The sequence below is a fragment of the Verrucosispora sp. ts21 genome, from assembly GCF_002879555.1.
Classification (GTDB): Bacteria; Actinomycetota; Actinomycetes; order Mycobacteriales; family Micromonosporaceae; genus Micromonospora; species Micromonospora gifhornensis.
In genome coordinates, this window is the sequence record NZ_PNOZ01000041.1 from 1 (window position 1) to 57,671 (window position 57,671).

The following is a 57,671-nucleotide window of genomic DNA, read 5'->3' on the forward strand; positions in this document are numbered from 1 at the left end:
TTGGCACTGGCTTATCAAGCACCCTGTTGAGTTCTCAAAGAACAACCACACACCATCAAGCAACCCACCAGGGCCACCATCCGGGGCATCCGTTCCACTCTCATGCCCGCCGCTCTCGCGCCGGGCACTTTTACTACGTTACCTCACCGTCTGGCCCGTGTCAACCGGTGTGTCCCGGTGTGTCACGCTTCATGCGGTTCGGCACCCGCGATCCGGCGCAGCGGAGATCCGCTTCGCCAGTTCATCGGATTTGGCAGGCCGGCCGCTGCGGTCTCCCGCAAGCTCGCCCGGTGCCCTGCCGGTCGTGAACCTTACCCGGTCGGTTTCGCTCCGCCAAATCCGCCTCGCGGCGAACCAGAAGAGCACCACCCGGACCGAGCTCACCGAGGAGATCCTCAGTAGAACCCGGTGCCATCGTCGGAGCGGGGTCATCGGGTCTTTCGTCCCGTTTCGCCCGTTCCGCGCTGGCAGAGAGAAACTTACGCGGCGGGTGGATTGATCGTCAAATCGATCGGGAACGGTCCCCCTCACGGTGTAGAACCCCGCGCGGTTCCCCGTGCCGCCCAGACATCGAACCCGCTCAGGGCGTACGACGGCGTGCTGCTCGCCAGGCGCGGACGCCGAGCAGGCCGACGGCCGTGCCGATGGCCAGCGAGGCGCCGATCAGCAAGGCGTGCACCCAGAGGAAGCCGGTCGCCGGCCAGTCCCCGACCACCCCGCTGCTCCACGACCTGGGGTCGTTCCAGATGGCCAGCGCGAAGCGCGGCCAGATCACCCAGGTCCAGACCCCGACCCCGGTGAGGAAGACCGCCCAGCCTCGCGACAACACCATGGTCGGCGAGTATGCCAGCGGCGCTACCGGGGGCGGTGCCGAAGCTCTTGCATCGGTACGGTTGAGCGTATGAATCCGCCGCTCAGCCGTACCAGCGCGGAGGCGCACCTCTACATGGACCTGCACGCCTGTTCGTGCGGGTCGACCCGCTTCCCCCGGCACAGTGCCGTCGTCGCGTTGGTCGACGGTGACCTGGCCAGCCGTTACACCGGCACCTGCGAAGGCTGCGGCGCGGAACGGGAGTTCGTCTTCCGGCTACCGGCCACACCGGGGAGCACTGGCGGCGGGTTCCGCTACGGCGGCGACGAACCGTCTCAGCTGCTCGACCCCGGCGAGTGGCTCCTGGTCGCCGACGCGTACGCGGGATCGGTGTCGGCGGAATCCGCCGGCGAGGCCGGCCAGCGGGCCCGCGCCGCGCTCACCCGGGCCGTCGCCGCACTGGACGAGGTGGGCAAGTTCGCCTCGGACGGCGGCGACGAGATCCCCGCGAACGCCTTCGCCAGCGACCGGGGCCGGCAGCTGCACCAGCGCGAGCCGGGCCGGTTCCGCCGCGACCGACTCGCTGCGGTCCGCGGCGCCTACGCCGAAATGCTGGCACGGCTCAGCTGAGCGACTCGGCACCGCCGGTCGACTCGGCTGAGCCGGTCGGGGCGTAGGACTTCTGCTCGCCTACACGTGATCGAGCGGAGTCAGCCGGCCGACGAGTTCGGGCATGGACCCGGCCACCGGTCGCAGCTTGCTCGCCCGGTTGACTGAGGCCGGACCGACCATGTCCTGCTCGGGCAGGAAGTAGACCCTGCTGTCCTGCGGCTGCGCGGTCGAGACCAGCAGCAGACCCCCGGACGGCCGCGCAATGACCAGCCAGTCCGGCGACAACCACGGATCACGGTGTACGCGCTGCGCCGCCACCAGGTCGGTGGGCGGGTGCTGCGGGTGCACCCCGAACAGCGGACGCTCCGGCATGAGGGTGAACGTAACGCCCGGAACATGGTGGTCCACCTCGGGCTGCGCCCCGTTGTTCCGGCGCAGCCAGTCGCGGTAGTCGGGCGGAAGCGGCTGCCCGAGGGCCGCCTCGACAGCCTGGAGTTGCGCCTCGTCGAGTTGGCCGTACGGGCTGAGTCGGGCCCGTTCCCACGGCCTGCCGGTGGGTGGTTCCGGCACCTCGCCGTGGTCCACCCGGCGGACGGTGACCTCCCACTCGTCCAGGCTGGGCATGACGAGGTCGGCGAAGCGCCAGGTCTCCTCCCCGACGGGAAACGTCCCGCCGAGCGTGACGTCGTGCGAGGAGTCCTCGCCGGAGGAGGGCATGACGATGATCTCGGCGCGTACGGGTGGCCCGATGTCGACCCAGCGAACTCCGAGCCGAGCCGGTCCCAGGATCGCCGTGGCGTTGTTCGCGATGGCGGCGACATCAGTGAACGAGCGCAACGCTTGTCTCCCGGTTCTCCCGGCTGGGCGCGACGGCGGACCTGGTCAGAACGGCCCGTCCTGGTAGTTGCGGGGGTCGGTGAAGGTGCCGGGCGGCAACATCTGGACCGGCGGCTGGTCGTCCAGCTCCTTCGGGGTCAACCGTCCGAGGAACTCGCCCATCGACCAGGCCACCGCGCGCAGCTTCTGCTCCCGTAGGGCTGAGCCGGCCGGGCCGGGCGGACCCAGCAGATCCATTTCATGTACGAAATAGACCCTTGGAATGTCCGTCAGTGCGGGGACCACCAGCAGCCCACCGAACGGATTCGCGATCACCAACCAGTCGCGCGACAACCACGGATCCCGATGTACGCGTTGCGCGTGCACCAGGTCGAAGGGCGGGTACTGGGGGTGCACCCCGAACAGCGGACGCTCGGGCAGCAGCGAGAACGGTTTACCGGGAATGTGGTGCTCGACCTCGGGTTGCGCGCCATTGTTCTGGCGTAGCCAGTTGCCGTAGTCCGCCGGGAGCGGGTGCCCCAGAGCCGCCTCCACCGACTGGACCTGTGCCTCGTCGAGCTCTCCGTACGGGCGCAACCGTGCCGGCTTCCAGAGGTGACCGGTGGGCGGCTCCATCACCTCGTCCTCGTCGACCCGACGGATCGTGATCTGCCACGCGTCTTCGCTGGTCATGTCGAGATCCGCGAAGCGCCAGGTCTCCTCGCCCACCGGGAAGGTCTCGCCGAGTGTCACCTCGTACCGTGAGACGTCTCCGTCCCACTCCGGCATGACCACGATCTCGGCACGCACTGGTGGCCCGACGTCCACCCAGCGCGCCCCGAGGCGAGCCGGGCCGATGTCGGTGGGAATGTTGTTACGGATGGCGGTCTTCGCGGTGAAGGATCGCAACGGCTGTCCCCCTGTCCCTGCGGCCGGCATCTTCAGCCGTCGATCATCTCGTACAACGCGGACTCCTCCGGCAGCCTAAACCCGAGCACCTCACGGGCGATCCGCTCGGCCTCTGCCCGACCGACGGGCACCGACCCGCCGATGCCCGACTCTCCGCTTGTCGTCCAGCGAGCCTCCCGCTGGCCGCTTCCGGATGACAGCAGGACGCTCAAGCCGATCACGGTACCGCTGCCGCCGAGCAGCGCGAGATAGCTGATGTCGGCCCGCTCGTCTTCCAGGTCGGTACGGCCGAGGGTGTGCCGGCGCGGCCTGTCGCTCGCGGCCCTGGCCGCGGGCTCCGCCGACCGGGGTACCGGGACCGACGGCGTCAGCGGCACCGTCGGCGGGGTCGGCGGGGTCGGCGGGGTCGGCGGGGTCGGCGGGGTCGGCGGGACATCCTGGCTCGTCACCGAGACGGTCTGCGAGGCGCTGCTCGTGCCACCCATGTCCAGGTGGGCGTGGTGCGGCGACATCAGGTTCAGGAAGTCCCGCACCGGCATTGGCGCGGGATGCTCACTCCCCCACGGGTTGCGCAGTTGCACCAGGCCGTTGGTCACGGACACCACCTCGTAGGCGTGCTCGGCGTAGAGCCCGAACGGCAGGTTGGTGAGTCCCGGTGGGTAGCTCTTCTGAGGCAAGCTGCCGACGATCACCGGGCTTCCAGCGGCCAGGAGGGCGGCAAGTCGAGCAGCGACGGCGGCTTCCTGCCCTGGCCTGATGTCGAAGCGCGACGTCCGGCTCGGTGCACCCGTCAGCTGTGTCATCAGCTCGGCTTGGAAATCACTCGTGCTGCCGACATGCAGCCGGGCATAGCCGAGCGGAGCCGCCCGATGCGGGTCGTCCTTGGAGTGCCAGGAAGTCCAGTCCTGCTGCCAGGCGACACGACGCTGCATGCTCCACGTCCGGTCGACCGCCGCCAGCGCCTTCTCCAGCACCGACGCCCATCCCGAGCCGTTCCGCGACTGGTCCGCGTAGGCGGACTTGCCGGGAGGGTCGGTCCGCAGCGGCACGTCCGGCCGTACGGTGATCCGGAGGCGCCGTCCGGTGGGAGTGGACGTACCGCCGTGCAGCACGCTCTCGTGCAGCAGCACGTCGACGGTGCCGTCCGGGTTCGGCTGGAAGAGCTGGGCCAGCGCATCCGGGCGGTGACCGGCGACAGCGGCCATGGTGGCGAGCATTCCGCAGTCGCCGAGCGCGCCCTGGCGCACCTGCTCCCGCTGCGGCGGGCCGTCGAAGAGTGGTGCCGGTTGCCCGGTCCGCAGATCCAGTGCCTGGCCATATCCGACCGGGGAGTTCGGGTCGGGGTCGGGCAGGGTGACCCGGTCGGCGACCACGGCCACCTCGGTACCGCTGACCGTCGGTTCGACTTCGATCTCGACATCGACGATGGTGCTGGGATCGGGGGGCAGCATCGCCCGCAGCGCGTCGGTAAGCGCGTTCGGGACCAGCGCCATCAGCCGCGCGTCGGTCACGTAGTGGAAGCCATGGGTGCTGAGCACCGCCATCGCTGCGGGGTTGGACCCGTACGCGGCACGGAAGGCGGCGGCGACCCGACTGCGGTCCTCGGCCAGCAGTGACCTGCGACCGCTCTCGGTGGTCAGGTCGAACGCGGGCGCCGACACGTCGAGTGGGAACTCCGGGGCACCGTCGAGGGTGTAGGGGCGCAGGTCGAAGCGGCCGGTCAGGTCGACGTAGACGCCTTCGGCGGCGAGCCGGTCGGCCAGCTGCGGATCGGTCTGCCGGATCGCGTCCAGCGCTGCCGGTGGCAGCGCGACGACCTGCCCGGCCAAAGCCGGCATCCGGGGCAGCGAGGACTGGCTCTGCTCCCCGTGCACGGCCAGCTCGCGCAGCTTGTTGGTGATCTCGGCGGCCGAGGGCGGCTGGAGGTCGGGTGCCAGCCGGGCGCGGTAGTCGATCGCCCGGAACCGCTCGACCCGGTTCGGGTCCGGGTTGGCGGCGAGCGCTCCGGCCACCGCCTCCGGCGTGATCGTCGGCACGCTCAGCCGGATGACGTGGTGCCACGCGTCGGCGGGGAGCAGTGCCAGGCGGGCTGAGGCTTCCGGCGTACCCCAGTGCAGGCCGAGTTGGTCGACAAGCGCGTCGATCTCGCGGCGCAGGACCAGACGGGTGCTCGGGTCGGCATTCTCATACCCGGCTGCCAGCACGCGCAGCTCGGCCAGCCGGCCACGGTCGCGGGCGGTGAGGCCGGCCGGGTCGATGGGCGTTTCCGGGGTGCCCTGGTCGAAGAGCCCGACCTGGGCCTGGCCGCTCTCGTGTCGGGCCAGCAACTCGGCGAACTCGTGGGCCACCGCGCGATCCACCACGGCGTCGACGGCCCGGTCGGAGACGGTGAGGGTGAAGGTGCCGTCGAGGTTGCGGGTCGTCTGCGCCACCGTCGTGCCGGTGAGCGCGCCGGTGGTGACCTGGATCCGCAGCGGTGCCAGGCCACCCGCCCGGATTTCGAAGACGTCCGGGTCGACGGCGGCGATCTGGTCCGCGCCGATCGTGTCGGCCAGGGTGGGCAGCACCAGTCGCGCCCGGTCGAGCACCGCCGTCGGATCGCCGGCCGGTCGGCCCTGCCCGTGGAAGTCGGAATCCGGCAGCGCCGCCACGCTGCTCTGCGCCACCTCGACGTGCCCGTACCAGGGGCTCATCAGGTCCAGGAAGGCGCGTACCGGCATCGGGGTGGGGTGGCTGGCGTTCCACGGGTTACGCAGCTGCACCTCACCGTTCGTCACCGACACGACCTCGTACGCGTGGCCAGGGATGAGTCCGTACGGCGGTTTGCCGGGGTACTGGGCGGCCGGCAGGGTTCCGGTGATCACCGGGCTGCCCGCGGAGAGCAGGGTGGCCAACCGGGCTTCCGCCTCGGCCTCCCGGCCGGGCGTCGGATCGAGTCGACTGACGCTGCTGGGCAGGCCGGTGAGTTGGGTGAGCAGTTCCGCCTGCACCAGCCGACTGCTGCCGTTGCCGAGTCGGGCGTAGCCCAGCGGTGCGGCCTGGTGCGGGTCGGCGCCGGGCCGGGCGCTCCACTGCTGCTGCCACTGGTCGTGGCGCTGCTGGGTCCAGGTGCGGTCGACCGCCGCGATCGCCTTCTCCAGCAGCGACGCCCAGGAACTGCCGACCGTCGACTGGTCGGCGTAGGCGCTGCGACCGTTCGAGTTGGCGTGCAACGGCACGTCCGGCCAGACCGTGACCCGCAGTTGGCGTCCGGTCGGGGTGACCGACTGTCCCGGACCGCTCGCCTCGTGCAGCAGCACGTCGACCGAGCCGTCCGGGTTGGGGTGGAACATCTGCGCGATGGTGTCCGGCAGGTGCCCGGCGACCGCCCCGATCACGGCGATCATGCCGCAGTCACCGAGCGCACCCTGCTGCACGTCCTCGCGCCGGGGCGGACCGTCGAACAGCGGTGCCGACTGCCCGGTCCGGGCGTCCAGCGCCGGCCCGTACGCCGGGCCGGGTGTGGTCGGTGAATCCGGTGGCAGGCTCACCCGGTCGGCCACGACCTGGGTGTCGCCGGACGGCCCGTTTGTCGACGCGCTCTCCGCCGGGGTGGCCGGGGTCGGCGGTACGGGGGTGATGCCGCGCAGCACGTCGGTCAGGACATCCGGCACCAGCCCCATCCAGCGGGCGGTGCCCTGGTAGTGGAAGTCGTGGTCGGCGAGCAGGGTCGCGGCCTGACCGCCGCGCAGGGCACGCAGTGCCGCTCGGGACCGCTGCCGGTCCTCGTGCAGTTGGGCCTGCCGACCGGCTTCGGTGCTCAGGTCGTACGCCGGCCGCGCCGCACCGAGGTCGATCGCCGGCACGTCCGCCATGTACGGGCGCAGGTCGTAGCGGCCGGTCAGGTCGACGTAGACGCCTTCGCGGGCGAGCCGGTCGGCGAGTTGCGGGTCCACCGCGCGGACGCGGTCGAGCTGTGCCGGCGGGATGCCGATGATCTGCCCTGCGAAGGCGGGCATCCGCGGCATGCCGGACTGGGTGTGTTCCGCCTCGGCGGCCAGTTCCCGCAGCCGGTCGGTCAGTTCCGTCGACTGCGGCACCTGGAAGTCGGGGGCCAGCCGGGACCGGTAGTCGATCAGCCGGACCCGCTCTACCTCGGTGAGGGTGGGGGCACCGGCGAGCACCGCCGACACCGCTTCCGGGTTGAGGGCGGGGACGCTGAGCTGCATCAGGTGGGCCAGCACGTCGCGCGGGAGCAGCGCCCACCGGGCCCGGACTCCCTGGTCGCCCACGCGGAGGCCGAGGTGGTCGGCGAGGGCGTCGATCTCGGCGCGTACGGCCAGCCGGCCCGGGGCGTCGGTGGTGGCGTACCCGGCGGCGAGCAGCCGGATCTCGGCGAGCCGACCCTGATCGTGGGCGGTGAGCCCGGACGCGTCGATCGGGCCGCGTACGTTGCCCGGGTCCAACGGGCCGACAAGCGCCCGGCCAGCCTCGTTAAGTGCCACCAACTCGGCGACCTCGTGCGCCAGCGCCCGCACGACCGCCTGGTCCCCGGCCCGCTCCGACACGGTGACCGTGAAGGTCCCGTCGGGGTTGCGGACCGACTGGGCCACCACGCCGTCGGCCAACGGCCCCGCGGTGAGCCGCACGGTCAGCGGGTGCTGCCCGGCCGGACGGATCTCGAACCGGTCCGGGCCGACCGGCACCACGGCGTCGACCTGCGCGTACGGTGCGATCTGCGGCAGCGCGACCCGCGCGGCGTCCAGGACCGCGTCGGGGTCGGCGTCCGGTCGACCCAGGCCGTGGAAGGTCGAGCCGGGCACGGCACTGGCGGTGAGCGAGCCGGCCGTCGATACGCTGCCGTCATGGCCACGCCCGCCGAGCTGTACGCCGCCATCCTGGCCGACCCCGACGACCTCGACCTGCGCCGGCGCTACGCCGACGCCATCGAGGCCACCGACCCCGACCACGCCGAGGTGATCCGCATCGACCTGGCGGGCACCCGGCCCGACCGGGCCGCCGCCCTGCGGTACCGACGAGTCGTCCCGCGGCTCGCCGCGCCGGTCGCCGACCTGCTCGTCGACTGGAAGGTCCGCAACGGACTCGTCGAACTGGTCACGATGACCGCCCGCACCTTCGTCGACCGCGGTGCCGAGGTCTTCGCCCACCTGCCTGTCCGCCACCTGACCCTTGTCGACGCGGCCGGGCTGATGCCGGACGTCGCCGGTGTCGCCGGCCTGGGGCGTCTGGTCGCCCTCGACCTGAGTGACAACCCGATCGGTGACGACGGCGTCGCCGCGCTGGCCGGCTCCCCGCACCTGGGTCGGTTGCGGTGGCTGGGCCTGGCCAACTGTGGCGTCGGGCCCGCCGGTGCCGAGGCCCTCGCCGCCAGCCGGAAGCTGCCCGCCCTGCGTTACGTCGAGCTGTGGGGCAACCCCGTCGAGGTCGTCGCCAAGGGCGTCGGGCAGGACATCGACGGCAGGCCCGTCGCTGTCGAGATGCCGCCGCTCGGCCGGGAACTCGACGAGCGGTACGGTCCCCTGCCCTGGCTCGACATCCAGTGGGGTTGGCGACTGCTCGGTGTCGCCCGCTGGGACGAGGTCTGACGGCACACCCGAGGTGTCCGGGCCCGTGCCGCCGGCCGGCTGCGCGCCGGGTGGCACGGGTGGTGCGCCGAGGTTCGCTTCGGCGATCCGCTGGGCGTGGAACCGGATGCTGGGCGGGATGCCCCGCGAATCGTCCGGCAACGCGGCGGCCTGGTCCACGATCGTCTGCCGTAGCGCCGGGCCGACCTTGGCCAGCAGCGGACCGGCCACGCTGGCCCCACCGAGGACCCGCAGCTGGCCGCTGGTGTCCCGTAGACCCAACACGTCGGCTGGGCCGTCGTGTGCGGTGGCCGGACCGTGCAGCGGCGACAGATCCACCTCGGACAGCAGGTCGGCTACGCCCCCCGGATATTCGGGTGCCTGCCCGATCGAGAAGACCACCCGGTCGTACGCCTGCCGGCTGCCGTCGGTGAACTCCACAAGGAACTCGCCGTCGACCGTGTGCCGCAGGCTGACGATCTCCCGCAGCGACTGCTCCACCTGGCCGCGTACGGATTCAGCGTAGGCACCGACCTCCGGCAGGGTGTTGCGCCGGTTGTAGCCACCACCGAAGCTGAACCGCAGCCGCGCCTCGGCGTCGTTGCCGGGGTCGCCGGTCAGCTGGTCGGGCGGTGGCGGCATGGCCCGGGCCGACCAGTCGACGTTGCCGGCCGGGGAGGCCACCGCCTGCTCGATGTCCCACGCGCCGGAGGCACCCGCGCCGAAGACGAGCACCCGGTCACCGGGGCGGTACGCGTCGGCCAGGTTCTGCCCGCCGAAGTCGACGGCGGGCGCGGACGGGCGGGGATCACCGAACGAGCCGTCCGGCGCGTGGCCGAGCCGGGCGCGTACCTCGTCGGAGAGGGTGTCGGGGTCGACCGGCGCGCCGTCGGGGTCGAAGACCTGCCCGGTCGTGGAGTCCACGGCGTAGCCGGAGGTCGGATCGACCACCAGGGGATCCGTCGGCCGTCCGTCGAAGTCGGCCAGCAGCGGTGCGTGGGAGACGCCGGCACCGAGGACGGTTCGTACCGTCGCCGGGAGGGTGTCCGGGTCCACCACGGTGCCGTCGGGGGCGCGGAACACCAGGGTCGGTCCGGACCGGTCGACCCGGTAGCCGGTCGTCGGGTCGACGTACTGGCCGCCTGCGGTGGCCGGCGCGTTCGGCACCCGAGAAGGTCCGGGCCCGGACGCGACATCGACGGAGGCGGTGAAGAACTGTCGCCCACCCACGGTCACCCGGAAGTTCGCGCCGTCCGGCCAGCCCACGGCGTCGGCCGGGCGGGGGGTGATCGCGGTCGCCGTGCCCTGGTAGGTCGGCATTCCGCTGAGCGCCCGCGCCGCGCCCACCGCGTCGGCGAAGACGTCGGACGGTGTGAACTGGGTGCCCGCCTCGGCCAGGTCGGCCGGCTGGAACGGCATCCCCGGAAGCTCCAGCTCCGACGGGATCTGGCCCATCAGCAGGGCCTGTCGCTCCGCCCAGGGGTCGTGGCCCTGCGACACGCAGAGCACCGGCGGCAGGCCGATGCCGGTGTCGGCGACGCCGCCCATGGTGACGAAGTCGGCGGTGGCGGCCCAACCGCCACCGATCACCAGCCGGCCGAAGACGTGCTCGGGCGCGATGTCCAGGGTGGCGTCGACCCTGGTGGTCAGGGCGAGGTCGGCGGCGTTGCGCGACGCGGTGGCCTGCTGCGCCCAGGTACGGGCCTCGGCGCGGATCGCCGACTGCGCGGCCCGCAGGTCCGCGACGAGTTGCTGCCCGGTCGCCTGGCCGATCAGGTTCTCGATCGCCGGGGCGGCCGGACCCAGGTGGCTGCGGATCAGGTCGAGTCGGGCCTGCGCCGCCTCCGCTCCGACCACCGGGACGTTGGCACCGAGCCCGTGCACGGCATGCGACGGGTCCTGTTCCAGCAGGCCGGAGGCGACGAGCAGGCTCAACGCCTCGGCCTGCAGCTGGCCGGCGCGGGCCGGGTCGGTGGTCGCGGTGCTGTCGGCGAGGACGACCCGCAGTTCGGCGAGGCGGCCGATGTCCCGCGCGGTGAGGACGCGGGTGCCGTCGTACTCGGGTCGGGCCCCCTCGGCGAGCGCGGTGGTGGCGTCGGTACGCAGGTCGACGGCGCGTTCCTGGGCGACCGTGTCCACCTCGGCGAGCATCGCGGAGACCGCCCGCCGGACGTGGTCCGGATGCGCGCCGGTGGACACCTGCACCACGGCACCGTCGGCGGTGTACCCGACGGTGGCGACCGGCACGGCCGGTACGCCCGTCGGCGGGTCGGCCAGCACGATCCGTACCTGGTAGGGGCCGTCGGCCGTGTCCAGGGTGACGGTGGCGGCGGCCGGGTCCACGCTCGCCTGCTCGGGCAGCGGGCCGGCGGTCAGCGCTTCCTGCACGGCCTGCGCGGTCCGGGCCGCATCGGCGTCGAGCAGCGCACCGCCGAAGGTCGTACCGGCGGCGGCCTGCCGCAGGTCGGGCCCGTCGGCAGGGGTCGGTTCGGAGTCGGGCCCCGGCGGCGCGGGCGGCCCGTCGGGGTCGGCGGCGTCGGTCCGGCCGTCCGCGGCTGTGGAGTCGGTGTCGGTCCGGCCGTCCGGGTCGGTCAGGCCGTCGGTTCCGGTTGGGGCCAGACCTGCCGACCCTTGATCCGGCCCTCGCGTCGCGCCTGGGTGTACTCCTCCATGATCCGCCTCGGGGGCAGGCTGGAGTGAGCCGTGATCACTCCCGTCCGGTCGATGATGTAGCTGCCCTGCCCCACTGCCATCCCCGCGGACCGTTCCTGTTCCGAGAGCCTCTCCCGGGCCAGCCAGCCGAACTCGAACTCCCGAAGCACTATCGGATTCCCGGTCCCCAGCAGCTGGCTGATCAGCGTCAACGCCTCGTCCTCGGTCAACTCGCCCCTCTCCGTCAGGCACCATCATCGCCCAGAGGGCATGGGTGTCCCGCACCTCGCCGGCCGGCATGTCCACCGACGCCGTGCCCGTCTGGGGATCCCACCACACTGGCGCATCGGCGTCGGCCGGGAAGACGATCACGAAGGCGTGCGAGCCGTCGACCTCCGGTTGGCCGTTGTCGTCGAGGACGACGTTGCCGGCGTCGTCGAGAAGCAGCCAGTCGGCGACCACGAGCGCCGACGCCCCCGGCCCGGCGTCGGCCACCTGCTGGTAGAGGTCGGCGTACTGGGCGGCCACCGCCTCGGTACGGGCCGACAGGTCGGTGGGCAGACCGTCCGGGCCGCCGATCCACTGCCCACCGATCCACGCCTCGGCCCGCTCCAGGCCGCCCCGCTCACCGGAAAGCCTGTCGATCGAGCCGTCGGGAAGGCGATCCGGCCACCGTGGGCGCGACACCTGCGGGTCACCGTGGAAGCTGGCAAGCGCCGACAGCGAACTGTCCAGGCAGTTGTTGCCCCGGCCCGGCTGATCCGGCCCACCGTCGTTGACCAGCCCTCCGTACGGGTGGGTGGACGGGTCGGCGAAGACGGCGTACCCGTGCGGGGTGGCCAGGCTGGCGGCCAGGTCGTCGTGGAAGCGGGGGTCCTCCAGCGGCGCCAGTTCGCCCGGCCCGAACCGTCGACCCTCGTCGAGCGACGGCGCGGTCGCGGTCAGTCGGTCGGTGTCACCGTCGGCCAGACCTGACGACCCGTCATCCGGCCCGCCCGGCGCGCCTGGGTGTACTCCATGATCAGCAGCGGCACCGGCAGACTCATCTGCGCTGTGATCACCCCGCTCCGGTCGATGATGTAGCTCCCGTGGCCCAGTTGCCGACCCTCCGCCCGTTCCTGCCGAGACAGTTGTTCCTTCGCCAGCCAACCGAACTCGAACGGATGCAGCTCGATCTCGTTCGGCGTACCCAGTAGGCGCTTGATCAGCGTCAGCGCCTCTTCCTCCGTCATCGGGAATCCCTTCCACCGCGGGCGTCATCGACCACAGCGCGTACGTCTGCGCCACGTACGCGGTCGGGGGTTGTGGCCAGGTCATCCCCCGCTGTGGATCCCACCAGACCGGCCCCTCGGCACCCTGCGGATATACCAGAACCAGGGCGTGTGAATCCTCGACCTGAACGTTGCCGTTGTCGAGGAGAAGGTCTCCGGTGCGGCGATCCCGCTTGACCCATTCGGCCACGACCAAGGCCGCTGAGCCGGGGCCGGCCTCGGCGATGTGCTGATGCAGTCGGGCGTACTGTGCGCTGACCGCCGCAGCGCGCTCAGCGGGCGTGGTGGGAAGTCCGGCCGGGCCGCCGGCCCAGGTGCCGCCGAGCCAGGACTCTGCCCGGTCGAGACCACTCGCCTCACCCGTGACGGTGTCGATCGAGCCGTCCGGTCGCACGTCCGACCAGCGGGGGAAGGACACCTGCGGGTCGCCGTAGAAGCTGGACAACGCCGAGAGTGAGCAGTCCAGGCAGTTGTTGCCGCGGCCGGGCCGACCCGGTCCGCCATCGTTGATCAGTCCACCGTACGGGTTGGTGGACGGGTCGGCGAAGAGAGCGTGGCCTTGCGGCGTTCGCAGGGCCTGCTCGACGTCCCAGTGGAAGCTCGGATCCTCCAGCGGCGCGAGCTCACCCGGCCCGATCCGTCTCGTCTGTGACAACCCGCGATCGGTACCGAGCGGCACCGCATGCCGACCTGCGTCGGTGGCGCCGGCGGTCGTGTCGCTCCCCGGAGGCACCGGCGGGGTCTCGGACGCGACAGGGGTGGTGCTCAGGTCGCCTGGCGGCAGATCTCCGTCAACTCGGTCTCCGTCGGCAGCGGCACCGTCGTGAAGTGCGCCGTCTGGCGTTCCGCCGTCGCCCGGTCGACCCGTTCGATCTCGTGGCGCTCCGGATTCGCCCACAGGATCGCCGCCGCCACGTCCGGGCGGAACGTCCACGCGCCCGTCGGACGGTCCCAGATCACCGCCTGGGTCGGCCCCGAACTCTCCGCCTCCGCGATCAGGTTGACCGGCGGGCCCGTCGGGTCGTCCGGTCTCCGCAGGAGGAAGTAGCCGAACGTCAGCGCCGTCATGCGGGCCCCCCATCAGGTCAGGATCCAGACCGGGCAGGTCGGACGCCGTCAATCCTCGCGCGGCGAGCACGTCGGCGAACGTCTGGCCCTGCTGCCCGAGCCAGTCGAGGTACGACTGACGGATACTCTCCTGCCGGGCCGAGGACATCCACTTCGCGAAGCTCGTGTTCTTCGGGGTGTCGAACCGCCCGGAGTCCATCCCGCCCGGCATGTGTGCCGCGATGCCGTTCGCCTTGTTGATCGTGAGGATGTCGAGGAAGGCGTGCACCCGGGCGCTGGGTGTCTGCGCCGGGTCACGCATCACCTCGTACGGCACATGGGTCTGCTTGCCGATCGCGTAGCTGGTCGCGGTCGGGAACTGCAACTCGAAGGTGCGCCCGGTCGGCGAGGTCAGCGTGCAGTTCAACCCGAAGAACCGGTTACCCGGGTGCCAGAAGTTCTTCAGGTCGGTGACCTGGTAGCCCTGTGCCTCCAACGACGACAGGACCGCGTCCACCGCCGGCCCGTACGCCTCGGTCTCCGGCCCCTGCACCGAGAACCGCACCACGTCGTTGACGGTGTCCAGCGCGGAACCGAGGTCGTAGCCGAGCGGCTCCAGCTCGGTGCGGAACTTGCGGGCCAGCGACTCGGCGCCCTTGACGCGATGCTGCTCGCCGAGCGTGCTCAGCGCGTCCGCCCCGGTCAGCCCGAGCCGGGCGTTCACCTCGGCGTTCACGCCGTGCAGGTCGGCCAGGATCTGGTCGGCGTCGCGCTGCGCGTCGGCGAGCGCCTCGTGCAGGGTCGCCTGATCCGGCTCCGCGAGGCCGTCCAGGTAAGGGCTCGCCGCCGGGTCACCCTCGGGCGTCGCGGCGTCGGCGTCGCTCAGCCCGTCGGATCCGGTACCGGCCAGACCTGTCGGGCTTCCTCCCTGCTCATCGACATGGCCGGGCTGCACCTCCATCGGCGAGCCCGGCATGTCGGGCCTGCTGGGGTCGGGGGTGGTGGCGGAAGTGTCGTCGGGTGCTGTCGAGTCCGGTGGGGCTGGTGGCCGGATGTCGGTGTCCGTCGCTGCGGGGCGGTGCGGGTCACCCTCGGCGTCGAGGACGATCGACCAGACGTTGCCGGGATCGCCGTGCACCGGGTCGGTGTCGGAGATCAGCTGGTTCTGGGCGTCTAGCCAGATGATGGTGCCGTCGTGGTTTACCGCGTTCCAGGTGTGTGCGCCGTTGCCGTCCGGACGGGTGGTGATGATCAGGGCCGCCGAGCCGGGGCCGGCCGCACGCAGCGCGTCGGCGACGGCGTCCAGGCCGGCGGTGCCGGTGCCCTGGTGGGCGAATTCGGTGCGTAGTGCCTGCTCCTGCCGCGCCGTGCTGCCCGCCTCCACCTCGGCCGAGGTGGCGGTCGGGGCGGCCACCTCGGGCCGACCGAACCAGGTGTCCAGGACGGAGAGCCCGACGTCGGCACAGTTGTTGTCGCGTCCGGGGACGGTCGGACCGCCGTCGTTGACCAGGCCCGCCCACGATCCGACGCGCGGATCCGGGTGCACAAGCGGTCGACCGGTCGTCGCATCGCGCGGCACGGCCGCGTCGAGCGTCTGCTGGTCGGCCTGCTCCGGGGGGACCAGGCCGTTCGGGTCGCCGTACGGTCGGTTGTCGCTCAGCGGAGGGCCGTTGCCCACCACGCCAGGGACCGACGGCTGGTAGGTCCGGGCGTCCCGCTCCGGGTCCACGATCGGCTCGATGCCGAACTGTGGCAGGAAGTGTGCGCACGAGCGGCAGGGCGGCCGGTGGTGCCCCAGCTTGTAGACGGTGTCGTTCTGCTGAGCCGGTTTGACCTGATGAGTCAGGATCTTGGCACCGTTGAAGGCGTCACGTGCGTACTGTTCGAAGGAGCCTGGCTCACCGGCGTCGCGCCACTGCGTTTCGAGCCGGTAGAGCTGATCCGAGACCAGGGCCACCTCGGCACACTTACCGTGCCCGCTGCCGGTTCCGTCCGGCAACGCCGCCTTCGTGCGATCCAGCGCGGCCTGCGCAAGCGGGTGCACGGACGGCTGGGTCGGCGGCTTGGTGCCCTTGTCCGCGGTCATGCTGGTGTGCGTGGTGATGCCACCGTCGGACATCATCAGGGCACCTGACGTGCCGGGCTGCTTGGCCCGGGAGATCGTGCCGTCCTTCACCGCCTGCCGGGTGGCCTCGGCGAGGGTCCGGGACGCCTCGATCAGGGCCTGCTCCGCGTCCGGGCCGGTGGGGTCGCCGTCCACAGCGGTGGGAGACAACTGCCAGCTGTGGGTGCCGTTGCCGGTCGGCCCTTCGGACCGCCGGAGGGTGTCCGGGTTCACCGGACCCCGGCCGGTGTCCGGCGCGGTCGGGCCACCAGGCTGGAGCGTCCCCGTGCTGCCCGGCACCGCGACGACGACCGGCCCGCCGGTGGCCGACTGGTCGGCCTGGTCCGCCCGGCGCGCCGCAGGATCCGTGGCACCGTCCGGGGAGGCGGGCGTGACCGTCGGGTCGGTGGTCGCGGCTGTGGGCGTGACCGTCGGGTCGGTGGTCGCGGTGGTGGTCGCCGAATCGGTGCCTGCCGTCTCGGCCGGCACCGTCGGCCGCACCGCCGGACCGGTGTCGGGCTGGGCCACGGAAACACCGTCGGACTGCGGCGCCGAAGCAGTGTCAGGCGGCGTCACCGAAGCAACGTCGGGCTGCGCCACGGAAGCGGCATCGGGCTGGGTCACCGGGGCGGCGCTGGGTGGCGGGGTCAGCGAGACCGATCCCGCCGAGTTCGGGGCCGTGGTGTTGGCCGGTGCCCTCGGGGTCGGCTGCGTACCGGTGTTGCCGGTGGCGGGCGTGGTCGACGTGGGCGAGGTCGACGTTGTGGGGGTGGTCGACGTGCCGGCGGTCGGCGTGCCAGGTGCGGAGGTCGGGGTGGTGGGCGCGGGGGCCGTCGGGGTGGCGGCTGGGGTGGTCGCGGACGGTACGGCGGTGGTCTGCGCCGGGTTCAGCGTGGTGGCGGGAGTGACGTTGCCCGGGGTGGCTCCCGCCACCGGGCTCGCGGGTGGTGCACCCGGCACCACAGCGGGAGCGATCTCCGCGGCCAGGGGATCAACCCCGGAGACGGCCGGGCCACCGGGACCATCGACGCTCGCGCCGACCCCGGAGTCCGGAACCGGACCAACACCGACGGTACGACCGGCACCAGCCGAGGCGTCGACCGGCACAGTTCCGGCATTACCCGCCGACGTGTCGACAGGAGCGGTCTGAACCCGATCGCCGGTGCCGTCGACAGGCGCGCTCTGAGCCCGGTCACCTGTGGTGTCGACAGAATTAGGTGCCTGGTCGCCCGTGGTGTCAGCGGCGGAACTCGGCGCCCGGTCGCCACGGCTGTCGACAGGGGAATTCTGTGCCCGGTCGCCGGTGGTGTCGGTGGCCGTGTCCGGGGCTCCGGCGGCGGCCTGGTCGGTCGGCGGTCCGCTGTCGGCGCGCTCCGCCGGGCCGGCCTGCTCGGTCGAGTCGGAGGTGGCGCGGTCGGCGGGTGTGTCGGCGACCGGTGTCGCGGGGTCGCCCGGGGTGCTGTCCCGGTTGGTGTCTCCGACGGGCTCGGCAGTCGCCGGGGTGCCGTCGGTGGGCACCCGACCGCCGGTGGTGGCCGCGTCGTCGCGTCCAGCCGTGCCGGACTCGTCACCGCGCGACACGACATCTGTGGAGGTCGGGTCGCTGGCACCGCTGGCCAGGTCCACACCCTCGGTCGTGGTGGCGGGGCCACTGGACGAGGTGGCACCGTCGGCCGGCGCGGCGACGACCGGATCCGCCGACGGCGCGAGGCTGATGGAACCCGCCCCGCTCTGCGGCACGGTGCCGCCGCCGTGCTGACCCGTACCGATGTCGGTGTCGGTGGTGCCGCGGCCGGCAGCGCCGGTGGCACCCCCGTCCGTGCTGGTCGCACCGTTGGCGCCGGTGGCACCCCCGTCGGTGCTGGTGGCACCGTTGGCGCCGGTGGTGCTGCCGAGGTTGCCGAGGTCCACCCCGCCGACGCCGGGGGACGGGTTGAGGCCCGCGCCCAGGCCGGCACCGGGGGTGGTGGTCCCACTCAGCCGGTCGAGACCAAGGTTGGTGACCTTGGCACCCAGGTTTCCGGTGGCACCACCGGCGAGGGTCGCGCCGGTGCGGCCGGCACCACTGGCGAATCCGCCGAGGAAGGCGTCCGCGCCGGGGAGCACGAGCTGCTGGTTGACGCTGGCGTTGGCGAGCACGCTCGCGGCCGGTGAGATGAGCGCGTTCTGGGCACCCGAGGCGATGCTGGTGCCGCCCCAGCGCACCAGCCCGCTGCCCGGGAAGGACAACCGGGACGGGCTGAACGAGACAGGCATCTTGGGCGCCACCCGCCGGCCGGCCCAGTTCATGCCGGAACCGAGCACAGCGCCGTACGCGCCACCCACCCCCGCCGTGAGCGTCCGGTTCCCGTCCCACTGCCGCCGCTCGCCGCTGCGCATCTGGTACGCCTGGGCGCCGACGTCGATGATCAGCTCTTCGCCGATCTCCTCCATCAGCTCCAGACCGAGCCGGTTGAGGCCCTGCCGGAAGCCCTGACTGGTGACGATCTGCCCGACCCGACCGCCGGCGGTCCGCAGCGCCGCCTGAAGCCCCGCCCGGGTGAGCAGCTGCCGCCCCATCTGGGCGATGAGCCGCCGGAAGGCGACAGTGACCGCCTGCCGACCGGCCGCCAGGATGCCCGGGATCGCACCGGCCGAGACACCGCCCAGCCAGGCCATCAGCAACGCGACGAAGACCGCGATGACGGTGATGATGACGGCGATCAACACCGTCAGCTTGGCGTACTCGATCTCCAGGGCCGCCTGGTCGCAGCCGGACGCGTACGCGGCGGCGATCTCCTGGATCAGTGGCAGGCCGGTGTTCGGGTCGACGCCGACCTGGTTCCACAGCGCACCGAACGCCTCGCCGGCCCCGCCGCCCCAGCTCTGCAGGATCTTCATGACCGCCGGGTCGGCCTCGGTCAGCACCTCACCGACCAGGTCGGCCAGGGACTGCCAGGCATCGGCCAGCTCGCGCATCCGGTCCTCGTCGCCGCTGGGCCACGCCTCACCGGCGCTGACCCAGCAGATGGCATCCCAGACCCAGCCGTACTCGCCCAGCGAGTGCTTGGGATTGGGTACCGCCACCGGCGCGCGCCCCTCTATCCGATCTCGACCGTCACCTACCGGCGGTTACTTACCTTCGCCCCCGAACAGCGTCTTGACCATGTCGTCGACGTCGACGGTGCCCTCCACGGCGCCCTTCACCGTCGGGCCCATCTGCTCGACCACGGGCACGACACCGGCGGCCAGGTCGAGCACCTTCTGCGCCGGCTGCTCACCGCCGAGGTAGTCCTTGTTGAACGCCTGACCCGGCTCGTCGTCGCCCCAGGGGCAGGGGCGAGCACCGTTGAGCGTGTTGATCGTGCCGGCCAGGCCCCGCCAGCGGGCGGCCAGCCGGGCACCGGCGGCGCTGAGGGTGCTGGCCCCTTCCAGGGCGGCATCCGGCTTGACGAACGTTTCACGGAGCTCGGTCATCGCTTGTCCTCCCCGGGCAGGTCACTGTCCAGCTGACGGAAGATGCCGTCGAGGTCGTGGTCGATGTAGGCCTGGAACTGGCTGTCCGGCACGTACGGCCGCAAGAGCTGCTCGACGTCGGCCATCGCTTTCGCGGTGGCGCGGTGGATGGTCTCGGTGACCGTGGCGGACAGTTCCTTGGAGTTCGGTCGGCGGTAGATGCGCGGATCGAACTCGACCTTCGTCACCTGGCCACGCGGCCCGACGGTGACCGTGACCAGACCGTCCTCGGAGGTGACCGTCGCCTGCACGGCCTTGAGCTGCTGCTGGAGGTCTCCGACCCCGGAACGCATCCGCTCGAACTGAGCCATCAGTTCGTCGGCGCGGGCACGCAGCGCCTGCACGTCCATGGCGGTGTCCCTCCCCCGTTCGCGCCCATGACGACTCGACCATACTGAATGCGCGCCCCATCAGGGGATGGGCGAGGGGTCGTTAGGATTCACCGGCACCGGCGCACCGGAGGTGAGCAGCATGGCCCGTGGCCGTCCTATCACGACGTTCGCCCTGGTGGGGGCAGTGCTGACCACGGCGCTGACGGTTCCCGCACCGGCGTACGCCGCTCCGGAGATCTGTCAGAATCCCAGCGATCCCGGCGAGGTCAACACCGAGACGCCCTGGCACCAGCGGTGGCTCGCGCCGCAGCGGGTGTGGCCGTTCAGCACCGGCGCCGGGGTACGGATCGCGGTGATCGACTCCGGTACCGACAGCAGCCATCCGCAGTTGGCGGGGCGGGTCGACAGCGGGTTCGACGCGCTGCGTAATGCACCCGGCGGTGACGTGGACTGCGTCTCGCACGGTACGGCGGTCGCCAGCATCATCGTCGCCGCCCGGCAGGAGGGCGTCGGCTTCCACGGCCTGGCGCCAGACGCCACGATCGTGCCGATCCGGGTCAGCGAACGCAACGAGAGCACGGACACTGCTGGCGCCACCGTCGGCGGCACGGTCTTCGCGCAGGCCATCATGCGCGCGGTCGACGACGGCGCTGACGTGATCAACATGTCGGTGACGCTCTACCGCCCCGACCCGGACGTGCAGCGGGCGATCAAGTACGCGGTGGACAACGACGTCGTGCTGGTCGCCGCCGCCGGCAACCGGCATCAGGACGGTGCCCGACCCGACCCGGTGCCCTACCCCGCGAGCTACGACGGGGTCATCGGGGTCGGTGCCGTGGACCAGAACGGTGCCCGGATCCGCCAGTCCCAGATCGGGCCGTACGTGGACATCGTCGCGCCGGGTGGGGCGGTGGTCGCCGCGACCCGGTTGACCGGGCACGCCGCCTACGACGGCACCAGCTTCGCCACCCCGATGGTCAGCGCGACGGCCGCCCTGATCCGTGCCGCCGAGCCGAACCTGTCGGCGAAGGAGGTGACGCGGCGGATCCTGGCCACCGCCGACCCGGCCCGGGGTGACGCGGCACGCGGCTACGGCAGCGGAGTGGTCAACCCGTACCGGGCGGTCACCGAACGGTTGACAAGCGCGAAGCCGGTGGAGCAGCCGCCGCTGCCCGAGGTGCCCGTGGACGCGGCGGCACAGGCCCGCGAGCAACGGTGGGCACTGTTCGGCCGGTTGGCCCTCTGGATCGGTCTGGGCCTGGCCACGGTAGCGGTCGGCGTAGCGGTGCTGGCGGCGCTGCTGCCGCGCGGGCGGCGTACCCGGTGGCGGCCCACCCGGCCCGCCGCGCCACCGGACGACCGGCCGGAGATCGACGAGCCGGAGGAGGTCTTCTTCCGGGTGCCCACCTCGACCTCACGGGAATGACCGCACCACCGGCGCGATCTGCGGTGCGGACGATGATGGCCCGGCGCTCGGCCGGGCCATCGGGTGCAGCGTTCGGGTGACTCAGCCGCCGAACTTGGCGCGGTTGGCCGCCTCGCGGGCCTGCATCTTGCCCGCCGACTCGCGCAGCGCCCGCTCGATCCTGCCCAGCAGGTCACGCAGGTCGTTGGCGGCCGACTCCCATTCGCGCTGACGCTGGAAGTACGCCTCGCGGGCGTCGCCGTCCCAGGTGGCCAGTAGCGGGGCGATGCCCGACTTGAGGCCCTCCAGCTCACTCGTCATGTTCCGGACCGAACTGCCGCAGCTGTCGGCAGCCGCGTTCAGACCGGCGAAGTTGTACCGGATTTCCATCGTGATTCCCCCCGTCAGAGCTTCAGAGCCGCAGTGATCTGACCGGCGGTGGCACCGGCGCTGTCCATGTCGGCCCGGATCTCCTCGTCACTGACGTCGTAGTCCTTACCGGCGGAGCCGACAGCCTCGGCGATCGCGCGCAGCGCGACGTTGAGCCGGGCCATGTCCTGGTCGAACCGCTCACGAACCTGCTGGAACGAACCCGCACCAGCACCCTTCCACTGGTCGTAGAGCGGTGCGAGCTGGTCCATCAGCCCGTTCAGGTTGCTGGTGAGCCGATCGGCGACGGCATCGACGTCACCCTCGGTCTTCAGCATCAAGCCGGTGTCGGTACGCATCGACATGGCGGAAGTCACCCCCGTCCTCGTTGGATCGCCCCGCGACACCGGGGGCGGTCTGTCAGTCAGCGCTTACGCACCATCGTCACTGAAAAGGTATCGGGTTGCGTCGAGCCCGCGCTAGACCGCGGACCAGGGTGCCACTCCAATGTGGCTGGTTTTCGTCACTCCGGGTCGATGACCTGTTTCGCCGTGGTCGGATCGAGCGCCGGCCCGGCAGGTAGGCGAACCACCAGGCTGGCGGGCAGGCGGATCGGCCGCAACCCCGAGTAACCGAGCATCGCCGGCACCCCCTCGGAGGCCAGCGGATAGCGGTAGCCCAGATCGGTGACCAGGTTCAGGGTGCCGCCGTCCTGGTCGGGCGACGAGAGCGCGGCGACAAGCACACCGTAGCCGGGCTCGATGACCACCCGGTCGGCAAGCGGTATGCCGCTGCCGGTCTGCTCCCGGGTGCGCACCGGTTCGCGTACCGGCTCGACCTGGGCGTCGAGCAGCACCGTCGGCTCGTCCTGATCCGGCTGGTAGGCGGCGCAGATCGCCGGGTCGCTCCCGCTCAGTCGGGCGATGTCGGGTCGCTGCTCCGGCGCGCGGTGCCGCCCCTGCTGCGGTGCCGACGCCTTCGGTGCGGCTGCGGCCGTACCGGCGGCGAGGTCGATCGGCGCCGGCTTCGTCCCGTCCGGGTACGCGGCCTGCGTCTCGCCGTCGGCAAGCAGGACGTCCGCCTCGACGGGGGTGATCGGGACCAGCCGCTCCCGTTCGACGACGTAGTACTGGCGGCTGTCGTTCTGGCTCCTGACCACGTAGACCTGACCGACTCGGGCGTCCGGCAGCGCCGTCGAGGCAGCGCCACGGTCGGTGACCCGTCGCGGGGTGATGGGCTCACCGGCGGGCAACGCGTTCAGCCATGCCCCACCGACCTCCACCACCGGCTCGGCGGTCATCACGAGACCCTCCAGCACGACCTTGTCGTTGCGGATCTCGTAGCGGTGGTCGCGCCACACCAGATGCAGGCGCTTGGTCTTACGGTCGCGGACCAGCAGCGCGGCGTCGCCCGGTTCCCGGCCACCGACGGGTGCCCGGCCGACAGTGAGCACTGTGGTGGCGACGATCCCGCCGGCCGGGTCCCGGGCTGGCTGGGTGCACAGCGTCCAGGGTCCGTCCAGGATCCGACTCGGCGCCGGCAACGCGTCCGGTGCGTCCGGGATGCCGATGCGCGGTCCGCGAGGCGTACCGACCAACGAGTTGCGGGACACCGAGACCGTCGGGGCGGCCGACTCCAGGGCCAGCAGGGCGGACGCGTAGTTGACCACCGGATGCAGTCGGCCCTCCCGGTACAGGTACCGGGTGCCGGTCTCCTTCTCCAGGATGACTCCGGCACCGTCCTTCCACTTTGTCGCCCCACCCGGACGCAGCAGCCCGTACACGCCCACCGCCGCGAGGCAGAGCACCGCCACCATGACGCTGGCGAAGCCGGCACCACCCAGCCGGCGGAACGGCGCCGCCTCCGGGTCCGGCTCCCGCGCCACCAGGGCAGAGGTCATCCGCTGCACGAAGAACTGGTACGACTGGACCTGATCCCGCCGCGACGGCATGGCACCCTCCCCCTGGCGTACGCCGTGCGGTCACGACCGCCGGACCGCGGTGCCTACCATAGGCACGATGTCGAGCCAGCCGGTCTCCGCACTCGACGCCGACCGTCGACGTCGACCACGGCAGCCCGAGGAGCGCAACGATGATCAGTCGCGACGAGGCCCTGGAGATCGCCCGCCAGTGGGCCGGCGCCGGCCGCCCCGAGCCCGCCCCCGAGGTCTTCCTGCACGAGTTCGACCTGGGCTATGTCGCCTGGCGGGCCGAACCTGCGCCTGCCGCCACCGACGGGCCGCCGGCTCCGCCGCCCGCCACCGGCTACCCCCGGGCGGTCATCGACCGGGAGACCGGCGAGGTGTCCCAGTGGCCGTCCCTACCCGAGCAGACGATCGCCGAGCGGTACGCGAGTCGCCGCGCCGCCGAAGGGCGGTTCCCGCCGGACGTACGCCACGTGTTGGAGTCCGCCGGCTGGTTTCCCGGCCGTGACGTCACCTCGGCGGTCGAGCACTGGATGGTCCGGTTCGCCGACGACCTGGCGGGCCTGGACTGCCCGCCGGCCGCGCGGGCGGCGCTTGTCGAGTTCGGTGGCCTGACGCTGCCGCAGTTCGGCAGGACCGGCCGAGCCGGTGCCGGCTTCACCAGCTACCTCCATCCCACCCGGGGCGGGGTGGTGACCGAGGGGGCGCGGGGCTTCGCCGAGGAGTACGGCACCCCGGTCTACCCGATCGGCAACAACGAGGACGGCCCGTCCGAGCTGGTGATGGACGCCCAGGGGCGGGTCTTCCTGCTGCACTGGGCCGACGAGTTCCTCGTCGGGCCGGATCTCGACTCGGCCGTCGTCAACCTGATCCGGGGCGGCGAGATGACCGAGGCGAGCGACCTCGACTGGTGACCCTGCCAGTCAGCCGTTGATCGCCCGCATGAACGCGTACAGACCCAGCACGCTGCAGGCCACCGGCACCACGGCGAGTTGGAGCAGGATGTCGAGCACGTCGCCGAGCCGGGCCAGCCGGGGCGACGGGGCTCGGCGGCTGTAGGCGAGCCCGGCAGCAGCCGAGATCCCGGCCGCGACAAGCGCCACCGGCAGCACCGCCAGGACCCGGGTGGCGGTGGACGCGTCGGCGGCACCGACCAGAGGCAGCAGGCCGAGGCCCACCAGGCCGACCGCCAGCAGCGGAACCCGGTGCCGGACGGTCGTCACCAGCCGTGCCCGCAGCAGGTAGCCGAGCGAGATCACGGCGGCGAGCAGTAGCGCGGCGACCGTGCCGGTCGCGGTGAGCACCACCAGGCAGCCGATGGTGACCAGGAACGCGCCGAAGATCATGCCGGTGAGCACCTCGTCGGCTCGGGCGGTGGCCTGGTAGATCACCTCCCGCTTCGGTTGCGGCTCGTCGCGCAGCAGGTCGTCGGCGGTACGCGGCAACGCCGGCATCGGCATCTTGCCCAGTCGTACGGACAGCAGCGGCATGGCCGGCAGCAGCAGGACGACCGCGCTGATCACCACGGCGCTGCCCTGCGCGGCATCCATCGAGCCGAGGGCGAGCAGCCCGCCCACCATGCCCCAGAACCCGACGAAGACCGCCGCCACGAAGACCCGGGTCGCGTCCCCCACGCCGAGCAGGCCGAGCAGCCCGGACAGCAGCAGCACCGCCGAACCGAGCAGGATGTGTGGTGCGCCCAACGCCCACACCGACTCGCCGGTGCCGATCACCAGCACCCCACCGACGAAGGCGTAGGGCAGGCCGGCGGCGGCGAGCACCGCACCGGCAAGGGAGTCGGCCATCGCCCGGGACAGCACGATCCCGCCGATCAGCAACAGCGTGGCCGCGCCGAGGGCCACCGCACCGCCGAGCCAACCGGGTTGCTCAGAGGTCACGATCACGGCCAGCCCGAGCAGCAGCAGCACGCCGGCCACGATCAGGCCGGTCAACCGGGTGGCGAACGGGGTCCAGGCCACGCCACGGCGGCGGGCACCGTCGGCCACGGCCTCCATCAGGTCGTCGTACGCCAACTCGGGCCACTCGGTGCGGCGCGGCACCAGGTGCAGCGTCTCGCCGTCGCGGACATTCTGGGCGGCCAGCGTACGCGTCAGATCGACGGCGCTGCCGTCGCTGCGGCGCAGCGCCCAACCACCGTGGGAGGTGCCGTCCGAGGGTTCCTCGTCGGCTTGACGCAACACCGCCGGCAGCAGCCCGACGAGCGGCAGATGCTCGGGCAGAGCTAGATCCAGTCGCCGCTTGGGGGCGGCGACAGCGATACGCGCGAGTCCGGTTCCGGCCTGGGTGACCACTGACGACCCCTCGATACGAGGAGCGGGCCGATGCGGCCCGCGGCTGTCCTGACGGGAGAAGGCTACCTACCATGTGCCGGTGACGCGGGGTGCCGGTTCGCGGCGGTGGCCGAGCGTGCGGGGGTGCCGGGCGTGACCACCACGCCCAGGAGAGGCAACGGAGGTCTGTCACGTGAGCACGGTCGTCGTCAAACGACCCGCCCGACAGCCGGAACCGGAGTATCCCTCCGGCGAGGTGCTCCTGGAAGCACCACCGGAGGTGCCTGCACCCAGCGGTAAGGCGTGGGGGCAGATGATGATGCTGCTGCCGATGCTCGCGGGTTCCTTCGCGATGGCCCTGATGTTCGCCGGTCGCGGCGGCTCGACCCTCGGCTATGTCACAGGTGGCCTGTTCGGACTCTCCGCCATCGGCATGCTCGGCGCGCAGCTGACGAACAACTCCGGCGGCCCGAGCAAGCAGGAGATGCTGCAGAAGCGCCGGGAGTACATGGCGCACCTGTCGCGGCAGCGCCGACGCGTCCTCAAGACGGTCCGTCGGCAGCGTGAGGCCGCCTTCTACCGGCATCCGGATCCGGACACGCTCTGGTCCCTGCCGCTGGGGCCCCGGCTGTGGGAACGGCGACGTGGCGACGTGGACTTCGCCACCGTCCGGATCGGACTCGGGCCGCAGGAACTGGCCACTCCGCTGGTGCCGCCACCGGCCACGTCGCTGGAGAAGCTGGAGCCGATGTGCGCGCTGGCGCTGCGCCGGTTCCTCACCACGTACGGCGAGGTGCCGGACCTGCCGGTGACCATGGCATTGAACGGGTTCGCCCGGGTACACCTGCGCGGCGACATCGACGCGGCCCGGGGCCTGGTGCGGGCCCTGCTCGCCCAGACGACGGCCTTCCACGCCCCGGACGACATGCTCGTCGCGGTCTGCGTCTCCGCAGAGCGCCGGGCCGACTGGGAGTGGACGAAGTGGTTGCCGCACGCGCTGCACCCGTCGCGTACGGACGCGCTCGGTCAACTGCGGTTGGTGTCGTCCTCGGTGACCGGCCTGGAGGCGATGCTCGACGACGTGCTGGCCAGCCGGCCCCGGTTCAACGCCAGCGGCGGATCGTCCCAGGTCGGCGGGCCGCACGTACTTGTGATCATCGACGGGGGCGACACCGCGGGTTCGGATCACCTGATGACCGACGGCGGCGTCGAGGGCGTGACCCTGCTCGACCTGTCCAGCCCGGCACCCCGGATGTTCGACCGGGCGCGCCTGGTGCTGGACGTGGCGGCCGATCGTCAGCTGCACGGTGTCACCGTCGACGGTTCGGCGCAGATCGGTCGGGCCGACGACTGCCAGGTGGCGGAGATCGAGGCGTTGGCCATGCAGTTGGCCCCGCTGCGGCTGTCGGCTGCCTCCCGTGGCGGTGGCGACACCCCGCTGACCGGTGAGTTGGGCCTGGCCGATCTGCTCGACATCGGCGACCCGTACGAGTTCGACGTCGATCGGGCCTGGCAGCCGCGACCCAACCGGGACCGGCTGCGGGTGCCGATCGGGGTGGGTGCCGACGGTGGGCCGGTGGAGCTGGACCTGAAGGAGTCGGCGCAGGACGGCATGGGCCCGCACGGGCTGCTCATCGGCGCCACCGGCTCCGGCAAGTCCGAGCTGCTGCGCACCCTGGTGCTGGCGTTGGCCGCGACGCACTCGTCGGAGAACCTCAACTTCGTCCTTGTCGACTTCAAGGGTGGCGCCACCTTCACCCGGCTGGACGGGTTGCCGCACACCAGCGCGGTGATCACCAACCTGGCCGACGAGCTGCCGCTGGTGGACCGGATGACCGACGCCATCAACGGCGAGCTGGTCCGCCGGCAGGAGTTGCTGCGGTCGGCGGGCAACTACGCCTCCCAGCGCGACTACGAGAAGGCGCGGGCGGCGGGCGCTCCGCTGTCGCCGCTGCCGAGCCTGCTGATCATCTGCGACGAGTTCTCCGAGCTGCTCACCGCGAAGCCCGACTTCATCGACATGTTCGTGCAGATCGGTCGGGTGGGTCGGTCGCTCGGCGTGCACCTGCTGCTGGCTTCGCAGCGGCTGGAGGAGGGGCGGCTGCGCGGGCTGGACACCCACCTGTCGTACCGGATCGGTCTGCGGACCTTCTCGGCGATGGAGTCGCGGGTGGTGCTCGGCGCGACCGACGCGTACGAGCTGCCCCGATCTCCCGGGCACGGGTACCTGCGCTTCGGCACCGAGCCGCTGGTCCGGTTCAAGGCCGCGTACGTCTCCGGCGCCTACCGCAGCAAGACCGCCGCGGCGGTGGCGGCCGGTGACGGCGAGGACCGGGTACGCGAGTACACCACCAGCTACGTCGCCCCGCCGGTGACCCGTACGCCGAAGGAGGAGCAGCCGCCCGAGCCGGCCGACGGGGTCGGTGAGAGCGTGCTGGACATCCTGGTCGGGCGGCTCGCCGGCCGGGGCAAGCCGGCCCACCAGGTGTGGCTTCCGCCGCTGGCCGAGCCGCCGACGCTTGATCAGTTGCTGCCGCCGCTGACCGCCGACCCGGCCCGTGGGGTGACCGTGGCGCACGCCGGTCTGCTCGGCGAGTTGCAGGTGGCCGTCGGCATCGTCGACAAGCCCTTCGAGCAGCGCCGGGACGTGCTCTGGTTCGACCTGGCCGGCGCGGCCGGCCACGCGGTGATCGTCGGCGGGCCGCAGAGCGGCCGGAGCACCCTGCTGCGCACCATGGTCACCTCGTTGGCGCTGACCCACACTCCCCGGGAAGCCCAGGTGTACTGCCTCGACCTGGGCAGCAGCGCACTGTCGTCGCTGCGGGACCTGCCCCATGTCGGTTCGGTGGCGACCCGGCTGGACGCGGGCCTGGTCCGGCGTACGGTCGCCGAGCTTCAACTGCTGATGGGTGAGCGGGAGCGGCGTTTCGCCGAGCGGGGTGTCGACTCGATGGCCGAGTACCGGCGGGCCCGTCGGCACGGGCAGCACGGCGACGACCCGTTCGGCGACGTCTTCCTGATCATCGACGGCTGGGCGACGTTGCGCGCGGAGTTCGAGGACCTGGAACCGACGATCAACGACATCGCCAACCGGGGGCTGTCCTTCGGCATCCACCTGATCGTCACCGCCGGCCGTTGGATGGACCTCCGCCCGGCCGTACGGGACGTCTTCGGCACCCGCCTGGAGCTGCGGCTGGCCGACGCCAGCGACTCCAACCTGGACCGTCGAGCGGCGCTCAACGTGCCGGACAAGGCACCGGGGCGCGGCATCACGCCGGACGGGCAGCAGTTCCTCGCGGCGCTGCCGCGTATCGACGGCGCGCAGGAAACGGAGACACTGCCCGAGGGGGCCCGCAAGCTGGCCACCGACCTGGCTGCCGCCTGGCAGGGCCCGGGTGCCCCACCGATCCGGCTGCTCCCGCCGAACGTCCCGCACGGCAGCCTGCCGCACACCGGGCAGGCCGGGATCCCGATCGGCATCGCCGAGGTCGACCTCGCGCCGGTGCACCTGGACTTCACCGCCGACCCGCACTTCATCCTCTTCGGCGACGGCGAGTCGGGTAAGAGCACCTTCCTGCGGGCGCTGGCGCAGACCATCGTCGACAGCCACGAGTTGACCGAGGCGCGGCTGGTCATCGTCGACTACCGGCGTAGCCTGCTGGGCGACATCGAGACCCCGCACGTCATCGGGTACGGCTCGACGGCGCAGATCACCGAGAGCATCGTCACCGAGGTCGCCGCCGTGATGCGGGACCGGCTGCCGCCGGCGGACATCAACGCCGAACGGCTGCGGGCCCGGGACTGGTGGAAGGGCCCCGACCTGTACGTGCTTGTCGACGACTACGACCTGGTCGCCGGCGCGGGCAGCAACCCACTGACACCCCTGCTGGAGTTCCTGCCCCAGGCCCGGGACATCGGTCTGCACCTCATCATCGCCCGCCGCACCGGCGGCGCGAGCCGGGCGCTCTACGAGCCGGTGCTGATGCGGTTGCGGGAGATCAGCACCCCCGGCATCGTGATGTCCGGCAACCGCGACGAGGGTGTGCTGCTCGGCACGGTACGGCCCGGACCGCTGCCGCCGGGTCGCGGCTGGCTGGTGTCCCGACGGGGTGGCACCCGACTGGTGCAGTTGGTGAACCTTCCGCCTCGTGCATAGGCGGCGTACGGGGTTGCCCGACCGGACTACCGTCGGCCAGAGTGGACCTACGGTACGCGGTCGGGTCGCTCCGGTAGCCGGAGTTCGGGTCGGCCGCGCCAGCACCGTGTGAGCGGGACGGGGGAGGGACCATGGGCGGCGAGTGGCTCGTCAACGAGAACATCGACGTCGACGTCAACCAGTTGCAGGACTTCGCCAGGGCCATTCAGAAGGAGCTGGACACCAACTTCCAGCCCAGCTTCGAGAACGGTCTGCAACCGATGCTCACCGTGCAGGCGCCCTTCGGCGGCGGCGGGATGAAAGAGGCCGCGTTCTTCCGGGGCCGGCACGACGAGAGCCGGATGGCCGTGTCGCACCTGATGGGCGATGTGATCAAGGGTCTGACCGCGCTCAGCGCGGCGGCCACCTCCATCTCCGGCGAATACCTGCTGGGCGACGCAATGGCCGAGGCCACGAACGACGACGTGTACAACGCCTTCAACGCGGTGGACGGCCAGAACACCCTCAGCGGCAAGTGGCAGCAGGAGGGCGACCCGATGGAGAAGATCCCCGAGCAGGCGAGGAATCCGGAGGTCGTCGGGCCGTACCACGGGATGGACTCCTGCCCCACCGAGGACACCCGTGAGCAGGCACCCAAGTGGGCCGCGGGAGACACCGTGGGTGAGGGTCCGGGCGCGTACCAGATCGAGGCCGAGGACCAGCGCATGCACGGCGAGGAATTCCGACTGGACCAGTCCAACCTGCGATGACGGCTGCCAGGAGCGGGGGACCTGAGGAGCGGGGATGACCGACGACTACTACGGCTACAGGCCGATCAGCTACCCGGCGTACGGGGGCATGCGCGATGACTACGCAGCCGACCGCGCGGCCCAGGCGACGCCGTACCAGCCCACCGACTGGGACGGCGTCACCATCGAGCAGATGTGGGAGTACGTCCGCAAGGAGAGTGACGAGCGCACCGTGGCGCTCGCCGAGATGTGGCGGCGGGCGGCGAGTCTGCTGGAGTCGACCAGGGACAACCTCAAGCGGCACGCCGACGCGCTCGGCGCCAGGTGGAACTCTCCCGCCTCCCGGGTCTTCATGTCGAAGGTGGGTGCCACCCTGCACTCGCTCGACGAGTGGAAGAACGTGGCCAGCAGCAACGCCACCGGTCTGGACCAGTTGGCGCGCAAGATCTCGACCACGCAGCGGGAGATGACTCAGCTCTGGCTGGAGTACAAGGCCGAGCAGCAGCATCAGCAGGACGTCTACGAGAAGGACAAGGCCAAGATCACCTTCAGCGACATCTTCGGCGACAAGCACAAGTCGTACGAGGAGGTCCAGAAGGAGTTCCACAAGCGCGCCAAGAACATCACCAAGCCGCTCGCCGACATGTACATCGACGTGTACATCTCGAACATCTCGCGGGGCGGCAAGTTCAAGGGCCCGACCGAGGCGGCCCTCTTCGACGGCAGGACCGCACCCGGCGGCCCGGGGCGAACCGGCGGCCCGACCCGGCCGGGTGCCGTCCCGCCGGGTGCGCGGGGCACGCGGCCGGACCGGCCGGAGATGCCGAACCGGCCGGAGCAACCGACCCAGCCGGAGGTGGGTGCTCGGCCGCCGCAGCCCGGTGCGCCGACGCTGCCCGACGGCGTCGACCTCGCCGGTGGCACCGCAACCGTGGCTCCGCCGGGACCCGCGCCCACCCCGCCGCCGGTCACCGCCGCGCCGAACGCGCCCGGAACACCCGGCCCGCCGGTACCGCCGGTGGTGCCGCCGGGACAACGGCCTGGCGGCGGCGGTCCGGGCACGCCGAACCCGGGTGGCCGGCCCAACGCTCCCCGGGCCACCCTGCCGGGCTCGGGTGGCGCTTCCGGGCCGGGTGGTGGTCGCGGCCCCGCACCGAACCGTCCGACGCTGCCCGGTGCGGGCGGCGGCTCCGGCGCGCCGGCCAGCGGCCGGCGTGGGCCCGCACCGAACCGTCCGACGTTGCCGGGCAACACGGGTGCCCCCGGGCGTCCTGGCACCGGTGCGCTTCGCCCGAAGCCGTCGGCCAGCCCGCCACCGTCCAGCCCGCGTCTACCGGGCTCCACGGCACCGTCCGGCCAGCGGGGCGCAGCCTCGGGTCGGCCCGCCGCGCCACCGCCGAGCCTCGGTGGTCAACGCGGTGCGACCCCCGGCACCCCGTCCAAGGCGGGCGGGCCGCTCGGCAGCCGCCCCGCCACCCCGCCGGGTGGTCGGGCCAGCGGTCCGGGTGCGCCGGGCAGTGCCGGTCGGCCCGCTCTGAGTGGTCGTACCGGTGCCCCACGGCCGGCACCGACCACCGGGCCGGGTCCGTCGCTCAGCGGCCGGCGCGGCGCTGCGGCCGCACCTGGCCCGCGCAAGGGCGCCCAGCACGACCTGGAGCAGGAGACCTGGGAGTACGGCGACGGCGACGACGAACTGTGGGTCACCGACTCCTCCGCCGTCGGGGTCGTCGAGGCACCGGCGGAGCACCGGCCTCGGGAGCAGGGCAGGACGCTCGGCCAGAGTTGAACACGGACGGGCCAGTCACCGCCGCATCGGTGACTGGCCCGTACCATGCGGTGAACGCCCGTTTTCGGCCGTCCCGTGACGAACGAACCACAAAGGAAGGTAGGACGGGCATGCGTGTCCTCACCCGACCGACTGCCGTCCTGGCGCTCAGCACCGTGAGTGCCCTGGCGCTGCTGACCCTGCCCGCGGCACCGGCCCTGGCGGATTCCACCCGCGACAACTCGTGGCACGTCAAGGCCCTGGAGTTGCCCGAGCTGCACAAGATCACCCAGGGCGAGGGTGTCGTGGTGGCGGTGGTGGACACCGGGGTCGACGCGAAACACCGGGACCTGAAGAACAACCTGCTGCCCGGCGCGGATCTCTACGACGACGACACCAAGGGCGGTGTCGACCGGGTGGGCCACGGCACCGGGATGGCGTCGCTGATCGCCGGGCACGGGCATGGGCCGGGCGGCCGCGACGGGGTGCTCGGCGTCGCGCCGAAGGCCAAGATCCTGCCGGTGACGATCAAGAGTGAGCGGAGCCCGCTGATCGCACCCACGGCGCTCGCCGCCGGGATCAACTGGGCGATCGACAACGGCGCGGACATCATCAACGTGTCGCTGGGCAGCAGCTTCAACGAGGAACTGGACCGCGCGGTTGCCCGGGCGTACCAGCGCAACGTGGTGGTGGTCGCCGCCGTGGGCAACCGCGAGGACATGATCATCAGCAACCCGGCCCGGCACCCGGCCACGATCGCCGTCAACGGCACCGACCGCAAGGGCGTCATCAGCAAGGAGGCCGCGCTGCCGGCCGAAGAGGTGAGCATCGCCGCGCCGGGTGAAGACATCGTCCAGGCCGCACCGGGCGACAAGTACGTCACCTCGCTCGGCAGCAGCAGCAGCGCCGCACTCGTCTCGGGTGCCATGGCCCTGGTCAAGTCCAAGTACCCGGACCTGAACGCGTACGAGCTGTTCGAGCGGCTGCTGGAGACCGCGCGGGACGCCGGTGACCCCGGCCGGGACCTGGACTACGGGTGGGGCGTGCTCGACCTGCGCACGGCGCTGACCGGTGAGCCCGACGGCCGGGCCAGCCCACGGGCCAGTGCCCCGCCGTCGGCCCAACTCGAACCGTGGCAGGTCAACCCTCGCGAACGCGAGGACGGCATCCTGATCTTCGTGTGGGCCGCCATCCTCGTCGTGCTCGTCGGCGGGGGCGTCGCCACCGTCTGGATGCTGCGCGACCGGTCGCGGCGTCGGCAGGCCGCACTCGCCGACGACCACGACCACGAGCCCGTGCCGGTGGGAACCGCTCTCGGCGATGGGCCGCCGAACGACCCGGGCCAGCCTGCGGAGACCACGGACGACGTCTGGCGGCGGCCTCCCGGCTGAGCCATCGGACCTCAGGAGGTCACACCCATGTCGACCACCCCGACCGGAGCGTCTCCGCCGCCGCCCGGTCGACGGCCGATCGTCGTCACGCTTGCCGTCGTCCTGATGGTGCCGTCGATCGTGACCTGGTTGATCGCCGGCATCGCCTTCTTCCGGGCGATGCTTGCCGCCGAGGGCACCGGGCTGGGTCGCGTCCTGGTGGTCGGCATCGGCGCGGGGGTGCTCGCGATCGCGCTGCTGATGGTGCTGCTCGCCGCGCTCGGGATACTCATGGCGTGGACCGGTGACAGCGCACAGGGGCTGGCCGTGCCGGCAGGCTTCACCTTCGGGTTGTTCGTCGTCGTCATCGTCGTACTGCTGGTGCAGGGCAAACTGACCTTCGAGCCGACGATGGTCACCCCACTTGTCGTGGGCGGGCTGGCCGGCGTGGCACTGGCCCTGGTCAAGAGCCCGCCGGCACGCGCCTGGTTCGCCGTCCGGCGGCGCTGACCCCGACGTCCAGGCCGGTCAGGCGGGTGACCAGCGGCGGGCGGTGGCGTCGAAGCGGGCCAGGAACTCGTCCCGGCCGTCCTGGTGCAGGCAGCGCAGTTCGGTACCGTCCGGGACGGCCAACGACTCCATGCGCGGCTGCCCCTGGCCCCACTCCGGCGGCGTGCTCTCGTCGGGCGGCCAGCGCAGCACGGCCACCCACTCGTCCGACTCCTCGAAGGGCGAGCCCGGGCCGAGCAGTCCCAGCCGCCGGTAGAGCCGGACCGGGGTGTCCCGCCCGGGGCCGTACCAGGCGTGCACCAGGCCGGCCGCGCGGTCGTACCCGTCGTCGAGATAGGACGCGAGGTAGCGGTGCGGGATGACCAGTTGCAGCCGCAGCGGGGCGTCCGGATCGGGGCCCTCGTCGACGTTGTCGACCGTCGGCTCCGCCGCTGGGCGGGGCGCAGGTACGCCCACCGTCGAGGGGTCGGCGTACGCGGCGCTCACCCGCCGGGTCCGCTCCTGCTCGGCGGCGTCGTCGAGGACGTGACGCAGCTCGCCGAGCCAGTCACGTAGGGTCAGCACCGCCTCGCCGGGCAGCGCCGCGGCCAGCGGTGTCTCCGGGTTGAGCGACAACTGCCAGGACGCGTCCGGCCAGTGTTCGGTGAGCTGGAGACTGCTGACCGCCACCAGGTCGTGATCGCCGAGCGCCTGCCGCAGCCGGACCTCCGAGGTGAAGACCGGCAGGCTCGGCCGGCCCTGCTCGTCCGGCAGACACCACCAGGGGAAATCGGGATCCCCGAGGTCACGGGTCGCCGGCCCGTCGGGCCGCAGGGGGAGCAGGAGTTCGGTCCGCAGCAGCGCGGACATCAGGGCGTCCGGATCCTGTTGGCGGACCGCCTCCCGCAGCGGCCGTTCCGCCTCGACCAGGGCGGCGGCGAGGCTGGTGAGTTCGTCGGCGGTCAGCCGTACGGCGATGGGCAGGCCGGCGTTCACGGCCAGCATCCAGCGCTCGTCGGGCCAGTCGACGGCGAGATCGGTCAGCACCGACACCCGGTAGGTGACGTCCTGGCCGGGCAGCCCGGCGGCGATCGCCGCCGGAGACGTGTAGGCCATCACGTGGGTGACGCCCTCGTGGTGCCCCGTCGGCCAGGGCACCGGCGTTCCGGCGGTCGCCGCCGCCGGCACCGGCAGCAGTAACGGCCCGGAGGCGAGCGCGGCGAGGAATGCCGTGTCGTCCTCCTGCTCGGCGGCGGCCAGCAGCGCGCGTTCGGTGACGGTGGTCGGTTGCCAGCCGGTGGCGGTGATCGGTTGCGGGTCGGTCACCAGCTGCCGTCCTCGCGTACCCGGGACGGTTGGCGGCCGAGCAGCAGCGTGCCGAGCGCCTCGTCGACACCCTCCCCGAGGAACCAGTCACCCGTGTGATCAAGCACGAACACCCGGCCCTGCTCGTCGATGGCGAGGATGCCGGTGCCGTCACCCTCCTCACCGAGCGGACTGAGCGGTGCCCCGGTCACCGAGGCCAACTCCGCAAGCGTTTCCACGCAATGGCGGACCCGGAACGGGTCGAGGTGGATGTCGCTCGGCGCGATCTGCTCACCCTCGCCCTGCGGGTGCAGCCGCAACCCACCGAACTCGGCGTACGCCCGCACGGCGGCACTCGTCATGACGTGCTGGCGGCCGTCGGGGGTGGCGTCGGCGGCGATGCGCAGCGCCCACTCGCGGGCCCGCTCCTCGTCGCGCCGTCCGGGTGACCAGCCGGCAGCGGCGAGGATCTCGGCCACCTGGGGCGGAAAGCGCTCGGTCATGTCAACGCCTCCATACCGCACCAGTCCAGCAGGGCGGCGCACGATCGGCAGGGCGGCTGGACCTCGCCGTGCCGCGGGTCGCCCTCCTCCCGTACCCGGGTCAGTCGCACCTTCGCCCCCCACAGCAGCGCGCGGGCCCGGGCGGCGTCGACCGGCGGCCCGTCCGCCTCGGCGGCGTACAGCCGGTCGGATATCAGCACCGGCTCGGCGCACCAGCCGGTGAACCGCTCCCGTTGCCCGACCGGCAGCCCGTGCAGGAACCGCCGGACGATCGGATGCAACTCCGGTGCCGTCCGGCCGCGTACGGAGGTGTGCGTGTGGATGGTCCCGTCGACCAGCAGTGCACCCGCCACCAGCGGCAGCGTCCGCAGCTCGGTCATCCGTCCCCCCGCAGTCGAGAGTGTCCCGGCACCAGAAGTCGACCAGGGCGCCCGACGCAGCCTAGCGAGCGGGGCTCCATGGCATGGACCGGCTGGGATATCGTCGGCCCAACCCCTCATCGCCGTACGAAGCCCGGAGTCATGACGCGCACCCTTCTCGTCGCCCCGGATCAGCCCGGCGCCTACCCCTCCATCGGGGAGGCTCTGGCGGTGGCCGGCGACGACACAGTCGTCTCGGTCAGCCCTGGCACCTACTACGAGGCGCTGTTCGTCAACGACCGTGCGGTCACCGTCGTCGCCGCGCAGGGCGTCGGAACGGTCACCATCGACGCCTCCTCCGGGGCGTACCCGACGGTTTCCTGCAACTCGGGTCGGCTGGAGTTGCGCGACCTCGCGCTCAAGGCGGGCGACGCGCCGGTGGTGGTCGGCGACCGGGCCACGCTCACCATGAGCGGCTGCGAACTGAGCGCCGGCTTCGGTGCGGCCATCCAGGTGGCCGGCCGCTCCGAGTTCACCCTGACCCGCTGCCGGGTCACCGGCGGGCGGTACGGCCTGGTCGTCGAGGACTCCGACGGCACCGTCGAGGGCTGCGAGTTCGCCGACCTCAGCGAGGACGGCATCATCGTGCGCATCGGGGCCGCCCCGACGATCCGCACCAGCACGGTGACCCGCTGCGGCAACCGAGGCATCTACATCTACCAGTACGGTCGGCCGACGATCGAGGCCTGCGACATCTCCCAGACCGGGCACGCCGGGGTGGCGGTGGTGCACCAGAGCGCCCCCGTGCTGCGGCGCTGCCGGATCCGGGACACGCGTGGGCCGGCGATCTCCTTCGCCCGTGGCTGCCAGGGCACGGTCGAGGAGTGCACCACCGAGAACACCGCCCAGCCGGCGATCGAGGTCGCCGAGGGGGCCGCGCCGACCATCGTGGAGGGTACGGCGAGCCGGAAGGCGACCTACGGTGCGGACGCCGCGCGGGCCGCCACCCCGCAGGACACCGCCCGGGTGGACAAGCTGCTGGCCGAGTTGGAACAGATGGTCGGCCTGGAGTCGGTGAAGGACGAGGTCCGGGCCCTCATCGACGAGATCCAGGTCAACGAGTGGCGACGCAGCGCCGGGCTGCCGGTCGGTGCGGTCAGCCATCACCTCATCTTCGCGGGTGCGCCCGGTACGGGTAAGACCACCGTGGCCCGCATCTACGGTGACCTGCTCGCCGCGTTGGGTGCGCTGCCCGGCGGCCCGTTCCGCGAGGTGTCGCGGCGGGACCTGGTCGGTCAGTACATCGGCCACACCGCCGAGAAGACCGCCGCCGCGTTCGAGCAGGCGCGCGGTGGCGTGCTCTTCGTCGACGAGGCGTACACCCTGTCCCGGTCCTCCGGCAGTGGCGGTGACTTCGGGCAGGAGGCGATCGACACGCTTGTCAAGCTGATGGAGGATCACCGCGACGAGATCGCGGTGATCGCCGCCGGCTACACCGGCGAGATGCTCCAGTTCCTCGACGCCAACCCCGGCCTGGCCTCCCGTTTCGCCAAGACGATCGAGTTCGGCAACTACAGTCCCGACCAGCTCGTCGTCATCGTGGAGCGGATGGCCGGTGGCGACGAGTACCTGCTCGCCGAGGGCGTGACCGACGTGCTCCGGGAGCACTTCGGCACGATCGAGCGGGACCAGAACTTCGGCAACGCCCGCGAGGCCCGCAAGCTGTTCGAGGGCGTACGCAAGGCGCAGGCGCAGCGGCTGCGCCAGTCCGGCCAGCGACCCAGTCTCGACGAGTTGCGTACCGTGACCGTAGCCGACGTGCGTACCGCGATCGGCCGTTGATCATGTCGGGCCGGTCAGGGAGGGGCGCGCGGTGACTCATCCGGGCGCGGCGCGACCGGGGGATCCGGGTTGGCAGCATCAGCCGGAGGACACGGCACCGCCGGCACAGCGCGCTGTCCCTCCACAGCAGACCGGCGTTCCGGCACAGCGAGCGGTCCCTGCTCAGCAGACCGGCGTTCCGGCACCCACGGTCGGTGGGACCGCGGGACAGGCCTGGGCCACCCAGCGGGGACAGGGCCGGGCGACGGTCGGCACCGCGTACCGAAGCCAGGCCGCCACCCCGACGTCGGCCGCCGTGCCGACGGCTCAGGCCGCCCAAGCGGCCCAAGCAGCGCAGGCGGCGCAGGTCGCCCCGGCCGCTCGGACTGCGGCGACCGACGCCGCGCCGCCGGCAGATCAGGCACAGCCCACGGCAGCGACCGCCCCGGTGGTACGCCCCTACCGGCGACCGTTGCGCATCGCCGGCATCCACGTCGCTCAGCTGGTCGCCTGGCAGGCCGGCGCGGCGGGGGTGCTGGCCGCGGCCGGGCACGGCACCCTGCTGACCGTCGGGGTCGGCGCTGCGGTGCTGCTGCTGCTCGCCCCGACCGTGCTGCGCTACCGCGGTCGGTGGATGTACCAGTGGTTGGTCCTCTGGTGGGGTTATCGGCGTCGCCGCCGGCAGCTCGCCGCGACGGGGCCGGACACCCGGTGGCAGTTGCTCACCCATCTTGAGAACAGCGTCGAGCTCGAACAGGTCGAGATCGACGACCAACCCGCCGTGCTGCTGGCCCACCGGGGTGGGCTCAGCGCCGTGCTGGAGGTCGACCCGACCGAGGGTGCCCTGCTGGTGGGCTCTCCGCAGTCCCTGCCACCCCCGGTGTCACTGCTTCCGGCGACCGATCCCCAGGCGCCACCGGTGACGGTGCAGGTGTTGATCCAGGTCACCCCGGCACCCCGGGTGCGCGCGGCGGCGGTGGAGCGGGCGTACCGCGAGCTGACCGAGGGCAGTGTGCCCGCCAGCCGGCAGGCGTGGGTGGTGCTGCAGGCACCCCGTACCCCCGATTTTCATGCCGACCGTGACCTGCGGCCGGCGCTGACCGCGGCGATCCGCCGGACCCGACGCCAGCTTCGCCAGGATCGGGTGACCGCCCGTCTGCTCAACCGCGACGAGGTGCTGGCCGCCGTCGCCAACCTGACCCATCTGACCGGTGAGCCGGTGGTCGGTGACCGCCCGTTGGCCCGGGAAGGGTGGCGCAGTTGGTCGGCGCAGGGCACTCCGCAGAGCTGCCACCGGCTGCTCGACTGGCCCGACCGGGTCTGGAACGTGGACCCGCTGCTGCGTGGGCTGCCCGCCGCGGCGGCCGTGGTGTCGATCGCGGTGGCCCGGGAACCGGATCGTGGGGGTGCCGACGACGCCGTGGTGGAGGTGGCCTTCCGGTTGATCGGTGCGGACGCCGCCGCCCTGACCGCCGCCGACGCCGCGCTGCACGAGGCGATCCGTGGTCACGGTGGTCGCCTGCAACGACTCGACGGCGAGCATGCCCGGGGCGTCGCCGCCACCCTGCCGCTCGGAGGTTTCCTGCGGTGAACACCGTCTCCTTCCCGGGCAGCCGGATCGGCCTGCACGTCACCGACGGGCCCACGGTGGCCGGCCTGCGCCTGGTTGCCGGCGGGGGCGGGCTGGTGGTGGGCCGCAATCGCCAGCAGGAGCCGGTCGGCCTGCGGCTGTTCCGGGCCGAGCCCACCCGGCTGATGTTGACCGGCGGGGTACGCGCCGCGGAACTGCTCGCCTTCCGGGCCCTGGCGCTCGGTGCCCGGCTGTTCATCCAGACCGCTCGCGAGCAGGAGTGGGACGCCTTCCTGCGCCGCTGCGTCATCGGCCGGGAGATCGCCTCGTTCCTTCCGCCCGGGGTGCCGCCACCGCTGCCGGCGACGCCGACCGAGCCTCAGCTCGTCGTGATCGACACCGGCCCGGTGACCGGGCCGGACACCAACCTGAGCGCGCCGTGGCGGGCGACCCTGGTGGTCCGCGACGACCTGGCCGGCTGGGATGTCGAGGTGCTGGTACGCAGCGACATCGTGGTGCTCCAGCGACTCACCGCGCCCGAGGCCGCCACCGCGGCGAACGCCCTCGGCCTGGTCAGCGTGCAGAGCTGGTTCACCCAGCTCCATCCGGAAATGGTCGGCCTGATCACGAAGGGAAAGGTGCAGTGGGTCATGCTCAGCATGACCGGCACCGAACGGCAACTGATCGGGCCGGTCGCCCGCGGGGGTTGAGCCGCCGGACGGCTCCGGAATTCACTGTCAATATCGCGATTCGCGCACGATCACGCAGGCCAATGCCGTGACGGCTACCGCCTCGTTTCGCGAATAAGTACATCTGGTGGCTCCCGCGCGGACACTTGTGCCGCTTATCCTCCACCGGTCTAACACCCTCGGAGGCCCCGCGGAGGCCCAGCAGATGCAGCTACGAAAAAGCAGGCGGCAACTCACAATCTCGGGCGTACTGGTCACCGCCACCGCGCTCTTATTGGGCAGTGGCACCACCGCTTTCGCCGCGCCCGCGTCAGCTACACCGTTCCTCAGCGAGATCCACTATGACAACGCCGGCACCGACGTCGGCGAGGCGATCGAGATCGAGGCGCCGGTCGGCTTCGACCTGAGCGGCTGGCAGATCGTCCTCTACAACGGCGGAAACGGGGCGGCGTACAACACCCGGACGCTCACCGGCACGGTGCCGGAGTCCGGTGTGGTCGTCGCCGAGTACCCGGTCAACGGCATCCAGAACGGTGATCCCGACGGTGTCGCGCTGGTCTCGCCCAGAAACTCGGTGAGCGAGTTCATCACCTACGGTGGCACCTTCACCGCTGTCGGCGGACCGGCGAACGGCATGGCCGGCACCGACATCGGGGTCAAGGAGTCGAGCAGCACCCCCGTCGGGCACTCGCTCCAGAAGATCGACGGGGTCTGGAAGGCACCGGCTCCGAACAGCTTCGGCGTCCGCAACACCGCTGGCGGCGACCCGGGACCGGGCGACCCGGACGTCGGCTGTGACGTCGCGGTCAGCCACACCATCGCCCAGGTCCAGGGCTCCGGCACCACCACGCCGGTGGCCGGCAGCCGGGTCACCGTCGAGGGCGTCGTCACCGCCGACCACCGCACCGGTGGCTACAACGGCGTGTACGTGCAGACGGCGGGCAGCGGCGGGGAGCGTACGGTCGCCGCCGGCACCGCCTCGGACGGCATCTTCGTCTACCTGACCACGAACACCGCCAACCACCCGGCGGTCACGATCGGTGACCGGGTCCGGGTCAGCGGTACGGCGAGCGAGTTCAACGGGCTCACCCAGCTCAGCATCGCCACCCGTGGCGACGTGCAGGTGTGCGAGCAGGGTGCGCCGCTGCCCGCTCCGGTCCCGGTGGAGCTTCCGCTCACCGACGACGCGCGCGAGTCGGTCGAGTCGATGCTTGTCGCCCCGGTCGGCGCGTACGCCGTCTCCGAGGTCTACAACACCAACCGCTACGGCGAGGTGGCCCTCGCCGCCGGTGACAAGCCGGCGCTGACCCCGACCGATGTGGCTCGGCCCGGCTCGGCGGAGGCCCGCCAGATCGCCGCCGACAACAAGGCCCGCCGCATCCTGCTCGACGACGGCAGGACGACGAACCTGTCCACCGCCGGGCTGCTGCCGCCGTACGTGTCGAAGGACAGCCCGCTGCGGGTCGGCGACTCGGTCGAGGCGTTCGGGCCGTCGGTGCTGTCGTACGCCTTCGAAGAGTGGCGTCTGCAGCCCACCCGCCCGGTCGACGCGGACACCCGTCCGGGCGACCGGACCACCTTCAAGGTCACCAACCCGCGTACCGCCGCCCCGGTCAACGTCGGCGGCGACCTGCGGGTGGCCAGCTTCAACGTGTTGAACTACTTCGTGCACTTCGGTGGCGACGCGCGTGGCGCGGCCAACGAGGCCGCGTTGGCCAAGCAGGAGGCGAAGATCGTTTCGGCGATCAGCGCGCTTGACGCCGACGTGGTCGCACTGGAGGAGATCGAGAACTCGGTCCGGTTCAGCTCCTCGGACCCGCAGCGGGCGCTCAAGCGCCTGGTCGCCGCCCTGAACACGGCGGACGGCGCGGGCACCTGGGACTACGTTCGCACCCCGACCGAGCTGCCGGGCGCCGCCCAGCAGGACTTCATCACCACCGCGATCATCTTCAAGCCGGCCAAGGCGCAGCCCAAGGGCGCGTCGCGGTCGGTGAACGACGAGAGCGTCTGGTTCAACGCCCGCGAGCCGATCGCGCAGACCTTCACCGCCGGGCCGCTCGACTTCGTGGTGGTGGCCAACCACTTCAAGTCCAAGAGCGGTGCCGGTTCCGGCGACAACGCCGACACCGGTGACGGTCAGGGTGGTTGGAACGGTGACCGGGTCCGACAGGCCACCGCGCTTGCCACCTTCGTGGACCAGGTGAAGGCCGACAGCGACACCGACAACGTGCTGCTGCTGGGTGACTTCAACGCGTACACCCAGGAGGACCCGATGCAGGTCCTCTACGGCAGGGACTACCGCAACCTCAACAACACCGGGAAGACCAGCTACGTCTTCAACGGTGAGTCCGGCTCGCTCGACCACGCGCTGGCCTCGCCGTCGCTTGCCGATCGGGTCACCGGCGTGGACGTGTGGCAGATCAACGCGGTCGAGTCGTACGCCTTCCAGTACGACGGGCTGGCTGCCTTCTACGCACCGGACCCGTACCGGGCCAGCGACCACAACCCGCTTGTCGTCGGGATCAACACCGGGGCCAGCCCGGTCGACCTGCAACTGCTGAGCATCAACGACTTCCACGGCCGGCTGGAGTCACCGGCCACCGTGGGTGGTCAGCCGGCCGGTGGGGCGGCTCAGCTCGCCGGGCTGGTGAACCAGTTGCGGGCGCAGAACCCGAACACCGCGTTCGTGTCGGCGGGCGACAACATCGGCGCGTCCACCTTCATCTCGGCGATCGACGACGACAACCCGACGATCGACGCGTTGAACGCGGCCGGTCTGATCGCCTCGGCGGTCGGTAACCACGAGTTCGACAAGGGCATGACCGACCTGACCGGACGGGTCACCGACCGGGCGGACTTCCCGCTGCTGGGTGCCAACGTGTACCGGGACGACACCCGGGCGCTGCCGGCGTACTCGGTCAGCAGCATCGGTGGTGTCCAGGTCGGCTTCGTCGGTGTGGTCACCGAGCAGACCGGCTCGCTGGTCAGCCCGGACGGCATCGCCGGCATCACCTTCCGCGACCCGGTGGCCGAGGCCAACCTCGTCGCCGGTCAGCTCAAGGACGGCAACCCCGCCAACGGTGAGGCCGACGTGGTGGTGCTGCTCGCCCACGAGGGGGCCGCCACGGAGAACATCGACTCGGCCGAGGCGCTGGCGAACGACCCGGTCTTCGGCAAGTTCACCCGGGTCGACGCCACCATCGACGCCATCTTCAGCGGCCACACCCACCAGCCGTACGCCTTCGAGGTCCCGGTTCCGGGTACCGACAAGCTGCGTCCGGTGGTGCAGGCCGAGGACTACGGCAAGCGGCTGGGCAAGGTCACCCTGACCTTCGACCCGGAGTCGAACTCGGTCACCGCCGCCGACGCCTCGCTCGTCGACGTGGTCGGTGCGCCGCAGGACCCGACGGTGGCCGACATCGTGGCCACCGCCAAGGTGCGGGCGCAGGAGCTGGGCCAGCGGCAGCTGGGCGAGATCACCGCCGACATCCGTCGGGCCTACACCGACGGCAACGAGGACCGGGGCAGGGAGTCGGCGCTCGGCAACTTCATCGCCGACGTGCAGCTCGCCGGCACCTCCGCCCCCGGTCGGGGTGGGGCCCAGATCGCCTTCATGAACCCGGGTGGTCTGCGGGCCGACCTGCTGTACCGCACCGACGGCACGGTGACCTACGCCGACGCCTTCTCCGTCCAGCCGTTCTCCAACGACGTGGTCACCAAGTCCTACACGGGTGCGGAGATCAAGCAGGTGTTGGAGCAGCAGTGGCAGCCGACCGGCGCGTCCCGGCCGGTGCTGTGGCTGGGTGTGTCGAAGGGCTTCAGCTACACCTACGACCCGCAGGCCGAGCGCGGCTCGCGGATCACCTCGATGCAGCTCAACGGTGTACCGATCGACCCGGCGGCCACGTACCGGGTGACGGTGAACTCGTTCCTCGCCTCCGGTGGGGACAACTTCACCACGCTCGGCGGCGGCACCAACCCGGCGACGACCGGCGACAACGACCTCACCATGCTTGTCGACTACCTCGCCGCCAACTCGCCGGTCACCGCCGACACCACGCCCCGCTCCACCATCGGGCAGGGCGGCCCGGCGTGGGAGGTCGAGGTGCAGGCCCGCACCCAGTGCGTCGGCAGCAACGCGTACGTCTCGGTCAGCGCCCGCAACGCCGACGACGTGGCGCTGAGCATCGAGCTGGTCACGCCGTACGGGTCGCGCGTCGTCGCCGACGTCGCCCCGGGCAAGACGGCGTACCAGGCGTTCAACAGCCGGGCGAAGACGGTCGCGGCCGGTACCTCGACGGTGAAGATCACCGGTACCGTCAACGGCCAGCCGGCGACGATCCAGGTGGAGTCGGCGTACGCCGCGATCACCTGCGGCTAGTTCTCGTAGGGGTGGCGGCGACCCTGCCGCCACCCCACCCCCCATCGAGCAGATACGCACAACGGAGCAACGCATGCACAGAAGGAACCACCGGCGACTGTTCGCGGCCGCCGCGGCCAGCGCCGTTCTCGCCGGGTCGGTGGCGCTCGCCACGCCGGCCTCGGCCGAGCCGGTCGACAGCAGCGACGTACGGGTGACCGTCGACATCGAGGAGATCCGCGAGCCGGGTGTCCTCGCCATGACGGTCGCCGCCGACTCGGTCGCGCTTGCCGAGGACGGGTCGACGCTGCTGGTCCGTCAGTTCGTCGGCACCCTGCCGACGGTGACGGTCACCGACACCCGGACCACCGACGAGGTGCCCGAGGGTGCCGCGTGGGCGGTGCTGGGCAGCGCCACCGACTTCGTCGGCGACGCGAATCAGGCGCCGATCGGCGCCGGTCACCTGGGCTGGAAGCCGAGGCTGATCGACGGTGGGGACACCGGTCTGGTCAGCGAGGGTGAAGAGGTCGTCACCGTGCTGGACGAGCCGACCCAGCCGGGCAACAACGTGGGTCTGGTCGACCAGGAACTGCTGGTCTCGACCTTCGACTCCGGAGCGGTCGCCGGTGGCGAGTACACCGTCAACGCGAACCTGTTCCTGCGCACCCCGGCGGACGTCGCCGCCGGCAAGTACACCTCGACGCTGACCCTGTCGCTGTTCGAGTAGATCCATCGGGGGGAGCCACCTGGGCGTGGCTCCCCCACCCGCTCCTCCCGCAAAGGAAAACCGCCATGATCCGAACCCCGCTGCGAGCACTGACCCGGATGCTCGCCGTGCTGGCTGTGGTGCTTGTCGTCGTGCCGATATCGTCGACCGGCGCGATGGCGGAACCGACGAGTCCCGCGGTCACCTGGGCGGTTCAGCCGGCCGACCGCAACGGCCCGGACGGCCGCCGGTTCATCGAACGGACCCTCGACCCCGGCCAGGTGGTGACCGAGCACCTCGCGGTACGGAACTTCAGCGACTCGGCGGTGGTCTTCTCCCTCAAGGCGGCCGACGGATACCTCACCGACAAGGGCCGCTTCAACATGCTGCCCTCGAACGAGAAGTCGGTGGACGGTGGCACCTGGATCACCGTCCAGGAGAAGGTGACAGTCGAGGCCAAGGGTACGAAGGTGGTGCCGTTCACCATCACCGTGCCCGAAGACGCCACCCCCGGCGACCACCCGGCGGGCATCGCGGCGACCGTCACCAGCACCGGCGGCACCGTCGCCGTGGAGAGCCGGGTCGGTTTCCGGGTCATGCTGCGGGCCAGCGGCACGGTCACCGCCAGTGTGGCGATCAGTGACCTCAGCACCACCTACACGCCCTCGTGGAACCCGTTCTCCGCCGGCACCCTCAAGGTCGGCTACACCGCGAAGAACGACGGCAACGTCGCGCTTACCGGCAGTGGAACGGTGTCCGTCGGTGAACTGTTCGGCCTGGTCACGCAGGAAGGCCCGACCCAGGTCACCGAGACGCTGCCCGGCGGCGTACAGGTGGTGGACACCCAGGTCGACGGGGTCTGGGGGCTCGGCCGACTCAAGACCACCGTCTCCGTCACGCCCGCCGTTCAGGGCGGCGACCCGACGGACGCCGAGATCCGACCCGGCACCGCGACCGTCACCACCTGGATCGTGCCCTGGCCGCAACTGGCGCTGCTGCTCCTGCTCGGCCTGCTCGTGCTCGCCTACCGGGTCATCACCCGGCGCCGTCGGCGGCGGCTGGCACAGTTGCTCGCCAGCGCGCGGGAAGAGGGCCGGGCCGAGGGCCGCCGGACCACCCCGGTCGGCTGAGCTGAGCCTCAGCCGGCGCGGAACACGATGGTGTAGCTGAACGACGTGCCGTCGACCTGGTACGCGTAGCAGCCTGGACCGTCGACAGTGGTGGTGGCCGGCAGGTCGGTGTCCGGCCTGGTCAGCACGGCATGGTGGCCGTCGTGGCGGGGTTCGCCGAGGTAGGAGAACTGGGCCGAGGCGGCACCCGGTGCGTCGATGCGTCCCGCGCGTACCAGCACCGGGCCGGTGTAGTCGGCGGCCAGCCAGCGCACCTTCACCGTGTAGCTGCCGTCGGCCTGCCGGTCGCTGGGGCGCAGCGGCAGTGCTCCGCCGCTGAAGTAGTCGGCGATCGGGTGGACCGGGCCGGGCCCCAGCACCCGCTGTGCCTGGCCCGGTTTGCTCCAGCGCTGCGGTTCGGCGGCCGGGCAGGTGCCGTCGGGGGCCACGCTGGGCAGTCGCAGTGGTGGGACGGCGAGGTCGCCGGGGGATGCCGACGGGGAGGGTGCCGTCGGTGACGCTGTCGGGGTGTCCACCGGCGCGCGGTCACAGGCGACCAACGCCGACCCGAGCGCCACGAGAGTCAGCATCCGAACCAGCCGCGTCATCTCCTCAGTATCGACCGCCGTCGGCGTTTCAGCTGTCCCGTGGCGTACGGCCCGATCGACGGTGGCCGCGTACCGGTGCATCCGTTCGCCCCATCGACGCCGCCTCGGAGGAGGTCAGCGCAGGCCACGCATCAGGTTGTCGACAAGTGTGGCGGCGAACTCCTCGGTGAGTGGCTGGTCCGGAATCAGCAGCCGGTGGTAGCAGGCGCCCCAGAGTTGGTCGACGACGGACTCGGCGTCGATGTCCGGACGCAGCTGTCCTCGGGCCACCGCCCGGGTGAGGGCCTCGACGCCTATCGCGCGACGGGGGACCGAATAGCGCTCGCGGTAGACGGCGGCGAGGTCCGGATCGATCTGCGCCTGCGCGATGAGCTGGCTGACCACCCGACCGGCGGAGGTGTCGGTCATCAGGTGGACGAACGCGGTGAGCTGGCTGGTCAGGTCGGCGACGATGTCACCGGTGTCGGGGAACGCCAGCACCGGGCCGACCACCGCGAAGTAGCCGTCGAGGGCCAACGCACCCTTGGAGGGCCACCATTTGTAGATCGTCATGCGGCTGGCGCCGGCCTGGGCGGCGACCTTCTCGATCGTGAAGCCCGCCATGCCCTCGGCCAGCAGCAGGTTGCCGGCGGCGGTGAGGATCTCGGCGCGTACCTGGTCAGCAGGGCGGCGACCGCGCCCACGCCGACGGGGAGCCTCGTAGTCTGGGGTGAGCTGCGCCACTTTTCCTCCGCTATATGGACGCTGTGTCTACGTGACGAGTTATATGGACACAGCGTACACAAATCAGCTTCAGGAGGCAGCATGACCACCACTTTCAGCACGACCGGCCGCGTCGCGGTCGTGACCGGCGGCTCCCGGGGCATCGGACGCCGCGTGGTCGAACGGCTGGCCGCCGAGGGGTACGCGGTCGTGGTCAACTACCGCGGCCGGCAGGAAGCGGCGGAGGAAGCCGTGACGGCCGCCCGTGCCGCCGGTGGGACGGCGATCGCGGTCCCCGCCGACGTCGCCGACCCCGCTGCGGTGGCGGCCCTCTTCGACACCGCGGAACGTGAGTTCGGCGGCGTCGACGTGGTGGTGCACGCCGCGGGGATGATGACCCTGGCCCCGCTGGCGGATCTCGACCTCGACCAGCTCGACGAGATGCTGCGGATCAACGTACGAGGCACCTTCGTGGTCGACCAGCAGGCCGCGCGGCGGGTGCGCCCGGGCGGGGCCATCGTCAACTTCTCCAGTTCGTTGACCCGGTTCGCCCGCCCCGGCTACAGCGCCTACGCGGCGAGCAAGGGCGCCGTCTCGACGATGACCCTGATCCTCGCCCGCGAGCTGCGCGGACGGGACGTGACGGTGAACGCGGTGGCACCCGGCCCGACCGCGACCGAACTCTTCCTCGACGGCAAGGACGAGCAGACGCTGGCCCGGATAGCCGCCGAACCGCCGATGGAGCGCATCGGGACGCCCGACGACATCGCCGAGCTGGTCGTCTTCCTCGCCGGCCCCGGACGCTGGGTGAATGGCCAGGTGCTCTACGCCAACGGCGGCGCAATCTGACCGACGAGCAGGGCCGAGGTCACGCGGTGAGCGTCGAGACCGCGGCGGCCACGTAGAGGCAGCCGCCCAGGCAGACCGCCACCCCGGCGATCGCCGGAGTCCAGGCCGACACGCTGGACAGCAGGGCCCACCTGCTGCTTCGGCCCGCCAACAGGGCGTGCCCCCGGATGGTCAGCACCCCGACCCCGGTCAGGGTCAACGCCATCCCGGCCCCGAAGGCCAGCACGATCACGACCGCGCCGACGGCGCGACCGGTCAGCAGTCCGCTGACCAGGATGAGAAAGGCCGACGGTGAGGGCAGCAGCCCACCCGACAGCCCGAGCGCGACCAGGCCCCGACGGGACCACGGGTCGACCGTCTCGTCGTGATGGTGGTGATCGTGGCCGTGGTGATGGTCGTGGGTGTGGGCGTGGGCGTGGCGACGCCGCAGGTGGCGGCGGATCAGGTGCGCGCCGACGCCGATCACCACGAGCCCGGCCAGCACCTGAAGCCCGGCCGTGATCGTCGTGGTGCCGAGGCTGGCCGCGCCGCTGAACGCGGTCCAGACCAGCGCCAGCACCAGGACGGAGAAGGTGTGCATCACCGCGACGATGACGCCCAGCCGCAGCGCGTCCCGATACCGGCCATGCGTGCCGACCAGGTACGCGGCGGTGATGCTCTTGCCGTGTCCCGGTGCCACGGCGTGGGCGGCGCCGACGCCCACCGCCACGACCAGGGCCAACCAGAACAGGGCCGAGTTGTCGAAGAGTGCCAGCAGTCGTTGGTCGAGGTCGTTGAGGCCGTTCATGCCGTGCTCCGGGTACGTCGTCGGGAAAGGAGTACGAGCAGCACGCCGAGCACGGCGGCAGCGCCGACCCCGAAGGCCAGCGCGGTGGCCGGTCCGAGCCCGCCGCCGGACTGGGTGAAGTCGACCTGGTGGGTGTCGGCCGCGGCGGTGTACAGCGTCTCGGCCGGGCTCGCCGACTCGGCGCGCAGGATCGTGCGGTACGCCTGGTTGAGGTCGGTCAACGCGGTGAACGTGATGTCGAGCGTGCGGACCGGGGCGGGACAGTCGAAGGTCAGTCGGGCGCCCTGTGCGAGCAGTCCGTCAAGCGGCTCGAGTTCGCCGCGACAGGGCTGGCCGTGCTGGCTGACGGTGATCCGTTCGCGCAGGTAGTCACGCACCGCGGCGGACTGCTGGAGCTTCTGTTCGCCGGTGAGCTGGGTGGACACCGGGCCGGCGCTGGGGTCCTCGAAGGCACCTAGTGACTGGCCGAGCGCCACCCAGTCGTCCTCGGCGGGCTGCCAGGAGATGTCGACCCGGGAGCCGTCGACGACGACCTGGGCGGTCGTCGGCGGGCCGAAGGGGTGCGCGGCGGCCGGCGCGCCGCCCCCGACAGCCGCCGCCAGGGCCGTACCGCCGGCGAGCAGAGCGCCGATCATCTTGCTGCGGTGATTCATCGTCGTCTCCGGCAGACCACGGGTGTGGGGGCTCGCCGCCTGCGGACCCCCACACCCGTGATGCTCACTCGAACAGGGACAGGGTCAGCGTCGAGGTGTACGCACCCGCCGCCACGTCCGCGGGCGTCCGCAGGAACAGATCGGCGTTGACGGTGTACGCGCCGCCGGCCACCGCACCCGAGTCGAAGGTGGAGACCAGCAGTTCCTGGTCCACCAGACCCACGTTGTTGCCCGGCTGAGTCGGCTCGTCCACCACGGTCACGACCTCTTCACCCTCGCTGACCAGGCCGCTGTCGCCACCGTCGATCAGCTTCGGCTTCCAGCCCAGGTGCCCCGCGCCGATCGGCGCCTGACCCGCGCCGCCGACGAAGTCGGTGGCGCTGCCGAGCACGGCCCACGCGGCACCGGCCGGTACCTCGTCGGGCGTACGGGTGTCGGTGACCGTCACCGTCGGCAGGGTGCCGACGAACTGACGGACCAGCAACGTCGACCCGTCCTCGGCCAACGTCACCGAGTCACCGGCGATGGACATCGCCAGCACCCCCGGCTCCTTGATCTCCTCGATGTCCACGGTCACCGACACGTCGGCGCTGTCACCCGGTGCGGCGAACGCGGGTGATCCCGCCGCCACCGATCCGGCCAGCAGGGCACCGGCGGCGCCCACCGCGAAAAACCGCCTACGACTTGATGTGTTCATCTCGATGCTCCATCGCCACTGAGGGCAGTTGAGGGAAGTTCAGCCGGAGGAACGCGTGTCCACCGGCGGGAGGGCGGCGGCGATGCCGTTCAGGCAGCGCCACCGCACCCGGACTACTCGCAGCTGGCCGCCTCGTACGCAGCCTCGACCCGCATGGTGACCGGGTCACCGTCGACGATCCCGGTGACGTCGACGGTCGCGACGCCGGCCGGCACCGCCGTGGCCCGGCTGTTGAACGCCTGGCTGGCGGACTTGCCACCGGCCACGCCGGAGACCGTCCGCGACCCGTACGGGGTCACCATCTCGACGCTCAGCGGCTCGCCCTCGCCGTTGCGGACGGTGACCGAGACGTACGCGGTGGCACCGACGCAGTGCGCGCGGGCCTGGACGTCGGCACGCCACCCGTTCAGCGTGATCGCCGGGCTGGTGATCTGCTGGTTGGCACTGGACAGGAAGACCTCGTAGGTGCCGCCGGCCTTGGCCGAGGCGGGGATCGCCAGCTGGTAGCTGATCCGGCCCAGCTGGTCCGCGGTCAGGTTGGCCACGGGGATCTCGGCCTGGCCGGGGGTGTTGCCGAGCTTGCGCAGGGAGACCGCGACCTTCTCGGCCGGGTCGTAGCCGTACGCGGAGACCTTGACCTCGCCCTTGACCGCGACGCTGGTCCGGTCGACAGTGACCTGCCGGCCCGTCGTGTTCGACGGAGTACGCAGCTCGTTGACGGTCCGCTCGCCCTCGTTGTTCTTGCGGATCAGGAACCCGTCGTGGTGCTCACCGTTGGCGTACCGGGCCTCGTAGCGCAGAGTGCCCTGCGAGACGTCGATGAGCTGGTAGAGCTGGGTGTTCTCGCTGGTGCTGGTCACCTCGGCACCGTTGCCGGTCCAGTTCTGACCGTTGTTGAGGGCGTACATCTTGCCGCCGGAGACCGACACCGCGTAGACGGTGCCCTCGTGCACGGCGGCCGAGCGGCGGTTGGTGGCCACGTTGCCCCGGCCGTACGAGTGGTCGTGACCCTGCAGCACCAGGTCCACGCCGTACCGCTCGAACAGCGGGCCCCACTGGGCCCGGACCTGCGGGTTGTTGCGGGTGCCAGTGGTCGAGTAGACCGGGTGGTGGAAGGTGACCACCGTCCACTTGTTGGGGTTGTCCCGGAGCACGCCCTCCAGCCAGGTGGTCTGGGCGGCCATCAGCGCGCTGTTGCTCTGGTGGTTGGAGTCCAGGGCGATGAAGCGTACGCCCTGGTAGTCGACGTAGTAGACGGTCTGCTTCAGCTCCGGGTTGCCCGGACCGTTGTCCGGGTACGGGAACTGCGGCCGCCAGAACTGCGACAGCCCGCCGCTGTACTCGTGGTTGCCCGGCACCGAGATGTTGTTGATCTGACCGTCGATGAAGCCGCTGGCCTTGTACCACTGGCCCCACTGCTCTTCACTGTTGGCGTTGTCGATGAGGTCACCGGCGTTGATGATCATCTTCGCCTCGGGCCGCTCGGCGAACGCCTGCCGGAACACCCGGGGCACCGCCGAGTCGAGGTTGTTCTGTGCGTCGCCGTAGTAGATGAACGAGAACGGCTCGAAGTCGCTGGCCGCGGTGGTGAAGTCGATCCACTCGCTCCAGTTGGTGCCGTCGCCGACCCGGTACGTGTACCGGGTGTCCGGCTTCAGGCCGGTGAACTCGACGGTGTGGTAGGTCGAGGCGTACCCCAGAGAAGTGTTGACCGGGGTGCTGGAGAGGGCGGCGAGGCGGGTCACCGTACTTCCGGACGCCGGCACACCACCGACGAGCGCCCGGGGTGCCTCAAGGAGCTCGGCACGCGCCCACTCCGCCGTGGCCTCGGCACGCCAGGTCACCCGCTGCGAGGTGGACGGGGTGGCGGTGGGGGTCAACATGATCCGGTCCGGCACCGGCGACGGCTTGTGGATCTCGGCGGCGGGGAACTTGGCTGGCGTTGCATCACCGAAGGCGGCGGGGCTGAGGGCCACGCCCCCGGCGAGCAGTGCCGCGGCACCGATCGCCACGATCTTCGCCCGACGGGCCCCGATGCTCCAGGGGAGCTTCTGGTCGGTCACGACTCTGGTCACCCTTCAAATGAGGAGGTGGGTGGCGCCCGACCACCGGTTGTGCGGGCGGCGCGCCGTCGTCATTGGCCCAGTCCCGCTCAACCGGACAGCTACAAGATCCTTTCCAGCAGATGAACACTCGCCGCGTCGCCTGCCCCACCAGTCGGTGTTGGCCGTCGCGTCACCTCGCCGACACCTGCGAGTAGCTCGCCGGCAGGGATCGCGTTCCTACCATCGACGCGCTATGACCAACCAGGACACTGTCACCGGTCGCCTTTCGCGCCGTCCGCTGCGGGGCGTCGTCGCCCTGCTCTGCACGGCGGGACTGCTCGCCACCATGGCCGGCAGCGCCATGTCGGCCCAGGCCGTCGTCAAGGACGAGACCTTCGTCGACGCGCAGACGCCGGGCCTCCTCTACATCGAGGGCGGCGAGTGCTTCGATGACCCGACCCACCTGCCGGAGGCGGGCGGCGTCGTCGTCCGCTACCGGCCCTGCGCACTGGGTGCCGACAACCAGGCGTACGGCTTCGTGCACGCCGACGACACGGACTGGGATCCGGTGGCGCTACGGGAGTTCGCCTGGTCGGCCTGCCGAGCGCTGTTCACCAGCACCTGGCCCGACGACACCGGCCAGGCACTGCGCTTCTACCCGGCGATGCCCACGATGGAGACCTGGGCCGACGGCGACCGGGACGTGATGTGTGTGGTCTACCGCTTCGGTGGCCGGCTAACCGGTTCGGTGCTCCCGCGCTGGTGACGCTCCGCTCGGCGGCGCCACCGACGCGAGCACCGCGTCCAACGGGCGCGGCACGCGCTCCAGGTCGAGCGCCTGCACGAGCAGTCGGGCGTACGCCTCCTTGCGGCCGGACCGGGTGCCGATGAACCGGCGCAGCTGAGCCGGCAGTTCGCGGCCCTGCTGCGCAGGCTGCCGCTGAAAGAGCCGGAACGAGCGCAGATCCCCCTCGGCCGCCAGCACCTCCTGCATCCCGTCGGTGCCGAGCGCCCGGATCAGCTCGTCCTCCAGATCACGCACACAGACGTGGAAGCCCAGCTCAGCGAGCGGGGCCACACCGAGACCCGCCCGTTCCAGCCCACGCCGGACGAAGCCCTCCTCAGCGACGTCGTAGAGGCCGGCCAGGCGCAGGTCACTGCCACGCGGGCCGAGCTGCGCCAGGTAGTGCCCGATGTTTGTGGCCCCGCCCATGGCCAGCACCCGTACGCCCTCGCCGGCCAGGTCCCGTCCCCGGCGTTGCGCCAGGGTCTGCACGGCGACCAGGTCGCTTGTCCCTTCGACAAGCAGCACCGCTCGGGCGTCCCGCGGCGCGGTGACCTCGATCCGCACCTCCACCTCCCCGACCTCAGACCCATCATGCCGAACCGAGTCCGGGTTCCGGCGCGCGGTTTCGGCGAAATGGCGGGGTTCGCGACGGCGGGATACCGCCGTTTCGGCGAAACGGAGTCGATCACCGAGAGGCACCGGCCGGGTCGCCCTATCGCAGGCCTGATTCGTATACGGCGATCACCGCCTGTACGCGGTCGCGGCAGCCGAGCTTGCGCAGCACCTCGGAGACGTGGGTCTTGACGGTCTCGTCTCCGATGCCGAGGTCCGCGGCCACCTCGGCGTTGGATCGGCCCCGGGCGACGGCCAGCAACACCTCCCGCTCCCGGGCAGTGAGTGTCGCGATCCGTTCAGCCCACGGCCCGGTCAACACCTGCGCTCCGGCCCCGACGGCCGCCGACCCAACAGGCGTCGCCTGCGGTCCGACCTCGGCCACCTCCGATCCGACCGGTCCCACCGACGACTCAGCCTCGACCACCCCCGGCCCGGTCACCTCGGGCGACTCGACCGCAGGTGGCATGGGCGCTGCTGCCGCTGCGGGAGTGGCGGCGATCGATCTGAGGCGAGCGGCGCGACGTCGGCGCAGTACAGCGGCGAGCAGCACGACGACGCCGACCGCGCCCAGATAGAACGCAAGGTAGATCAGGCGCGTCTCGTCGAGCCACCGATCCGGCTCACGGGAGAAGAGGTTGACCGGCCCGACGATCGGCACATGCCAGTACATCCCGGTGGTGCAGTACACCACCGCGAGCGTGACGGCCAGGGCCGCCATGGCGAGGGAGAGCCGGCGCGCACCGTCGAGGACAGCGATCCCGAGCACGGCCAGCACGGCCGACCACCAGGCCCAGGCGACTGCACCCAGCAACGGCGAGAGAACCCACGGGACGGTCGCCACCACGCAGGCCGCCCCGAGCCGGTACCGGGACAACGCGACCGCCGCGACCGCCGCGAAATTCGCGAGCCCGAGCACCAGCCGTTCCAGATCCACGAACCATGGACTGGAGGTCTCGTCGAGACCGTTCACTCCCCACCACGGGGTCGCCACGAGCAGCATTCCGACCGCCGCCGCGAGCACCAGCGGCGCACCCCACCTGGCCGGCCCGCCACGGGGGTCAGCGTCGGCCGGATCGGTCGTCTTCAGGTCCGGGTTCGCCATACCCGCGAGCATGCCAGCGGGCCGCCCGCCGGCGCCTCCCCGATCGTCGGGAAATCACGACTCGAACCTCTCCCCCATCCGGGGGAGACAGGGCTTCACCGGCTGGTCACCGGCTGTTCGGCTGCCGTGCGTAACCGGACCGTACAGTCCCGACGCTGGTTGCCGTTACGGGGTGAGGACGGGTCTCGGGTGTGGCTCAGAGCTGACAAGAAGGCGTTCGACGGGTTCCTCGACGCCGCCTCGGTGTACTGGCGCAAGAACCTGGGATCGACGTCGTCCCAGCGGTACCTGGTCGTCGAGGTGTTCCACCAGGACATCCGGGTGGCGCTGCGGAACCTGGCGGTGGCAAACGCGATCCGCCGGATCGTCCCCGCGCAGCTCGTCGTCGTCACCGGGGTCGAGCAGATGTGGCACGACGCGCTCTGGACCGAGTTCGACGTGCAGCTGGTCCGGCGGCTCGCCGAAGCGTACGGCGCGAGCGAGGTCATCGACCTGTACCGCCTGGTCGACGGGCCGGCCCGGTCCGCCACGCCGAGCGAGGTACGGCTGGAGCTGTTCGGCAGGCCGCTGCGCCCCGGACCGGCGATCAGCGAGCAGACGCTTGCGGAGTTCGTCAGCGCCACCTACTGCCGGGTGACGAAGCGTCCCCGCCCGCCCGAGGATCCCACCGCCGATCCGCGCTACCAGCGGCGGCAGGCGCTGGCCCGGGCCATCTCGTCGGCGTACGACGCGCTGCTGGGGGACGAGTCGGTGGTGGCGCTGGTGACCAGCCACGTCGACTACGACCACTGGGGCCTGGCGGTGGACTCCGCCCGGCGGGCCGGGGTGCCCGTGGTGCACACCCAGCAGACCGGGTGCCTGAAGGCGTACGCCCTGTTTCCCGAGACCGACACCGGTAAGCACACCTTCCGGGGCGAGCTCACCCAGCAGATCGGTGCCTTCTTCGCCGAGCGGGTCTGGTCCCGACGCGAACAGGTACGCCGCAACGCGGAGCTGGTGGCCTGGCGTTCGAAGGTCAACCTGGGCCGCCCGAGCTGGTGGCGGGGTGGGGCCAGCGCCTCGGTCGACATCAACAACAGCGCGGAGCGGGCACGGCTGCGTACCCATTTCGCGGCGCGCCTGGGCTTCGACCCGGCGCGTCCGATGGTGGCGGTGTTCAACCACGCCGTCTCCGACGCCCCCGGCACCAATCACCAGTCCTTCCCCACGTTGGCCGACTGGTTCGAGGAGACGGCCCGGTTCGCGAGCGGCGCGTCGCAGGTGCAGTGGCTGTTCCAGGACCATCCGAGCCAGTTCCGGTACGACAGCACCGGCTTCTTCGAGTCGGTGGCCGCCCGGTACGCCCGGCACCGGCACATGGTGTTCCAGCCCAGCAGGGATCTCAGCAAGAACGGGCTGTGGAGCCTCGTCGACCTCGGCGTCACGGTGCGCGGGAGCGTGAGCAACGAGCTTCCCGCGTACGGCATTCCGGTGATCCAGGCGGGTTGGTCCGAGTGGAGCGAGTGCGGTCTGTCCACAGTCGTGCACGACCCGGAGACGTACTGGAAGGCCCTGGATTCGGCGATCGGCGCGCTCGGCAGCGGCGAGGAGCTGATCTCCGCTGAGCAGGTCGAGCGGGCCCGGCTGTGGTTGTGGTTCTACCGCAGCGCCACCGACCTGTTCACCCCACAGGTGCCGCAGTGGGAGGTCTGGCCCGCCGACCATCTGCTCAAATCCGTACAGGTCGCGTTCCGGCACATCGAGAGCGACGCCGATCCGCTGTTCGAGGCGGTGGAGCGGATGTGGAACCGCCGCGAGCCGGTGCTGACCCGCACCGACCTGCACCGGCCCGGAGGGCAGCGGTGACGGCCACGGGTGCCCGGTTCGCCACCGACTTCGACGAGCCGGCTGCGCCGCGCGAGCTGCCCGCCGTGTTCACCAGCGGCGGCGACCCCGAGGTGCTGGTCGCCGACCGGTTCACCCGGGGCGCGGCCATCGTCGGGCGGGTCCAGGGCGACTGCGGCGCGGTCATGCTCAAGGTACGCGGCGGCGGGCGGCCGATCCGGGTACGCGTCGATCTGCACGTGGACGGTGCCACGCAGGCGGCCTGGTCCCGCGCCGTCGTACCCGGCCGCGGCATGCGGGAGCTGCCCCGGTTGATCATGGTCCGGGCCCAGGGCGTGACCCGGGCCGCCGCGCTGATCTGCCGCCGACGTGGGCGGCTGCGGATGGTGGAGGCCCACGCCTGGGTCGAGTTCGACCTGGGCGCTCAGGAGATGGGCGTCGACGATCTGCTGATCATCGAGCTGGCGGAC

Annotated in this window: 41 protein-coding genes and 2 pseudogenes (1 of these 43 running past the window's edge); 19 read left to right on the top strand and 24 right to left on the bottom strand. The window is 71.6% G+C overall.

Annotated features, from left to right (window positions below; genetic code table 11):
- Positions 1-580: 580 nt before the first annotated feature.
- Entirely contained in the window at positions 581-832 is a 252-nt protein-coding gene (locus C1A38_RS18520) for an SCO4848 family membrane protein (RefSeq protein ID WP_102659043.1), read from the bottom strand.
- A 69-nt stretch (positions 833-901) separates the two neighbouring features.
- Between C1A38_RS18520 and C1A38_RS18525 the strand changes: the two genes are divergently transcribed.
- On the top strand, positions 902-1,441 hold the full coding sequence (locus C1A38_RS18525) for a hypothetical protein (protein ID WP_102659044.1): 540 nt from the start codon (positions 902-904) through the stop codon (positions 1,439-1,441).
- A 60-nt stretch (positions 1,442-1,501) separates the two neighbouring features.
- On the opposite strand, the gene C1A38_RS18530 is transcribed toward C1A38_RS18525, so the two are convergent.
- Genes C1A38_RS18530 through C1A38_RS32450 form a run of 3 tightly spaced genes read right to left on the bottom strand, consistent with a single transcriptional unit; the run spans position 1,502 to position 7,356 of the window.
- Positions 1,502-2,260, bottom strand: coding sequence for a DUF6406 domain-containing protein (locus C1A38_RS18530; protein WP_233196893.1), 759 nt, complete (start codon positions 2,258-2,260; stop codon positions 1,502-1,504).
- Positions 2,261-2,305: 45 nt separating this feature from the next.
- Positions 2,306-3,148 (bottom strand): DUF6406 domain-containing protein, encoded by an 843-nt coding sequence (locus C1A38_RS18535; RefSeq protein ID WP_233196894.1) that lies wholly within the window; start codon positions 3,146-3,148, stop codon positions 2,306-2,308.
- A 32-nt stretch (positions 3,149-3,180) separates the two neighbouring features.
- Positions 3,181-7,356 (bottom strand): C2 family cysteine protease, encoded by a 4,176-nt coding sequence (locus tag C1A38_RS32450; RefSeq protein ID WP_353505522.1) that lies wholly within the window; start codon positions 7,354-7,356, stop codon positions 3,181-3,183.
- Positions 7,357-8,337: 981 nt separating this feature from the next.
- Between C1A38_RS32450 and C1A38_RS32455 the strand changes: the two genes are divergently transcribed.
- Entirely contained in the window at positions 8,338-8,733 is a 396-nt protein-coding gene (locus C1A38_RS32455) for a leucine-rich repeat domain-containing protein (RefSeq protein ID WP_353505523.1), read from the top strand.
- A gap of 2,955 nt (positions 8,734-11,688) precedes the next feature.
- Here C1A38_RS32455 and C1A38_RS32460 read toward each other — a convergent pair.
- The 5 genes and pseudogenes from C1A38_RS32460 to C1A38_RS18595 form a co-directional block, all read right to left on the bottom strand.
- Positions 11,689-13,368 (bottom strand): annotated as a pseudogene (locus C1A38_RS32460) (toxin glutamine deamidase domain-containing protein); the annotation flags it as partial.
- A gap of 32 nt (positions 13,369-13,400) precedes the next feature.
- Positions 13,401-13,703: a hypothetical protein gene (locus tag C1A38_RS32465; protein WP_081476327.1), complete on the bottom strand. Its 303-nt coding sequence runs from the start codon at positions 13,701-13,703 to the stop codon at positions 13,401-13,403.
- A 1,153-nt stretch (positions 13,704-14,856) separates the two neighbouring features.
- Positions 14,857-18,852, bottom strand: a pseudogene (locus tag C1A38_RS32470) (YwqJ-related putative deaminase); the annotation flags it as partial.
- Positions 18,853-18,897: 45 nt separating this feature from the next.
- Positions 18,898-19,242 (bottom strand): hypothetical protein, encoded by a 345-nt coding sequence (locus C1A38_RS18590; RefSeq protein WP_102659045.1) that lies wholly within the window; start codon positions 19,240-19,242, stop codon positions 18,898-18,900.
- Positions 19,239-19,631: a YbaB/EbfC family nucleoid-associated protein gene (locus tag C1A38_RS18595; RefSeq protein ID WP_102659046.1), complete on the bottom strand. Its 393-nt coding sequence runs from the start codon at positions 19,629-19,631 to the stop codon at positions 19,239-19,241. Before C1A38_RS18595 ends, C1A38_RS18590 begins: the two co-directional genes overlap by 4 nt.
- A 121-nt stretch (positions 19,632-19,752) precedes the next feature.
- On the opposite strand from C1A38_RS18595, the gene mycP (C1A38_RS18600) reads away from it, so the two are divergent.
- Entirely contained in the window at positions 19,753-21,039 is a 1,287-nt protein-coding gene (gene mycP, locus C1A38_RS18600; RefSeq protein ID WP_102659082.1) for a type VII secretion-associated serine protease mycosin, read from the top strand.
- A gap of 81 nt (positions 21,040-21,120) precedes the next feature.
- Here mycP (C1A38_RS18600) and C1A38_RS18605 read toward each other — a convergent pair whose 3' ends face one another.
- From C1A38_RS18605 to eccB, 3 genes are all read right to left on the bottom strand, one after another.
- Positions 21,121-21,408 carry a WXG100 family type VII secretion target gene (locus tag C1A38_RS18605; protein WP_013736415.1) on the bottom strand — a complete coding sequence of 96 codons (288 nt, stop codon included), beginning with the start codon at positions 21,406-21,408 and terminating at the stop codon, positions 21,121-21,123.
- A 14-nt stretch (positions 21,409-21,422) separates the two neighbouring features.
- Positions 21,423-21,752 (bottom strand): WXG100 family type VII secretion target, encoded by a 330-nt coding sequence (locus C1A38_RS18610; RefSeq protein ID WP_013736416.1) that lies wholly within the window; start codon positions 21,750-21,752, stop codon positions 21,423-21,425.
- Between the two features lie 158 nt (positions 21,753-21,910).
- Positions 21,911-23,338, bottom strand: coding sequence for a type VII secretion protein EccB (eccB, locus tag C1A38_RS18615; protein WP_102659047.1), 1,428 nt, complete (start codon positions 23,336-23,338; stop codon positions 21,911-21,913).
- A gap of 140 nt (positions 23,339-23,478) precedes the next feature.
- Here eccB and C1A38_RS18620 point away from each other — a divergent pair, with 140 nt between their 5' ends.
- Positions 23,479-24,225, top strand: a complete 747-nt coding sequence (locus C1A38_RS18620; protein WP_102659048.1) for an SUKH-3 domain-containing protein — start codon at positions 23,479-23,481, stop codon at positions 24,223-24,225.
- A gap of 9 nt (positions 24,226-24,234) precedes the next feature.
- Here the strand turns inward: C1A38_RS18620 and eccD are convergent, their stop codons facing one another.
- Entirely contained in the window at positions 24,235-25,623 is a 1,389-nt protein-coding gene (gene eccD, locus C1A38_RS18625; protein WP_102659049.1) for a type VII secretion integral membrane protein EccD, read from the bottom strand.
- Between the two features lie 172 nt (positions 25,624-25,795).
- Between eccD and eccCa the strand changes: the two genes are divergently transcribed.
- The 5 genes from eccCa (at position 25,796) to C1A38_RS18650 (ending at position 34,131) form a co-directional block, all read left to right on the top strand.
- Positions 25,796-29,758 carry a type VII secretion protein EccCa gene (gene eccCa / locus C1A38_RS18630; protein WP_102659050.1) on the top strand — a complete coding sequence of 1,321 codons (3,963 nt, stop codon included), beginning with the start codon at positions 25,796-25,798 and terminating at the stop codon, positions 29,756-29,758.
- 131 nt (positions 29,759-29,889) lie between these two features.
- Positions 29,890-30,507, top strand: a complete 618-nt coding sequence (locus C1A38_RS18635; protein ID WP_102659051.1) for a hypothetical protein — start codon at positions 29,890-29,892, stop codon at positions 30,505-30,507.
- Positions 30,508-30,541: 34 nt separating this feature from the next.
- Positions 30,542-32,272, top strand: coding sequence for a hypothetical protein (locus C1A38_RS18640; RefSeq protein WP_102659052.1), 1,731 nt, complete (start codon positions 30,542-30,544; stop codon positions 32,270-32,272).
- A gap of 110 nt (positions 32,273-32,382) precedes the next feature.
- The gene (mycP, locus tag C1A38_RS18645; protein WP_102659053.1) at positions 32,383-33,642 is read left to right on the top strand and encodes a type VII secretion-associated serine protease mycosin; all 1,260 of its coding nucleotides are present in this window, start codon (positions 32,383-32,385) and stop codon (positions 33,640-33,642) included.
- Positions 33,643-33,669: 27 nt separating this feature from the next.
- Positions 33,670-34,131 (top strand): hypothetical protein, encoded by a 462-nt coding sequence (locus C1A38_RS18650; RefSeq protein ID WP_102659054.1) that lies wholly within the window; start codon positions 33,670-33,672, stop codon positions 34,129-34,131.
- Between the two features lie 18 nt (positions 34,132-34,149).
- On the opposite strand, the gene C1A38_RS18655 is transcribed toward C1A38_RS18650, so the two are convergent.
- Genes C1A38_RS18655 through C1A38_RS18665 form a run of 3 tightly spaced genes read right to left on the bottom strand, consistent with a single transcriptional unit; the run spans position 34,150 to position 36,298 of the window.
- Positions 34,150-35,436, bottom strand: a complete 1,287-nt coding sequence (locus tag C1A38_RS18655; RefSeq protein WP_102659055.1) for an SseB family protein — start codon at positions 35,434-35,436, stop codon at positions 34,150-34,152.
- Positions 35,433-35,918 carry an SUKH-3 domain-containing protein gene (locus tag C1A38_RS18660; RefSeq protein ID WP_102659056.1) on the bottom strand — a complete coding sequence of 162 codons (486 nt, stop codon included), beginning with the start codon at positions 35,916-35,918 and terminating at the stop codon, positions 35,433-35,435. Before C1A38_RS18660 ends, C1A38_RS18655 begins: the two co-directional genes overlap by 4 nt.
- Positions 35,915-36,298, bottom strand: coding sequence for a YwqJ-related putative deaminase (locus C1A38_RS18665; RefSeq protein WP_102659057.1), 384 nt, complete (start codon positions 36,296-36,298; stop codon positions 35,915-35,917). The genes C1A38_RS18660 and C1A38_RS18665 overlap by 4 nt, the downstream gene beginning before the upstream one ends.
- Positions 36,299-36,439: 141 nt before the next feature.
- Between C1A38_RS18665 and C1A38_RS18670 the strand changes: the two genes are divergently transcribed.
- The 6 genes from C1A38_RS18670 (at position 36,440) to C1A38_RS18695 (ending at position 46,553) form a co-directional block, all read left to right on the top strand.
- A complete protein-coding gene (locus C1A38_RS18670; protein ID WP_102659058.1) occupies positions 36,440-38,119 on the top strand; it encodes a right-handed parallel beta-helix repeat-containing protein in 1,680 nt (559 codons plus the stop codon).
- A gap of 31 nt (positions 38,120-38,150) precedes the next feature.
- Positions 38,151-39,689: a type VII secretion protein EccE gene (gene eccE, locus C1A38_RS18675; protein ID WP_146017577.1), complete on the top strand. Its 1,539-nt coding sequence runs from the start codon at positions 38,151-38,153 to the stop codon at positions 39,687-39,689.
- Complete coding sequence (locus tag C1A38_RS18680; protein WP_043722296.1) at positions 39,686-40,378, top strand: hypothetical protein; 693 nt, start codon at positions 39,686-39,688, stop codon at positions 40,376-40,378. The genes eccE and C1A38_RS18680 overlap by 4 nt, the downstream gene beginning before the upstream one ends.
- A 184-nt stretch (positions 40,379-40,562) precedes the next feature.
- A complete protein-coding gene (locus C1A38_RS18685; RefSeq protein WP_233196895.1) occupies positions 40,563-44,738 on the top strand; it encodes an ExeM/NucH family extracellular endonuclease in 4,176 nt (1,391 codons plus the stop codon).
- A gap of 73 nt (positions 44,739-44,811) precedes the next feature.
- The gene (locus C1A38_RS18690; protein ID WP_102659061.1) at positions 44,812-45,444 is read left to right on the top strand and encodes a hypothetical protein; all 633 of its coding nucleotides are present in this window, start codon (positions 44,812-44,814) and stop codon (positions 45,442-45,444) included.
- 65 nt (positions 45,445-45,509) lie between these two features.
- A complete protein-coding gene (locus C1A38_RS18695) occupies positions 45,510-46,553 on the top strand; it encodes a WxL protein peptidoglycan domain-containing protein (RefSeq protein WP_102659062.1) in 1,044 nt (347 codons plus the stop codon).
- 8 nt (positions 46,554-46,561) lie between these two features.
- On the opposite strand, the gene C1A38_RS18700 is transcribed toward C1A38_RS18695, so the two are convergent.
- Positions 46,562-47,140, bottom strand: coding sequence for a hypothetical protein (locus tag C1A38_RS18700; protein ID WP_146017578.1), 579 nt, complete (start codon positions 47,138-47,140; stop codon positions 46,562-46,564).
- A gap of 114 nt (positions 47,141-47,254) precedes the next feature.
- Positions 47,255-47,863, bottom strand: a complete 609-nt coding sequence (locus C1A38_RS18705; protein ID WP_102659064.1) for a TetR/AcrR family transcriptional regulator — start codon at positions 47,861-47,863, stop codon at positions 47,255-47,257.
- Positions 47,864-47,944: 81 nt separating this feature from the next.
- On the opposite strand from C1A38_RS18705, the gene C1A38_RS18710 reads away from it, so the two are divergent.
- The gene (locus C1A38_RS18710) at positions 47,945-48,691 is read left to right on the top strand and encodes an SDR family oxidoreductase (RefSeq protein WP_102659065.1); all 747 of its coding nucleotides are present in this window, start codon (positions 47,945-47,947) and stop codon (positions 48,689-48,691) included.
- Positions 48,692-48,710: 19 nt separating this feature from the next.
- Here the strand turns inward: C1A38_RS18710 and C1A38_RS18715 are convergent, their stop codons facing one another.
- The 4 genes from C1A38_RS18715 to C1A38_RS18730 all read right to left on the bottom strand — a co-directional run bounded on the left by C1A38_RS18715 (position 48,711) and on the right by C1A38_RS18730 (position 52,891).
- The gene (locus tag C1A38_RS18715; protein WP_102659066.1) at positions 48,711-49,478 is read right to left on the bottom strand and encodes a nickel/cobalt transporter; all 768 of its coding nucleotides are present in this window, start codon (positions 49,476-49,478) and stop codon (positions 48,711-48,713) included.
- Positions 49,475-50,131, bottom strand: coding sequence for a hypothetical protein (locus C1A38_RS18720; protein WP_102659067.1), 657 nt, complete (start codon positions 50,129-50,131; stop codon positions 49,475-49,477). Before C1A38_RS18720 ends, C1A38_RS18715 begins: the two co-directional genes overlap by 4 nt.
- 64 nt (positions 50,132-50,195) lie before the next feature.
- A complete protein-coding gene (locus C1A38_RS18725; RefSeq protein WP_102659068.1) occupies positions 50,196-50,828 on the bottom strand; it encodes a hypothetical protein in 633 nt (210 codons plus the stop codon).
- Between the two features lie 113 nt (positions 50,829-50,941).
- A complete protein-coding gene (locus tag C1A38_RS18730) occupies positions 50,942-52,891 on the bottom strand; it encodes a purple acid phosphatase family protein (RefSeq protein ID WP_102659069.1) in 1,950 nt (649 codons plus the stop codon).
- 235 nt (positions 52,892-53,126) lie between these two features.
- On the opposite strand from C1A38_RS18730, the gene C1A38_RS18735 reads away from it, so the two are divergent.
- The gene (locus tag C1A38_RS18735; protein ID WP_102659070.1) at positions 53,127-53,639 is read left to right on the top strand and encodes a hypothetical protein; all 513 of its coding nucleotides are present in this window, start codon (positions 53,127-53,129) and stop codon (positions 53,637-53,639) included.
- Here C1A38_RS18735 and C1A38_RS18740 read toward each other — a convergent pair.
- Entirely contained in the window at positions 53,610-54,224 is a 615-nt protein-coding gene (locus C1A38_RS18740) for a TOPRIM nucleotidyl transferase/hydrolase domain-containing protein (protein ID WP_233196896.1), read from the bottom strand. The two genes, C1A38_RS18735 and C1A38_RS18740, sit on opposite strands and share 30 nt — an antisense overlap.
- A 148-nt stretch (positions 54,225-54,372) precedes the next feature.
- Entirely contained in the window at positions 54,373-55,377 is a 1,005-nt protein-coding gene (locus C1A38_RS32635; RefSeq protein WP_502696944.1) for a response regulator transcription factor, read from the bottom strand.
- A gap of 189 nt (positions 55,378-55,566) precedes the next feature.
- Between C1A38_RS32635 and C1A38_RS18750 the strand changes: the two genes are divergently transcribed.
- Both C1A38_RS18750 and C1A38_RS18755 read left to right on the top strand, forming a co-directional pair.
- Positions 55,567-57,222: a hypothetical protein gene (locus C1A38_RS18750; RefSeq protein WP_102659072.1), complete on the top strand. Its 1,656-nt coding sequence runs from the start codon at positions 55,567-55,569 to the stop codon at positions 57,220-57,222.
- Positions 57,219-57,671, top strand: the 5' portion of a protein-coding gene (locus tag C1A38_RS18755) for a hypothetical protein (RefSeq protein WP_199180246.1). The gene runs 630 nt beyond the window's last position; only the first 453 of its 1,083 coding nucleotides appear in the window; the start codon lies at positions 57,219-57,221; the stop codon falls past the right edge of the window. The genes C1A38_RS18750 and C1A38_RS18755 overlap by 4 nt, the downstream gene beginning before the upstream one ends.

Coding starts and splice junctions, on each gene's coding strand:
- C1A38_RS32465 (WP_081476327.1), bottom strand. CDS start 13,703: ATGACGGCGCTGACGTTCGGCTACTTCCTCCTGCGGAGACCGGACGAC.
- C1A38_RS18720 (WP_102659067.1), bottom strand. CDS start 50,131: ATGAATCACCGCAGCAAGATGATCGGCGCTCTGCTCGCCGGCGGTACG.
- C1A38_RS18665 (WP_102659057.1), bottom strand. CDS start 36,298: ATGACCGAGCTGCGGACGCTGCCGCTGGTGGCGGGTGCACTGCTGGTC.
- C1A38_RS18525 (WP_102659044.1), top strand. CDS start 902: ATGAATCCGCCGCTCAGCCGTACCAGCGCGGAGGCGCACCTCTACATG.
- C1A38_RS18605 (WP_013736415.1), bottom strand. CDS start 21,408: ATGGAAATCCGGTACAACTTCGCCGGTCTGAACGCGGCTGCCGACAGC.
- C1A38_RS18660 (WP_102659056.1), bottom strand. CDS start 35,918: ATGACCGAGCGCTTTCCGCCCCAGGTGGCCGAGATCCTCGCCGCTGCC.
- mycP (WP_102659082.1), top strand. CDS start 19,753: ATGGCCCGTGGCCGTCCTATCACGACGTTCGCCCTGGTGGGGGCAGTG.
- C1A38_RS18590 (WP_102659045.1), bottom strand. CDS start 19,242: ATGACCGAGCTCCGTGAAACGTTCGTCAAGCCGGATGCCGCCCTGGAA.
- mycP (WP_102659053.1), top strand. CDS start 32,383: ATGCGTGTCCTCACCCGACCGACTGCCGTCCTGGCGCTCAGCACCGTG.
- C1A38_RS18735 (WP_102659070.1), top strand. CDS start 53,127: ATGACCAACCAGGACACTGTCACCGGTCGCCTTTCGCGCCGTCCGCTG.
- C1A38_RS18700 (WP_146017578.1), bottom strand. CDS start 47,140: ATGACGCGGCTGGTTCGGATGCTGACTCTCGTGGCGCTCGGGTCGGCG.
- C1A38_RS18640 (WP_102659052.1), top strand. CDS start 30,542: ATGACCGACGACTACTACGGCTACAGGCCGATCAGCTACCCGGCGTAC.
- C1A38_RS18595 (WP_102659046.1), bottom strand. CDS start 19,631: ATGGACGTGCAGGCGCTGCGTGCCCGCGCCGACGAACTGATGGCTCAG.
- C1A38_RS32450 (WP_353505522.1), bottom strand. CDS start 7,356: ATGCAGCTCAGCGTCCCCGCCCTCAACCCGGAAGCGGTGTCGGCGGTG.
- C1A38_RS18610 (WP_013736416.1), bottom strand. CDS start 21,752: ATGTCGATGCGTACCGACACCGGCTTGATGCTGAAGACCGAGGGTGAC.
- C1A38_RS32635 (WP_502696944.1), bottom strand. CDS start 55,377: ATGGCGAACCCGGACCTGAAGACGACCGATCCGGCCGACGCTGACCCC.
- C1A38_RS18685 (WP_233196895.1), top strand. CDS start 40,563: ATGCAGCTACGAAAAAGCAGGCGGCAACTCACAATCTCGGGCGTACTG.
- C1A38_RS18635 (WP_102659051.1), top strand. CDS start 29,890: ATGGGCGGCGAGTGGCTCGTCAACGAGAACATCGACGTCGACGTCAAC.
- C1A38_RS18725 (WP_102659068.1), bottom strand. CDS start 50,828: ATGAACACATCAAGTCGTAGGCGGTTTTTCGCGGTGGGCGCCGCCGGT.
- C1A38_RS32455 (WP_353505523.1), top strand. CDS start 8,338: ATGCCGGACGTCGCCGGTGTCGCCGGCCTGGGGCGTCTGGTCGCCCTC.
- C1A38_RS18690 (WP_102659061.1), top strand. CDS start 44,812: ATGCACAGAAGGAACCACCGGCGACTGTTCGCGGCCGCCGCGGCCAGC.
- C1A38_RS18650 (WP_102659054.1), top strand. CDS start 33,670: ATGTCGACCACCCCGACCGGAGCGTCTCCGCCGCCGCCCGGTCGACGG.
- C1A38_RS18520 (WP_102659043.1), bottom strand. CDS start 832: ATGGTGTTGTCGCGAGGCTGGGCGGTCTTCCTCACCGGGGTCGGGGTC.
- eccB (WP_102659047.1), bottom strand. CDS start 23,338: ATGCCGTCGCGGCGGGATCAGGTCCAGTCGTACCAGTTCTTCGTGCAG.
- C1A38_RS18715 (WP_102659066.1), bottom strand. CDS start 49,478: ATGAACGGCCTCAACGACCTCGACCAACGACTGCTGGCACTCTTCGAC.
- C1A38_RS18620 (WP_102659048.1), top strand. CDS start 23,479: ATGATCAGTCGCGACGAGGCCCTGGAGATCGCCCGCCAGTGGGCCGGC.
- C1A38_RS18670 (WP_102659058.1), top strand. CDS start 36,440: ATGACGCGCACCCTTCTCGTCGCCCCGGATCAGCCCGGCGCCTACCCC.
- C1A38_RS18710 (WP_102659065.1), top strand. CDS start 47,945: ATGACCACCACTTTCAGCACGACCGGCCGCGTCGCGGTCGTGACCGGC.
- C1A38_RS18695 (WP_102659062.1), top strand. CDS start 45,510: ATGATCCGAACCCCGCTGCGAGCACTGACCCGGATGCTCGCCGTGCTG.